Source organism: Streptomyces sp. NPDC088252, from assembly GCF_044740965.1.
Taxonomy (GTDB): domain Bacteria; phylum Actinomycetota; class Actinomycetes; order Streptomycetales; family Streptomycetaceae; genus Streptomyces.
Genome location: NZ_JBIURS010000021.1, coordinates 57,672 through 115,342, shown reverse-complemented (window position 1 = coordinate 115,342; position 57,671 = coordinate 57,672). Strand labels below are relative to the sequence as shown.

General features: G+C 71.2%; 48 protein-coding genes and 1 pseudogene (2 of these 49 cut by a window edge). 33 read left to right on the top strand and 16 right to left on the bottom strand.

Going from position 1 to position 57,671, the window contains the following annotated elements; genetic code table 11:
- Nucleotides 1-456, top strand: partial view of a recombinase family protein gene (locus tag ACIOHC_RS32940; protein ID WP_401845166.1) — the 3' end only. Its footprint begins 1,128 nt before the window's first position; only the last 456 of its 1,584 coding nucleotides appear in the window; its start codon lies off the left edge, out of view; the stop codon is at nt 454-456.
- A 768-nt stretch (nt 457-1,224) separates the two neighbouring features.
- Entirely contained in the window at nt 1,225-1,803 is a 579-nt protein-coding gene (locus ACIOHC_RS32935; protein ID WP_401845164.1) for a recombinase family protein, read from the top strand.
- 67 nt (nt 1,804-1,870) lie between these two features.
- Here ACIOHC_RS32935 and ACIOHC_RS32930 read toward each other — a convergent pair whose 3' ends face one another.
- The gene (locus ACIOHC_RS32930; protein ID WP_401845187.1) at nt 1,871-2,452 is read right to left on the bottom strand and encodes an XRE family transcriptional regulator; all 582 of its coding nucleotides are present in this window, start codon (nt 2,450-2,452) and stop codon (nt 1,871-1,873) included.
- A 281-nt stretch (nt 2,453-2,733) separates the two neighbouring features.
- Here ACIOHC_RS32930 and ACIOHC_RS32925 point away from each other — a divergent pair, with 281 nt between their 5' ends.
- Nucleotides 2,734-2,931 carry a hypothetical protein gene (locus ACIOHC_RS32925; RefSeq protein WP_376212748.1) on the top strand — a complete coding sequence of 66 codons (198 nt, stop codon included), beginning with the start codon at nt 2,734-2,736 and terminating at the stop codon, nt 2,929-2,931.
- Between the two features lie 307 nt (nt 2,932-3,238).
- On the opposite strand, the pseudogene ACIOHC_RS32920 reads toward ACIOHC_RS32925, so the two are convergent.
- Nucleotides 3,239-3,457: pseudogene (locus ACIOHC_RS32920) on the bottom strand (radical SAM protein); the annotation flags it as partial.
- A gap of 149 nt (nt 3,458-3,606) precedes the next feature.
- Here ACIOHC_RS32920 and ACIOHC_RS32915 point away from each other — a divergent pair.
- From ACIOHC_RS32915 to ACIOHC_RS32905, 3 genes are all read left to right on the top strand, one after another.
- The gene (locus ACIOHC_RS32915; protein ID WP_351080595.1) at nt 3,607-4,050 is read left to right on the top strand and encodes an SRPBCC family protein; all 444 of its coding nucleotides are present in this window, start codon (nt 3,607-3,609) and stop codon (nt 4,048-4,050) included.
- Between the two features lie 187 nt (nt 4,051-4,237).
- Nucleotides 4,238-6,697, top strand: a complete 2,460-nt coding sequence (locus ACIOHC_RS32910; RefSeq protein ID WP_351080597.1) for an MFS transporter — start codon at nt 4,238-4,240, stop codon at nt 6,695-6,697.
- A 212-nt stretch (nt 6,698-6,909) separates the two neighbouring features.
- Entirely contained in the window at nt 6,910-7,641 is a 732-nt protein-coding gene (locus ACIOHC_RS32905) for a class I SAM-dependent methyltransferase (protein WP_351080599.1), read from the top strand.
- An 18-nt stretch (nt 7,642-7,659) separates the two neighbouring features.
- Here ACIOHC_RS32905 and ACIOHC_RS32900 read toward each other — a convergent pair whose 3' ends face one another.
- On the bottom strand, nt 7,660-8,550 hold the full coding sequence (locus ACIOHC_RS32900) for a LysR family transcriptional regulator (protein ID WP_351080601.1): 891 nt from the start codon (nt 8,548-8,550) through the stop codon (nt 7,660-7,662).
- A gap of 114 nt (nt 8,551-8,664) precedes the next feature.
- On the opposite strand from ACIOHC_RS32900, the gene ACIOHC_RS32895 reads away from it, so the two are divergent.
- Entirely contained in the window at nt 8,665-9,666 is a 1,002-nt protein-coding gene (locus tag ACIOHC_RS32895; protein WP_365693351.1) for an aldo/keto reductase, read from the top strand.
- A gap of 51 nt (nt 9,667-9,717) precedes the next feature.
- Here ACIOHC_RS32895 and ACIOHC_RS32890 read toward each other — a convergent pair whose 3' ends face one another.
- Nucleotides 9,718-10,245 (bottom strand): hypothetical protein, encoded by a 528-nt coding sequence (locus ACIOHC_RS32890; RefSeq protein WP_365693349.1) that lies wholly within the window; start codon nt 10,243-10,245, stop codon nt 9,718-9,720.
- A gap of 47 nt (nt 10,246-10,292) precedes the next feature.
- On the bottom strand, nt 10,293-11,786 hold the full coding sequence (locus ACIOHC_RS32885) for an amidase (protein ID WP_401845162.1): 1,494 nt from the start codon (nt 11,784-11,786) through the stop codon (nt 10,293-10,295).
- A gap of 47 nt (nt 11,787-11,833) precedes the next feature.
- Between ACIOHC_RS32885 and ACIOHC_RS32880 the strand changes: the two genes are divergently transcribed.
- From ACIOHC_RS32880 to ACIOHC_RS32870, 3 genes are read left to right on the top strand one after another with little or no spacing between them, the layout of a single operon-like run.
- Nucleotides 11,834-12,484: a TetR/AcrR family transcriptional regulator gene (locus ACIOHC_RS32880; RefSeq protein ID WP_389637590.1), complete on the top strand. Its 651-nt coding sequence runs from the start codon at nt 11,834-11,836 to the stop codon at nt 12,482-12,484.
- Nucleotides 12,481-13,374 carry an alpha/beta fold hydrolase gene (locus tag ACIOHC_RS32875; RefSeq protein ID WP_389637589.1) on the top strand — a complete coding sequence of 298 codons (894 nt, stop codon included), beginning with the start codon at nt 12,481-12,483 and terminating at the stop codon, nt 13,372-13,374. The genes ACIOHC_RS32880 and ACIOHC_RS32875 overlap by 4 nt, the downstream gene beginning before the upstream one ends.
- Nucleotides 13,375-13,408: 34 nt before the next feature.
- Complete coding sequence (locus tag ACIOHC_RS32870) at nt 13,409-13,966, top strand: DinB family protein (RefSeq protein WP_351080613.1); 558 nt, start codon at nt 13,409-13,411, stop codon at nt 13,964-13,966.
- A gap of 63 nt (nt 13,967-14,029) precedes the next feature.
- On the opposite strand, the gene ACIOHC_RS32865 is transcribed toward ACIOHC_RS32870, so the two are convergent.
- Genes ACIOHC_RS32865 through ACIOHC_RS32855 form a run of 3 tightly spaced genes read right to left on the bottom strand, consistent with a single transcriptional unit; the run spans nt 14,030 to nt 16,398 of the window.
- Nucleotides 14,030-14,437 carry a GntR family transcriptional regulator gene (locus ACIOHC_RS32865; RefSeq protein WP_351080615.1) on the bottom strand — a complete coding sequence of 136 codons (408 nt, stop codon included), beginning with the start codon at nt 14,435-14,437 and terminating at the stop codon, nt 14,030-14,032.
- Between the two features lie 45 nt (nt 14,438-14,482).
- A complete protein-coding gene (locus ACIOHC_RS32860; protein WP_351080617.1) occupies nt 14,483-15,457 on the bottom strand; it encodes an ABC transporter permease subunit in 975 nt (324 codons plus the stop codon).
- Entirely contained in the window at nt 15,454-16,398 is a 945-nt protein-coding gene (locus ACIOHC_RS32855; protein ID WP_351080619.1) for an ABC transporter ATP-binding protein, read from the bottom strand. Before ACIOHC_RS32855 ends, ACIOHC_RS32860 begins: the two co-directional genes overlap by 4 nt.
- A gap of 217 nt (nt 16,399-16,615) precedes the next feature.
- Between ACIOHC_RS32855 and ACIOHC_RS32850 the strand changes: the two genes are divergently transcribed.
- From ACIOHC_RS32850 to ACIOHC_RS32830, 5 genes are all read left to right on the top strand, one after another.
- Entirely contained in the window at nt 16,616-17,449 is an 834-nt protein-coding gene (locus ACIOHC_RS32850) for a M55 family metallopeptidase (RefSeq protein ID WP_351080621.1), read from the top strand.
- Nucleotides 17,442-18,785 (top strand): M20/M25/M40 family metallo-hydrolase, encoded by a 1,344-nt coding sequence (locus ACIOHC_RS32845; protein ID WP_351080623.1) that lies wholly within the window; start codon nt 17,442-17,444, stop codon nt 18,783-18,785. Before ACIOHC_RS32850 ends, ACIOHC_RS32845 begins: the two co-directional genes overlap by 8 nt.
- A gap of 22 nt (nt 18,786-18,807) precedes the next feature.
- The gene (locus ACIOHC_RS32840; protein WP_365693341.1) at nt 18,808-20,787 is read left to right on the top strand and encodes a prolyl oligopeptidase family serine peptidase; all 1,980 of its coding nucleotides are present in this window, start codon (nt 18,808-18,810) and stop codon (nt 20,785-20,787) included.
- The gene (locus ACIOHC_RS32835; RefSeq protein ID WP_401845158.1) at nt 20,784-21,728 is read left to right on the top strand and encodes an LD-carboxypeptidase; all 945 of its coding nucleotides are present in this window, start codon (nt 20,784-20,786) and stop codon (nt 21,726-21,728) included. The genes ACIOHC_RS32840 and ACIOHC_RS32835 overlap by 4 nt, the downstream gene beginning before the upstream one ends.
- A 181-nt stretch (nt 21,729-21,909) precedes the next feature.
- Nucleotides 21,910-23,685 (top strand): CocE/NonD family hydrolase, encoded by a 1,776-nt coding sequence (locus ACIOHC_RS32830; RefSeq protein WP_365693374.1) that lies wholly within the window; start codon nt 21,910-21,912, stop codon nt 23,683-23,685.
- A 72-nt stretch (nt 23,686-23,757) separates the two neighbouring features.
- On the opposite strand, the gene ACIOHC_RS32825 is transcribed toward ACIOHC_RS32830, so the two are convergent.
- On the bottom strand, nt 23,758-24,921 hold the full coding sequence (locus ACIOHC_RS32825; protein ID WP_351080628.1) for a GntR family transcriptional regulator: 1,164 nt from the start codon (nt 24,919-24,921) through the stop codon (nt 23,758-23,760).
- A 234-nt stretch (nt 24,922-25,155) separates the two neighbouring features.
- On the opposite strand from ACIOHC_RS32825, the gene ACIOHC_RS32820 reads away from it, so the two are divergent.
- The 4 genes from ACIOHC_RS32820 (at nt 25,156) to ACIOHC_RS32805 (ending at nt 31,760) form a co-directional block, all read left to right on the top strand.
- Entirely contained in the window at nt 25,156-26,568 is a 1,413-nt protein-coding gene (locus ACIOHC_RS32820) for an ABC transporter substrate-binding protein (RefSeq protein WP_401845157.1), read from the top strand.
- A gap of 56 nt (nt 26,569-26,624) precedes the next feature.
- On the top strand, nt 26,625-29,810 hold the full coding sequence (locus ACIOHC_RS32815) for a hypothetical protein (RefSeq protein WP_401845155.1): 3,186 nt from the start codon (nt 26,625-26,627) through the stop codon (nt 29,808-29,810).
- Complete coding sequence (locus tag ACIOHC_RS32810; RefSeq protein WP_365693338.1) at nt 29,807-30,868, top strand: oligogalacturonate lyase family protein; 1,062 nt, start codon at nt 29,807-29,809, stop codon at nt 30,866-30,868. Before ACIOHC_RS32815 ends, ACIOHC_RS32810 begins: the two co-directional genes overlap by 4 nt.
- 331 nt (nt 30,869-31,199) lie before the next feature.
- Nucleotides 31,200-31,760, top strand: coding sequence for a GNAT family N-acetyltransferase (locus ACIOHC_RS32805; RefSeq protein WP_351080636.1), 561 nt, complete (start codon nt 31,200-31,202; stop codon nt 31,758-31,760).
- Here the strand turns inward: ACIOHC_RS32805 and ACIOHC_RS32800 are convergent.
- Complete coding sequence (locus ACIOHC_RS32800) at nt 31,726-32,469, bottom strand: carbon-nitrogen hydrolase family protein (RefSeq protein ID WP_351080638.1); 744 nt, start codon at nt 32,467-32,469, stop codon at nt 31,726-31,728. The two genes, ACIOHC_RS32805 and ACIOHC_RS32800, sit on opposite strands and share 35 nt — an antisense overlap.
- 378 nt (nt 32,470-32,847) lie before the next feature.
- Between ACIOHC_RS32800 and asnB the strand changes: the two genes are divergently transcribed.
- Both asnB and ACIOHC_RS32790 read left to right on the top strand, forming a co-directional pair.
- A complete protein-coding gene (asnB, locus tag ACIOHC_RS32795; RefSeq protein WP_351080640.1) occupies nt 32,848-34,695 on the top strand; it encodes an asparagine synthase (glutamine-hydrolyzing) in 1,848 nt (615 codons plus the stop codon).
- Nucleotides 34,696-34,897: 202 nt separating this feature from the next.
- A complete protein-coding gene (locus ACIOHC_RS32790; RefSeq protein ID WP_401845153.1) occupies nt 34,898-36,877 on the top strand; it encodes a DUF5107 domain-containing protein in 1,980 nt (659 codons plus the stop codon).
- Between the two features lie 129 nt (nt 36,878-37,006).
- On the opposite strand, the gene ACIOHC_RS32785 is transcribed toward ACIOHC_RS32790, so the two are convergent.
- The 3 genes from ACIOHC_RS32785 to ACIOHC_RS32775 form a co-directional block, all read right to left on the bottom strand.
- Nucleotides 37,007-37,360, bottom strand: a complete 354-nt coding sequence (locus tag ACIOHC_RS32785; protein WP_351085145.1) for a VOC family protein — start codon at nt 37,358-37,360, stop codon at nt 37,007-37,009.
- Nucleotides 37,361-37,384: 24 nt separating this feature from the next.
- The gene (locus ACIOHC_RS32780; protein ID WP_401845151.1) at nt 37,385-38,194 is read right to left on the bottom strand and encodes a methyltransferase domain-containing protein; all 810 of its coding nucleotides are present in this window, start codon (nt 38,192-38,194) and stop codon (nt 37,385-37,387) included.
- 164 nt (nt 38,195-38,358) lie between these two features.
- Nucleotides 38,359-39,867 (bottom strand): bifunctional phosphatase PAP2/diacylglycerol kinase family protein, encoded by a 1,509-nt coding sequence (locus tag ACIOHC_RS32775; RefSeq protein ID WP_401845148.1) that lies wholly within the window; start codon nt 39,865-39,867, stop codon nt 38,359-38,361.
- Between the two features lie 457 nt (nt 39,868-40,324).
- Between ACIOHC_RS32775 and ACIOHC_RS32770 the strand changes: the two genes are divergently transcribed.
- From ACIOHC_RS32770 to ACIOHC_RS32760, 3 genes are all read left to right on the top strand, one after another.
- Nucleotides 40,325-41,176 (top strand): SMP-30/gluconolactonase/LRE family protein, encoded by an 852-nt coding sequence (locus tag ACIOHC_RS32770; protein ID WP_401845146.1) that lies wholly within the window; start codon nt 40,325-40,327, stop codon nt 41,174-41,176.
- A 124-nt stretch (nt 41,177-41,300) separates the two neighbouring features.
- Nucleotides 41,301-42,578: an aminotransferase class I/II-fold pyridoxal phosphate-dependent enzyme gene (locus ACIOHC_RS32765; protein WP_401845144.1), complete on the top strand. Its 1,278-nt coding sequence runs from the start codon at nt 41,301-41,303 to the stop codon at nt 42,576-42,578.
- A 48-nt stretch (nt 42,579-42,626) separates the two neighbouring features.
- Nucleotides 42,627-43,685 carry an MBL fold metallo-hydrolase gene (locus tag ACIOHC_RS32760; protein ID WP_351085132.1) on the top strand — a complete coding sequence of 353 codons (1,059 nt, stop codon included), beginning with the start codon at nt 42,627-42,629 and terminating at the stop codon, nt 43,683-43,685.
- Here the strand turns inward: ACIOHC_RS32760 and ACIOHC_RS32755 are convergent.
- The 3 genes from ACIOHC_RS32755 to ACIOHC_RS32745 form a co-directional block, all read right to left on the bottom strand.
- Nucleotides 43,675-44,295 carry a DedA family protein gene (locus tag ACIOHC_RS32755; RefSeq protein ID WP_351085129.1) on the bottom strand — a complete coding sequence of 207 codons (621 nt, stop codon included), beginning with the start codon at nt 44,293-44,295 and terminating at the stop codon, nt 43,675-43,677. The two genes, ACIOHC_RS32760 and ACIOHC_RS32755, sit on opposite strands and share 11 nt — an antisense overlap.
- The gene (locus tag ACIOHC_RS32750) at nt 44,292-45,074 is read right to left on the bottom strand and encodes an MBL fold metallo-hydrolase (protein ID WP_351085126.1); all 783 of its coding nucleotides are present in this window, start codon (nt 45,072-45,074) and stop codon (nt 44,292-44,294) included. The genes ACIOHC_RS32755 and ACIOHC_RS32750 overlap by 4 nt, the downstream gene beginning before the upstream one ends.
- Nucleotides 45,075-45,184: 110 nt before the next feature.
- Nucleotides 45,185-46,636: a PucR family transcriptional regulator ligand-binding domain-containing protein gene (locus ACIOHC_RS32745; protein ID WP_351085123.1), complete on the bottom strand. Its 1,452-nt coding sequence runs from the start codon at nt 46,634-46,636 to the stop codon at nt 45,185-45,187.
- Between the two features lie 98 nt (nt 46,637-46,734).
- Between ACIOHC_RS32745 and ACIOHC_RS32740 the strand changes: the two genes are divergently transcribed.
- The 9 genes from ACIOHC_RS32740 to secD form a co-directional block, all read left to right on the top strand.
- Complete coding sequence (locus ACIOHC_RS32740; RefSeq protein WP_351085120.1) at nt 46,735-48,276, top strand: cytosine permease; 1,542 nt, start codon at nt 46,735-46,737, stop codon at nt 48,274-48,276.
- Between the two features lie 48 nt (nt 48,277-48,324).
- On the top strand, nt 48,325-48,726 hold the full coding sequence (locus ACIOHC_RS32735; protein WP_389637578.1) for a nuclear transport factor 2 family protein: 402 nt from the start codon (nt 48,325-48,327) through the stop codon (nt 48,724-48,726).
- Nucleotides 48,727-48,883: 157 nt separating this feature from the next.
- Nucleotides 48,884-50,323, top strand: a complete 1,440-nt coding sequence (locus ACIOHC_RS32730) for a gamma-aminobutyraldehyde dehydrogenase (RefSeq protein WP_351085115.1) — start codon at nt 48,884-48,886, stop codon at nt 50,321-50,323.
- A gap of 161 nt (nt 50,324-50,484) precedes the next feature.
- On the top strand, nt 50,485-50,898 hold the full coding sequence (locus ACIOHC_RS32725) for a hypothetical protein (protein WP_351085113.1): 414 nt from the start codon (nt 50,485-50,487) through the stop codon (nt 50,896-50,898).
- Between the two features lie 99 nt (nt 50,899-50,997).
- Nucleotides 50,998-53,100: a phage holin family protein gene (locus tag ACIOHC_RS32720; protein ID WP_401845139.1), complete on the top strand. Its 2,103-nt coding sequence runs from the start codon at nt 50,998-51,000 to the stop codon at nt 53,098-53,100.
- Nucleotides 53,101-53,127: 27 nt separating this feature from the next.
- On the top strand, nt 53,128-55,239 hold the full coding sequence (gene ligA, locus ACIOHC_RS32715; protein ID WP_351085108.1) for an NAD-dependent DNA ligase LigA: 2,112 nt from the start codon (nt 53,128-53,130) through the stop codon (nt 55,237-55,239).
- 155 nt (nt 55,240-55,394) lie between these two features.
- On the top strand, nt 55,395-56,219 hold the full coding sequence (locus ACIOHC_RS32710) for a rod shape-determining protein MreC (RefSeq protein WP_351085105.1): 825 nt from the start codon (nt 55,395-55,397) through the stop codon (nt 56,217-56,219).
- 74 nt (nt 56,220-56,293) lie between these two features.
- A complete protein-coding gene (locus tag ACIOHC_RS32705; protein WP_389637573.1) occupies nt 56,294-56,818 on the top strand; it encodes a hypothetical protein in 525 nt (174 codons plus the stop codon).
- 30 nt (nt 56,819-56,848) lie between these two features.
- Nucleotides 56,849-57,671, top strand: the beginning of a protein-coding gene (gene secD, locus ACIOHC_RS32700; RefSeq protein ID WP_401845136.1) for a protein translocase subunit SecD. 1,526 nt of this gene lie beyond the right edge of the window; 823 of the gene's 2,349 nt are visible here — the first part of the coding sequence; the start codon lies at nt 56,849-56,851; the stop codon falls past the right edge of the window.

Sequence of the window (57,671 nt, the reverse complement as noted above, 5' to 3'; positions counted from 1 at the left end):
GCGGTCGCGTCAGCGATCAAGGCCATGCGCGCCGACCGAAAGGCGGGGCTCTACCGGGGCACGGAGGATGAGGCGGAGTACACCGATCAGATCACGTCGCTGTTGGCCCGTCGTGACGTGCTGGACGCCACGCCAGAGACCGAACCGCACTGGGAGACACGGGATACGGGGCGGACGTTCGGAGACGTGTGGGAGTCATCGACGTTGACCGCACGCGCGGCGCTCATGGCAAGCGTGGGACTTGTGGTCAGGGTGGAGCCTGCCGGGGGTAAACGTCTGCCCGTTGGTGAGCGCGCCCGTATCGAACAGGAAGACCCGGCAGCCGCTGAGCTTGCGGGCAGCGTTGTGGACGACGATGAGGAACCGGTGCGTAGGCCCGTCCCCCTGACACCGGAGCAGCATGAGGAGATCCGGCAGGACCTCTTGGACGACATCGCTACACAGGAAGGCTTGTAAGCCTGCCTGAGCGCCGTTCGCGGCCCGTTGCTGGGATTCCTCCAGTGGTGGGCCGTTCGCGCTTCCTGGGGCGTCGCTGGCTCGCTGCTCCTCAGCGGCGGAGCGATGACGGAATCGGTTAGCCCTACTTTTTTGGTTGCGCATAGAAAACTTAGAGAAAAACAGATCACAGGTCTGTTCCGTCATCTCGTCATCGTGGCGGTCTTGCTGTCACTGGCGGATGGATGGTGGCGGCGATGGGACGGCTGACGGGTCGGGGTGCGCCCAGGCAGGGACCCCCGCCCCTCGCCAATCCTGACCGGCAGGGAGGGAAACCTTGTGCATGGCAACTGAAGGCTTTTTTGCGGAGGGGAGCGGTCGCTACGCCGGGTAGCGATTCCTCCCCATCCGTCACCGCGCGTCACCGTGACGGTCCAAACTGACAAACTAACCCCCTATTTCTATCTCTCTCTAACGCGTGTTAGAAGAAAGTGAAATAGGGGGTTGGTTTGTCAGTTTGTGCACGGGTGGGTGAGGGGGAGGCGGGTGACCCCGCCGGGGCGACCCGAGTGATCGTTAGGTGTCTGCTCCTCTCAGCCGGTACGGGTCTGGCGGTTGAGGGGGGGGCGGGTGTGGCGCAGCGTGACGACCGGTGAAGCGTCCATCAAACGATGGTTTATGAGACGGTCCGTCGAACGCCCCCAGGGGGCCGGATCGGCGTTCAAAACCCGTCTCAAAACCTGCCGCAAACCCCTGCTGTTCTGAGACGAGTTATGAGACTGTCTCGTCATGGACACGAACGCGGGACACCTCATCGGATACGCCAGAGTCTCAGGGGACGACCAGGAAGCACAGTTGCAGCTCGATGCGCTCAAGGAAGCGGGTTGCGCCCGGGTCTTCACCGACAAGGCGAGCGGGAAGAACACGGAGCGCCCGGAGTTGATGGCCGTTCTCGACTACGTCCGCCCCGGGGACACCCTGTGCGTATGGAAGCTGGACCGGTTCGCGCGCTCGCTGATCGACCTGGTGAACATGGTGGACGCGCTTGCCGTGCGGGGGGTCGGGTTCAAGGTGCTTACGGGTGCGCTGGCGAGCATCGATCCGAACACCCCGGACGGTCGCCTCATGCTCCAAGTCGTTGGCGCCATGGCGGAGTTCGAGCGGTCGTTGATTCAGGAGCGGACGCGTGCGGGTCTCGACGCCGCCAAGGCGCAGGGGCGTACGGGTGGGCGTCCGGTCGTGATGGATGCCGACAAGCTTGCCGCCGCCAAGGCGCGCCGTACGAAGGGTGAGAGCGTCACGGCGGTCGCCAAGGCGGTGGGTGTGTCCCGGGCGACGTTGTACCGGGCGCTTGCCGACACGGAGTGATCCGGCCCCGACCTGGGAGACCGTTCACCGATGGGTGGGCGGTCTCTCTCGTGTCCGGGCGCTGACGTTACGAACGCTTGGGCGCCGCACTGTTCCAGAGTTCTTCGCCATGCTCGCTGAACCGGTCGAACATGCCACCGTCGCCCCGCTTGTGGAGGTGGAGGAGTGGGGAATCGTGGCCGACCAGTCGGGCGAGGTGGGGAGTTACGAGCACGTCGGCATCGAAGCGGAACACCGACAGGCTCACATGGTTGATCGCGTCTTCTGGGGCGCTGAAGCGTGTCTCAAGACCCTCCAGTGGGCCGAGACGGTCAAGATGCTCCAGAGTGATGCGGATGCGTGTGGAGACAGTCAAGGCCACGTCCTCGATGCTTTCCCGCTGACGGGTCACGTCGCCGTCGGGGTCGCCCAGTAGGAAGCGGACGCGGCACCCGGAAGCGACCTTCCGGCGCAGCACGTCAGGGAACGCGGGAACCTGGGTCCACAGGAAGTAGTTGGTGTATCCGGCGAAGAGCAGGTCTGTGGTGGCATCGCTGATCAACTCGCTCCACACCGTCGACGGGCACGCGGAACGGTAGGGGTAGCTGTGGACTAGTTCGCGGTCGTGGCCGCTCTTGATGCGGTCCTTGACTACTTGCGGCCAGATCATTTCCTCGTCCACTCCCAACGCCCGAGAGGCGTCATCGCGGTTCCGTGCGTGGGGCGTCAGCTCGGCATCCGCTAGCCATCGCTCGATCGTCTTGCCAGTCACACCAATATGCACGGCAAGCTGACGCGTGCTCACACCGGCATCCGCCATAGCTGATCGTAGGGCAGAGTTCAAGAGGTCCCCCGTAGACGTTTGGGCCTTTCCGTGACCGTAGCGAAGAACGGCCCAACTGTCGTTCGTTCGGAGTGGATACGTCCATGAGGGCGCGCCACGATCGTGCAATGAGCGAACCGACGAGGTATCAGACGGGCCCGTTGGAACTGCCGTTGCGTATGGAGTTGGAGCCGACCCCGGTGGAGGGGTGTCCGGGCTGCATCGAGCTTGCGAACGTGCGGGACCGTGCGCGCACCGGGGGCGACATGACCACCGTGTCCGACTGCAACGTCTACATGCGGCGCCACCCGGAGGGTCACCAGTGAGCACACGCGCTGTCTATCGGTACGTGCCCCACACGATCCGGCAAGTTCCGGAGGGTGGGGTGACATATGAGGTGTTCTGCGTCGCCGTGGGGTGTGGGGAGGAGTCCGGGCCGCAAGGTGAGCAGGAGGTGTCGCAGGATTGGGCGCTGCGTCATGCGGGGCTCACCGGGCATGACGTGTTCCGCCGTGTCTTTACCGATCATGCGCGCGTGACCCGCGCCGAGTAGGGCTCGCCCCACGGGGGAAGCGCCACATTCCCCGGTGGCGCAGGGGCGAAACGCTTCCGTTGTGAGACCCTGCACTAAGGGCAGGCGTGTGTGCAGCCCCGGTAGGGATTGACCGTCCACTCGAACGGCATCCGCGATGCGCCCGGCACCCGGTTCACGATCGAGCGTGCCCGGATCTCGTGGAAGGTGATCCCTCTGAACTCGGGGGTGTCAAAGGTGCGCGTGGTCACCGCGTTCGCGGCGAAGAGCGCGCCGGTCCCGGCCTCCCGGCTGTTCTCGACCAGATTTTCCCAGCGCATGGGCGCCTCCTCGGTAGCACTGGACAGAGAATAGAACACTTGTTCCCTTGATCGTTTTCTCCCCTTCGTCCCGGCCCGGATTTTGAACGAGGTTCCCGAGGTGGTTGGCTCAGCACACCCCCGAACAACCGAGTGCTGGAGGAACAGCCATGGCGCAGGTCGAGGCAACGACGGAGCGAGTCATCGCGGCGGATGCGGAGACGGTGTTCGACGCGCTGGCCGACTACCAGGAGGCCCGGCGCAAGGTCATGCCCGGACAGTTCAGCGAGTACGAGGTGCGCGAGGGCGGCGACGGCGAGGGCACGCTGGTCCACTGGAAGCTCCAGGCCACCAGCAAGCGGGTGCGCGACTGCCTGCTGGAGGTCACCGAGCCCACCGACGGGCAGCTCGTGGAGAAGGACCGCAACTCCTCGATGGTCACCACCTGGACCGTCACCCCGGCCGGTGAGGGCAAGTCGAAGGCGGTCGTGTCGACCGTCTGGAACGGCGCCGGAGGCATCGGCGGATTCTTCGAGAAGACCTTCGCGCCCAAGGGACTTGGGCGGATCTACGACGAGCTGCTGCGCAATCTCGCCGCCGAGGTGGAGAAGTAGCTCCGCGCGCGCTTGACCGGCCTCACCGGTTCGGGTGGTCTTCTCGGCCCGTCGGTTGTGCGCCGTAGTGGCTCCGACCGGGGACTAAGCCCCCCGAGTGCGCCGCCGGCGCCCCCCGTCGCGTTTGCCCTCCCTAATCGCGCAATGCGAGAAATGGGCGGCGCAGACGCGACGAGGGGAGCGGCACGTGGTGGGTGGGATCACTCTGTTGGAGGACGAGCCGAACGGTACGGGGGCCACCGAGGCGGCGACCACGCTGCCGATTCCGCCGCCCTCGTCGCCGCCCGCCGGGGATGAGGTCGTCCCCGCCCCGTCCGCCGAGCCGGCGACCAGTCCCCGCCACATCCGGCTGGTCTTCCTCGGACTGATGCTGACGCTGCTGCTCGCGGCGCTCGACCAGATGATCGTCGCCACGGCACTGCCGAAGATCGTCGGTGAGCTGCACGGCCTGGAGAAGATGTCCTGGGCCGTCACCGCCTACCTCCTCGCCTCCACCATCGGCCTGCCGATCTACGGAAAGCTCGGCGATCTCTTCGGGCGCAAGGGCGTCTTCCAGTTCGCCATCGTCGTCTTCGTCATCGGTTCCGCGCTGGCCGGCTGGTCCCGCACCATGGACGAGCTGATCGCCTTCCGGGCGGTCCAGGGCATCGGCGGCGGCGGACTCATGATCGGTGTCCAGGCGATCATCGCGGATGTCGTACCGCCGCGGGAACGCGGCCGGTTCATGGGGCTCATCGGCGCCGCCTTCGGCCTCGCCTCGGTCGCGGGGCCGCTGCTGGGCGGCTTCTTCACCGACCACGCCTCCTGGCGCTGGTGCTTCTACATCAATGTCCCGTTCGGCCTGATCACCCTCGCCGTCATCACCGTCGTCCTCAAACTCCCCCGGCCCACCGCCCGGCCCCGCCTCGACATCCTGGGCGCCCTGCTGCTCGCGGCAGCCTCCACCTGTCTCGTGCTGCTGACCAGCTGGGGCGGGACGGAGTACGCCTGGGGGTCACGCACCATCCTGGGGCTCGCCGTCGGAGCCGCCGGAACAGCCCTGCTCTTCCTCGTCGTCGAGCACCGGGCAGCCGAACCGATCATTCCGCTGCGGCTGTTCCGTGACTCCGTCTTCAATGTCACCGCCCTCGTCGGCGCGGTGGTCGGCGTCGCGCTGTTCGGCGCCGCGAGCTATCTGCCGACCTTCCTGCAGATGGTCGACGGAGCGTCGGCCACCGAATCCGGCCTCCTGATGCTCCCGATGATGGGCGGCATCGTCGTGGCGTCCATCGTCTCCGGCCAGTTGATCTCGCGCACCGGCCGGTACCGCGTCCACCCGATCCTCGGCGGCGCGTTCTCGGTCCTCGGGATGTGGCTGCTCTCCCGGCTCGAAACGGACACCCCGCGCCTTGAGTACAGCTTCGCGCAGGCGGTGCTCGGCATCGGGATCGGCCTGATCATGCCGGTGCTGGTGCTCGCGGTCCAGAACTCCGTTCAGCCCACCGACCTCGGCGCCGCCACCAGTGCCAACAACTACTTCCGGCAGATCGGCGGCAGCGTCGGCGCCGCCGTCTTCGGGACGCTCTTCGCGGGCCGCCTCGCGGACGCGCTCGCCGCCCGCCTGCCGTCCGGCGCCGACCTCCCCGACCCCGAGTCGATCACCCCGCAGCTGGTCCATGCCATGGAGCCCGCGCTGCGCGACAGTTATATCCGGGCGTACGCCGACGCGATGCCGCGGATCTTCCTCTACCTCGTGCCGGTGCTCGTGCTCGGCCTGTTCCTCGCCTTCTTCCTCAAGGAGAAACCGCTGGTGTCCCACCACAGCCCCGAAACCGACGCCGAGTCCACCACCGGGTCCGCACCGATCCCCGCAGCCCGCGTCACCGCCGCCCCGCCGCCCGTGTACCTGTCGGGAGTGCCGGTGAGCGGCAGCGTCCAGCACCCCGACGGCACCAAGGTCCCGAGCGCCGCCCTCACTCTCATCGACGTCCAGGGACAGCAGGTCGGGCGGGGCGCGAGCGGTGAGGACGGGAGGTACGCGCTGAGCGTGCCCGGCGCCGGTGCGTACGTTCTCATCGCCGCGGCGGGCGGGCACCAGCCGCAGGCCGTCAGCGTCACCGTGGGCGAACGGCCCGTCGAGCTCGATGTGGTGCTCGGTGGTGCCGGGCGCCTCGCCGGGTCCGTCGTCACCGCCGACGGCATCCCCGTGCGCGATGCCGCCGTCACCCTCACCGACGTACGCGGCGAAGTGGTCGCTTCCACCCGCAGCGGTCGCGAGGGAGGGTATGTGATCTCGGAGCTGGTGGCCGGCGAGTACACCCTCGCCGCCAGCGCACCCGCCTTCCGGCCCGCCGCGCTGCCGGTGAGTGTGCAGGCCGCCAGGGAGACCCGGCAGGACATCGAACTCGCCGGGGGTGCGGTGCTGCGCGGCATCGTGCGGGCAAGTGGTGGCCGGCCCGTCGAGGACGCCCGGGTCACGCTGCTGGACGCGGCGGGCAATGTGGTCGACACGCTCACCACCGGGCCCGACGGGGCGTTCCGGTTCGTGGACCTCTCCACCGGTGAGTACACGGTGATCGCGGCCGGGTATCCGCCCGTGGCCACCGTCCTCCAGGTGGCCGGCGGCGGACGCACCGAACGCGATCTCCAACTGGGGCACGAGGACTGACCGGGGAACAGCCGGCCGGCCGCGGACCGAGCCGGCCGGACCGGCACCGCAGCCGGGCCGGTCCGTGCGCGGCCGGGACATCGGAGGCCGCACATCTGGTGAAGGATGCCGTTCCAGGGGCGGATGGTGTGCGTGGTCTTGCCACCACGGCCCCGGGAGGGTAGTCCGGACCGGAGCAACATCCCTCGGAACCAACGGACTCGGGAGTGCCCATGGGCGTGTCGGAGCGGTACCGCGATGCGTGGGAGGGCTACTGGTCCGCCACCTCGGACACGCCGGGCGAGGCGATCTGGGACGCCGACCCGGCCCTCAGCTCAGTCCCCGACAGCGCACTGCTCCTGCCGTACGCCGACACCTCGCTGCCCGTCGTCGACCTCGGCTGCGGAAACGGCACCCAGACCCGCTATCTCGCCACCCGTTTCGCGCGCGGGACAGGGGTCGACCTCTCGCACGCGGCGATCGCGCACGCACGCCGCGCGGACACCGAGGGGGTGGCCGAGTTCGCCCAGCTCGACCTGGTCGACGCCGAGGCCGTGGCGGCCCTGCACGAGCGGATCGGTGACGCGAACGTCTACATGCGTGCGGTGATCCACCAGAGCGATGCCGAGGCCAGGCCCGCCGTCGCCGCCGCGGTCACGACGCTGCTGGGGGAGCGGGGCCGGGCGTTCGTCGCCGAGCTGACCCCGGACTCCAAGGCGGTGCTCCAGCGGATGGCGCAGGGCCCGGACGGTCCGCCGGAGAAGCTGCGGCGGGTGCTGGACCACGGGCTGAATCCGGCGAGTGCCACCGAGGAGGAGGTGCCCCGGCTGCTGCGGGCGGCCGGACTGACCACGCTGGCCGACGGTGACACCGCCCTGGCCCAGACCGCGTACCTGCCCGACGGAACCCGTCTCGACCTGCCCGCGCGCTGGTTCGTCCTGGCCGCGACGACCGCCGTCGGCTGAGGGCCGGGCGAACCGCCGTCACACCCCCTCGCCGCTTTGCAGCAGCGCCATCAACTCCCGTGCACCCGGGCTCATGGCCCGGGCCGCCGGGAGCACCACGGCACTCTCGTAGCAAGGTTGCCGAGGCCCTTCGAGCCCGACCGCCGTCAGCCCCCGCGCCTCGGGCTTGCGGGAGAAGTGATGGGGCACCAGAGCGATCCCCAGTCCCTCGTGGACCAGCTCCAGCAAACTGTGCACGTCGTTGACCTCCAGACCCACCGTGCGCCGCACCCGTGCCTCGGCGAACGCCCCGTCCGCCGCTCGCCGCGGCCCCCAGTCCGGATGGAAGTCGATGAAGGACTCACCGGTCAGTTCGTCCCACGCGACGCGGTCCGCCCCCGTGAACCGGTGGCCGGGGGCGCAGAGCACGACCATGGACTCGCGTGCCAGCGGGTGGAGTTCACCGCGCCACTCGACGGAGCTGACGGTCGCGGCGAAGGCGGCGTCGAGTCGTCCGCCGGCCACCCCGTCCACCAGACTCGTGGTGCCCTCCTGACGGAGCCGGATCTCCATCAGCGGATGCCTGCGGTGGAACGCCGCCAGCAGACGCGGAAGATGCACCCCCGGCACACACTGCTCGACGCCCACCGACAAGGTGCCGCGCAGCAGTCCGCGTACCGCGTCGACGGCGTCCTTGGCCGCCCGCGCGCCCGCCAGTGTGCGCTCGGCCTCGACCAGGAGCGCGCGCCCCGCCTCGGTCAGCCGCACGCTGCGCGTGGTGCGGCTGAAGAGCGGGGTCCTCAGCTCCTGCTCCAGGGCCCGGACAGAGGCGGAGAGGCCGGACTGCGACACGGCGAGGCGTTCGGCGGCACGGGTGAAGTGCTGCTCCTCGGCGACGGCGACGAAGTGTTCCAGCTGACGCAATTCCATGATTGAGAAATTTAATCGATGAATCCCAGCGGAATCTCCTGTTGGACTGCTGGATCGTTGTCGGTGAACCTGGACCCCTGCCCACCGCAACCGCCCCTCTTCCGTGGAGCCTGCATGTACCTGCCGTCCGCCGACCGCTACCACTCCATGCCCTACCGGCGCACCGGACGCAGCGGTCTGCTGCTTCCCGCGGTCTCCCTCGGTCTGTGGCACAACTTCGGCGGCGACCGGACGCCGGAGAACCAGGGCCGGATCCTGCGCCGGGCCTTCGATCTCGGCATCACCCACTTCGATCTCGCCAACAACTACGGGCCGCCGCCCGGTGCCGCCGAGACCGCGATGGGACGCGCGCTGGGAACGGACTTCGCCAGGCTCCGGGACGAGCTCGTCATCTCGACGAAGGCGGGCCATCGGATGTGGGACGGCCCGTACGGGGAGTGGGGGTCCAGGAAGAGCCTGCTCTCCTCGCTGGACCGGAGCCTCACCCGGCTCGGGCTCGACCACGTCGACATCTTCTACTCCCACCGCTTCGACCCGGACACCCCGCTCGAAGAGACGATGGGCGCACTCGACTCGGCGGTACGGCAGGGCAAGGCGCTCTACGTCGGCGTCTCCAACTACTCGCCGGAGCAGACCCGACAGGCAGCCCGGATCCTCCAGGAGCTGGGCACCCCGCTCCTGATCCACCAGCCGCGCTATTCGATGCTGGACCGGTGGGTCGAGGACGGTCTGCTCACGACGCTGGACGAGCTGGGCACCGGCTCGATCGCCTACTCGCCGCTGGAGCAGGGCATCCTCTCCGACCGCTATCTGCGCGGCATCCCGGAAGGCTCCCGCGCGGCGGGCAACAGCCCCTTCCTGACGCCCGATTCGGTCACTCCGGAGCTGGTGGACCGGCTGCGGGCGCTGGACGAGGTGGCTTCCGCACGCGGGCAGTCCCTTGCGCAGATGGCCCTGGCGTGGGTGCTGCGGGGCGGCCGGGTCACCTCCGCCGTGATCGGGGCGAGCAGCGTCCCCCAGTTGGAGAACAGTGTCGAGGCGGTACGCAATCTGGAGTTCGGTGACGAGGAACTGACCCGGATCGAGGAGATCCTCAAGGGCATGGACAGCCGCTGAGCCCAGGACGTTTCTTCGAACTGGCGTCGTTCGACAGTTCGAAGAAACTGTCTAGCCCACCCACCCCCGCAACAGCCCCTCCCGCTCCGCACTCCGGGGCGACCCTCCCTCCCACGCGCGGCCCCACTCCGACATCGCCGCCAGCGTCGTCTCCATCGTCGCGGCGCCCTCCGTGAGGCGGGCCAGGAGGGCGTGGGAGAGGTCGACCTCGGTCCGGGGGTAGCCGGCAGCGGCGGCGACGTAGGCCGCCAGCCCCTGGTCGCCGTTGGACGATTCCACGCGCACCGTCATCATCGCCGGTGCCTTGCCCACCAGGCCGTGGCCCATGGGCAGGGCCATCTCCCGCACCGTTCCCAGGGCCACGTCCTTGACCACGCCGACCTGCCGCATCAGGGACTTCACGGGGACGTTCGCCACCGTCAGGGCGTTCACGTCCTCCCACAGGTGGAGGCCGGACTGTCCGTCGCCGAGGGCCACCACGCCCTCGGGGGTCAGACGCACCCCGGGAGCCAGACCGGACGGCTTCGCGCCCACGTACACGTCGCCCTCGGCGATCCAGAACAGGCCCACCATGGCCATGGGTTGCTCACTTCTCCCGACGACGGCGGCCGCCGCCGTGTCACACATCAATCGATCAGGTCGTCGTCCGCAACGTGCGAAGGGGTCGGGAAGTTCCCGCTTCCCGTCCTCTGTTCCCGAGCGGCTGTTCGTGCCTTGGCCCGGTCGGTGTAGCGGTGGGCCCACGGCATGGCCTCCTCCAGGGCCGCCGATACTCCGAACAACAGGTCCTCGCGGCCCCAGCCGGCCGTGAGGGAGACCCCGAGCGGCAGGCCCTCGGAACTCCAGCCCAACGGAAGGCTGATGACGGGGAACCCGGTGGCGTTCCCGAGGACGGTGTTGCCGGTGAAGGCGGTCATCGCGGCCAGTTCGGCCGCCGGGTCCGTGTCGTCGCGCAGCTCACCGATGAGCGTCGGCGGGGTCGTCACGGTCGGGGTGATCACGATGTCGGCGTCCGCGTGGCCGAGCACCCAGGCCCGCGCCCTGGCCTGGACGACACCGATCGAGGCGGTCAGCTCGCCCGAGGTCAACTCCTGTGACCGGTAAAGGAGATGGCGAACGATCGGGCGCAACGCCGTCCCGTCGAACGCCACGGCCCTGGACCCGACCAGCGCGGTGAACATCGTCTGGAAGTTCTCGGTGAACTCGGGGTCCGCCGCCTGGTCCCGGGTGAAGACGTCATGGCCGAGACCGGCCAGCGCACGCGCGGTGAGTTCGGCGGCGGCGGCGACCTCGGTGTCCACGGGTCCTCCCGAGACCGAGCCCTGTGCGAGCGCCACCCGGAGCCGGGGGAGCGGCGCCTCGCAGGCGCGCTCGTAGCTGACGGCGCGGGGCGGATGCACCGTGCCGGCCCCGGTACGGGTGGTCAGTGCGTCCAGGAACGCGGCGGTGTCGCGGACGGTGCGGGCCAGCGGGCCCCGTACGGAGAGCCCCATCGCGTCATGGCCGGCCGGGCCCGCGGTGACGAGCCCGCGGCTGGGTTTGAGCCCGACCACCCCGCAGGCGCTCGCGGGGGAGCGCACCGAGCCGGCGGTGTCGCTGCCCTGCGCGATCGGCACCAGCAGTGCGCCGACCGCCGCGGCCGCGCCACCACTGCTGCCGGCCGCGCTGCGGTTCAGGTCGAAGGGGCTGCGCGCCGGGGCGGAGACCTCGGGCTCGGTGTAGCAGGCTGCCCCGAACTCGGGAACGGTGGTCTTGCCGAGGCTGATCAGCCCGGCATCGGCCATGACGTCGACGATCTCGTCGTTGTGCCCGGGAATCCAGTCGCGCAACAGCGCGGAGCCCAGTGTGGTGCGCACCCCCGCGGTGGCCTCCAGGTCCTTGATCGCGGTGGGTACGCCGAACAGGCGCGGCAGTTCGGTGCGGTCCGCCGAGCGCAGGACGCGTTCGGCTTCGGCCGCCGCGGTGCGGGCCGGGTCGGCCGACACGGTGGTGAACGCCCCCACCCGGTCGCCGTGCCCGATCCGGGCCAGCAGGTGGTCCACCACCTCGGTCGGGCTCGTCTCACCGCGCCGGTAGGCGGCGGCCAGTTGAAGAGCGGTGAGGTCGTGCAACTCCGTCATGAGCGCTCCCATTGCTGTTTCGTTACGCGTATCGATATGGTGCGGGCATGGTGGTCGAGAAGACAAGCACTCCGAGGAACGGCCGTCCCCGGGCGGTGACGCTCGACGCGATCCTGGACGCGGCGACGGAACTGGCCGACGACCAGGGGCTCGATGCGGTGAGCTTGCGGGCGCTGGCCGAGCGGCTGGACGTGTCACCGATGGCGATCCACCGCACGACGGGCGGCATCGACGCGCTCCGGCACGCGTTGGTGTCCCGGATCGTCGGCGGGGTGACCCGCTCCGTGGACTGGCCGGACGAGTGGCGCGAGGTCGTCCGGCTGTTCGCGGACACGCTGCACGACCTGCTCATGCGACACCCGGTCATCCTGGAGGCGCACCGCCGCGCCTCACTCGTAGGACCCGGCGCGGACGATGTCGCGTACCGGGTCGTGGCGGCGCTGCGCAGCGCAGGGCTCGACGAGGAGGCCGCCGCATACGCGTACGGCACCCTGCACGACTTCGTCACCGGCCATGTGGCGATCCGCCTCGGCCGCGGCGATCTGGAACTGCACCATCTCCCGCCGGAACGACGGGCCGCATCGGTGTTCGCGGACCACCACGACTACGACCGCCGGTTCGGTTTCGGCCTCGACTTCGTCATCGGCGGGATCGCCGCCGCTGCCGCCACCCCCGTATCCCACGAGGAGCAGAGATGACCCCCTCCCCCCGGGACCTGCCGAAGACGCCGGAGACGGAACTGCCGAAGACGCACCGCCTGACGGCCCCGAGCGGGCGTCGCATCGCGTACTGCTCGTACGGCGACCCCGCCGCCCCGCCCGTGATCGTGCTCCACGGCACCCCCGGCAGCCGCTACGAGGGCCTCGCGCTGCGGCAGGCGGCGACGGACGCGGGCCTGCATCTGGTCTTCCCGGACCGTCCGGGCTACGGCGAGACCGATCCCGTACCCGGTCGTGGCTTCCACCGCTGGAACGACGACTTCGTGGCCCTGCTCGACCACCTCGGCCGCGAGCGGGCCACGGTCGTGGCGATCTCGGGCGGCGGCGGGTACGCGCTCTCGGCGGCCCAGAAGCACCCAGGGCGGGTCACACGACTCATCCTCGCGTGTGCCGCCGTCCCCGGAGCGCCCCGCGAGGCCTACGCGCGCCGGATCCCGCTGGTCAAGTGGATGAACCGGATCGTCGTCTGGGCCCCGGCGATCGCCCGGCCGATGCTCGCCGGGAAGGGGATCTTCAAGAGGACGAGGCGCGAGCCGAACCTCGACGCCTGGCCCCGCTCCGACCGGCTGATCATGAGCACCCCCGCTTTCCGGGCCCTGTCCGAGGTGGACACCGCCGAGGGCCAGCGCCAGGGCGTGGACGCGGCCGTCACCGACCTCGCCGGCTACTCGTGCCCGCTGCCGGACCCGCTGGGCTCGGTCTCCGTACCTACCCTCTTCCTCCACGGCGAGGCGGACGGCAACGTCCCCGTCGAAGTGGCGTGCTGGGCGCACGCGCAGATCCCCGGCGCCGAGCTGCGCACCGTCCCCGACGGCGGGCACCTGTTCCTGCTCGCGGACCCGGAGCCGCTCCTGCGGGAACTGACCTGAGCGGTGGGCCCCGGGTGGTGCGAGGATGGCCGCCATGACATGGACGGCACCTCGCATCGCACGTACGACGGTCGACGGGGACCAGCTGAACGTCCCGAGCACCGCGGACGAGCGGGTCATGCTGGAAGGCTGGCTCCGGTGGCACCGCGAGACGCTGCTCACCAAGTGCGCCGGGCTGACTCCGGCACAGCTCGCCCGTACCGCGGCCGAGCCCTCCGGCCTCACCCTCCTCGGCCTGGTGCGGCACATGGCGGAGATCGAACGCTGGTGGTTCCGCCGGAGCTTCGCGGGCGAGCGGATCGGTGATGTCTTCACCGGTCCGGGCGACGGCGACGAGGGCATCGAAGGCGTCGACGCCGCGCACGCCGAGCGCGACTTCGCCGCCTTCCGCGCCGAGATCGAGGCGTGCGAGGCCGCCGTGGCGGGGCGCGGCCTCGACGAGACCTTCGTGTACGCCGGCCGCGGCCGGACCGTCGGCCTGCGCTGGGTGTACCTGGTGATGATCCAGGAGTACGCCCGCCACAACGGCCACGCGGACCTGCTGCGCCAGCGCACCGACGGCGCCACGGGCGACTACCCCGCACCGGCATGACGGTGACCGGCCCCCACCGGGGGACCGGCCACTCTTCGTCGACGAGGCGTACGGCGCCGTGCCTCAGCCGGCGTCCGCCTCGGGCGGATAGACGGCCGAGTGGACCGACCGGAACAGGGCGTCGACCTCCGGGCCGCTGAGCCCCTGCGCCCGTGCCTGGTCCAGCCACTCGGCGAGCGATGTGCGCAAGGGGGAGTCGGCGCCCGCCTGGGGCGGGACGAGGGAGCGGGTGATGAAGGTGCCCGCTCCCTGCCGGACCTCGGCGAGGCCCGAGCGCTCCAGCTCGCGGTACGCCTTGAGGGTGGTGTTCGGGTTGACCTTGGTCTCGGCCGCTACCTGAGCGGCCGTGGGCAGCCGATCACCCTCCTCCAGGGCACCCATGCGCAGCGCCTGTTCGACCTGCCGCACGATCTGGAGGTATGTCGCCACTCCGCTGCGCCGGTCGATACGGAACACGACCACTGCCTTCACCTCCCGTTCGACTGCCGAAACCCTACGTACCTGCGGCGGCGGGTCCTAGAGGGGGCGACGGGACACCCGCCACAGGACGAACGCGGTGAGTACGGCGGTACCCGCGAGCAGGATGGCCGCCCCGGTCCACTGCATGGCCGGCATCTGGTCGAAACCGAGGTACTCGTACACATTGTTGACGATGCCGTGCTCCTTGACGCACGCGTCGGAGGCCTTCTCGGTCGTCTTGGCGCACAGGCCCCAGCCGTAGAGATGGCCGTCGGCGGAGCCGATCCAGCGGTCCACCTCGAACGACCCGGTCACCCGCGAGGGCATGTCCGCGTCGAGCGGGTAGACGATCGTGCGGGTCGGGGCGAGGTGGACGAGCATCTCGTCCCAGAAGACCCCGACCGCCGCGGCGAAGACGAACGTGATCGCCATGGAGGCGAGGACGCGGCGGACCAGCACACCGATGGTGATGCCGGCGGCGGTCATGAAGAGACAGAACGCGGGGAGCATCGGGCCGGTGCTGTCGAAGACCGATCCCTCCCACCACTCGCTGGGGAACACCGAACGGTAGGGCTTCCACCACCAGGTGAACAGCGCCGAGAGCACCGCAGCGGTCACGAGCACCGCCGCGTAGACCCAGGCGAACTTCGTCGCCACCCAGCGGCGGCGTGACACCGACTGGGTGGTGACCAGCTGAGCGGTGCCCTGCTCCTGATCTCCCGCGATCAGCGGGGCGCCGACGAAGACGGCGAGGATCATAGGCAGCCCGCCCAGCACGGTGATGACGAGACCCACACTGCCCGAGTCGAACGTCGGCTGCGCCAGTTCCTTCCCCGGCCAGCCCGCGGCGTCCAGGAGGTCCTTCATGCGGCTGCGCTCGTAGACGATCCAGATCGAGCCGAGGACCGCCACGGTGAGCAGGCTGAGCAGCGCGGCCCGGTGCTGGCGCACCACGAGCCAGCTCAGCCCGCGCAGCATGCGGGGCCCCGGGGAGCGCTCGGTCCGGGGGGCGTCGGTCAGGGTGGTGCTCATGAGGTGTGGCTCCCTTCGGCCTCGGTACGGGCACCGGGTGTGAACAACGAGGGCGCGTCCGGTGAACGGAGATGCGCCAGCAGCACCTCCTCCAGGCTGGGTTCGGAGACCACCCAGTCACCCGACAGGGGGCCGTTCGTCCGTACCAGCGCGTGGAACTGCCGGCCCTGGACGCGGCACTCGATCACGGTGTGCGGGGCCAGCACGGCGGCCGGGTCCCCGTCCGTGGCGAGCCCGGTCACGAGCGCGTGGGCCGGGACGAGCGCGTCCGCGTCGCCCGCCATCCGGATCCTGCCGTTGGCGAGGACGAGCAAGTAGTCGCACATGTCCTCCAGCTCGGTGAGCATGTGGGAGGACATCACCACCGTGGTGCCGCGCTCGACGGCCTCCGACATCAGCAGGGTGCTCATGTCGTGGCGGGCGAGCGGGTCGAGGTCGGACATCGGCTCGTCGAGCAGCAGCAGGTCGGGCCGCTTGCCGAAGGCCAGCGCGAACGCGACGCGGGTGCGCTGCCCACCGGAGAGAGTGCCCACGCGGGCGTCCATCGGCACCTGGCCCGACCGCACGATCCGCTCCGCCGCGGCCATGTCCCAGCCGGGGTTGAGCTCGGCGCCCATGCGCAGCGTCTCGGCCACCGTGAAGCGCTTGAACAGCGGCTTGTCCTGCCCGAGGAACGCGAACTTGGGCATCACCTCGGGGTCGTCCACGGGCACGCCGAAGACCCTGAGATCGCCTCCCGTGGGCTGCACCTGACGGGTCGCGATCCTCAGCAGGGTGCTCTTCCCGGCTCCGTTGGGGCCGACGAGACCGCAGATCCGACCGGCCGGCAGCCGGAACGAGATGTCCTGCAGCGCCCAGCCGCGCCGGTAGCGCTTACCCAGGCCGTGGGCCTCCAGGGCCCATGCGCCGGACGCGCCGTCCGGAGTGAATGCGTCTGCCATGCACTTCGCCTCAATTCCATTAGTCAATTAATGGAATCATGGTCTGGGCGCGGGAAGGCTGTCAAGGCGACGAGGAACGGCCCGGCCGGCGGTCGGACGTCACCTGTCCGGAATGCTCCTGATGGGGGTGTGGGTCGCGCTCTCTTCGGAGGACTGGACCATTGAACGTCTCTGTGGCTCTGGCCTGGAGGTTCTTCGGCGCGTAGCGTGACCCCGCATGAAGATCCTGATCAGCGCGGACATGGAAGGCGCCACCGGCGTGACCTGGCCGGCCGATGTGCTGCCGGGCACCCCGCAGTGGGAGCGATGCCGCGCCATGTTCACCTCCGACGTGAACGCGGCGGCGCTCGGCTTCTACGACGGCGGCGCCGACGAGGTGCTCGTCAACGAGGCCCACTGGTCCATGCGTAACCTTCTGCTGGAGCGGCTCGACGACCGGGTCCAGATGCTCACCGGCAGGCACAAGTCCCTCTCCATGGTGGAAGGCGTCCAGCACGGCGACGTCGACGCCATCGCCTTCGTGGGCTACCACACGGGCGCCGGCGCGGAGGGGGTGCTCGCCCACACCTATCTCGCGAACTCCCTCACCGGGGTCTGGCTCAACGGCGTCCGGGCGAGCGAGGGGCTGCTCAACGCGCATGTCGTGGCCGAGTACGGCGTTCCCGTCGTCCTCGTCACGGGCGACGACCTGACCTGTGCGGACGCGCAGGGGTACGCCCCGGAGGCCCGCAAGGTCGCCGTGAAGGACTATGTGTCGCGCTACGCCGCGGTGTGCCGCACCCCGGCCCGTACCGCCGCCGACATCCGCGCGGCGGCCAAGGAAGCGACCGCGCTGGCGGTACGCCACACCCCGGTGGAGGGCGGCCCCTTCACCGTCGAGCTGGAGTTCGACGCCGAGCACCTGGCCGGCGCGGCCACCGTCGTCCCCGGCGTGACACCCGGAGGTGAACGGCGCGTCGCCTACACCAGCGGGACGATGTACGAAGCTATCCGCACGTTCAAGGCCGTGACGACCATCGTGTCGTCCGCCGTGGAGGAACAGTATGGCTGAGGCGACCGACCCCCGACAGGGCGTCGACGAAAGGGCGCTCGACGAATCGGTGACGTTCACCTCCGAGCTGATCCGGATCGACACCACCAACCGCGGCGGCGGCGACTGCCGAGAACGCCCGGCCGCCGAGTACGTCGCCGAGCGGCTGGCCGACGCCGGACTCGAACCCACCCTCCTGGAGCGCACCCCGGGACGCACCAACGTGGTGGCCCGGATCGCGGGCACCGATCCGTCCGCCGACGCCCTGCTCGTGCACGGCCATCTCGACGTCGTCCCGGCCGAGGCCGACGACTGGACCGTGCACCCCTTCTCCGGAGAGGTGCGCGACGGTGTCGTCTGGGGCCGCGGCGCCATCGACATGAAGAACATGGACGCGATGGTCCTGGCCGTCGTCCGGGCCTGGGCGCGGGCCGGTGTCCGGCCCCGTCGCGACATCGTGATCGCGTACACCGCCGACGAGGAGGCCAGCGCCGAGGACGGCTCCGGCTTCCTCGCCGATCAGCACGCCGGACTCTTCGAAGGGTGCACGGAAGGCATCAGCGAGTCCGGTGCCTTCACCTTCCACGCCGCACCCTCCATGCCGCTCTACCCGATCGCCGCGGGCGAGCGCGGCACCGCCTGGCTGAAGCTCACCGCACACGGCAAGGCGGGGCACGGCTCCAAGGTCAACAAGGCCAACGCGGTCAGCACACTCGCCTCGGCCGTCGCCCGGATCGGCCAGCACGCATGGCCGGTCAGGCTCACCCCGACGGTCCGCGCCGCGCTCACCGAGATCGCCGCGCTGCACGGCATCCACCCCGACCTCGACGCCCCCGGTTTCGACGTCGACGAACTGCTCGGCAAGCTCGGCCCGGCCGCCGCCCTGGTCGAGCCGACCGTCCGCAACAGCTCCAACCCGACCATGCTGGAGGCCGGGTACAAGGTCAACGTGATCCCGGGCCACGCCACCGCGTACATCGACGGCCGGATGGTGCCCGGCGGCGAGGACGAGTTCCACGCCACTCTGGACCGGCTGACCGGACCCGATGTCGACTGGGAGTTCCACCACCGCGAGGTCCCGCTGGAGGCGCCGGTCGACTCGCCGACCTTCGCGAAGCTGCGTGCCGCGATCGAGCGCTTCGACCCGGACGGCCATGTCGTGCCGTACTGCATGTCGGGCGGCACGGACGCCAAGCAGTTCTCCCGGCTCGGCATCGCCGGCTACGGCTTCTCGCCGCTGAAGCTGCCCGTCGGCTTCGACTACCAGGCGCTGTTCCACGGCGTCGACGAACGCGTCCCCGTCGAAGCACTGCACTTCGGCGTCCGCGTCCTCGATCACTATCTGCGCACGGCCTGACCCGCTACGGGGGGAATTCATCATGGTGTCCACAGGGGCCTACGGAACATGGCCGTCACCGATCGACGCACGGCTCGCGGCGTCGCACGACGGTCGCCCGGAGTATGTCGGCGTGGTCGGCGACGAGGTGTGGTGGACGGAGCCGCGCCCTGCCGAGGCGGGCCGCCGCGCCCTGATCCGCCGCCGGGCGGACGGGACCACTGCCGCCGCGCTGCCCGCTCCATGGAACGTACGGAGCCGCGTCATCGAGTACGGCGGACAGCCCTGGGCCGGGGCCGAACGCGCCGAGGGGGGCCCGCTGATCGTCTTCGTCGACTTCGCCGACCAGCGGCTGTACGCCTACGCCCCCGACGGATCCGGCGAACCCCGGCCACTGACCCCGGTCTCACCCGTCGGCGGCGGGCTGCGCTGGGTCGACCCGCAGCTCCACCTCGACCGGGGCGAGGTCTGGTGCGTCCTGGAGGAGTTCACCGGCGAGGCACCCACCGAACTGCGCCGGGTGCTCGCCGCCGTGCCCCTGGACGGCTCCGCGGCCGACGACCGTTCGGCGGTACATGAACTCTCCGACGACAGCCACCGGTTCGTCACCGGACCGAAGCTCTCGCCCGACGGACGGCGGGCGGCCTGGATCGCCTGGGACCACCCGCGCATGCCGTGGGACGGCACCGAGGTGATGCTCGCGGACGTCGCCGAGGACGGTACGTTCCAGCACGCCTGGAGTTTCGGCGGCGGCCCCGAGGAATCGGTGCCGCAGATCGAGTGGGGTGCCGACGGACAGCTGCTCTTCGCCAGTGACCGCAGCGGCTGGTGGAACCTGTACCGCGCCGACCCGCACCGGGGCGCGGTGGCGCTCTGCCCCCGGGAACAGGAGTTCGCCGGACCGCTCTGGAAGATCGGCCTCAGCTGGTTCCGGCCCCTGGAGAACGGTCTGATCGCCACCGTCCACGGCCGGGGCACCACCACGCTCGGCATCCTCGATCCGGAGACCGGCGAACTCGTCGACGTCGCCGGGCCCTGGACCGAATGGGCCGAGTCGCTCGCCGTGCACGGCAGCCGCGTCATCGGTATCGCCGCAGGCCCGTACAGCGCCTACGAGGTCGTCGAACTGGACACCGCGACCGGCCGCACCCGGATCATCGGCACACCGCACGAGGACGCCGTCGACCCCGCGTACTACCCGCAGCCCGAGGACCGCACCTTCACCGGGCCCGATGGACGGGAGATCCACGCGCACATCTACCCGCCCCGGAACCCCGGCCGGACCGGCCTTGAAGGTGAACTGCCGCCCTATGTGGTCTGGGCGCACGGCGGTCCCACCGGCCATGCCGCGCTCGTACTCGACCTGGAGATCGCCTACTTCACCTCGCGCGGCATCGGTGTCGCCGAGGTCGACTACGGCGGCTCCACGGGCTACGGCAGGGCCTACCGCAACCGGCTGCGCGAACAGTGGGGCGTCGTCGACGTCGAGGACTGCGCGGCCGTCGCCGAGGCGCTGGCCGCCGAGGGCACGGCCGACCGGCGACGTCTCGCCATCCGCGGCGGCAGTGCCGGCGGCTGGACCACCGCGGCCTCGCTGACCGGCACCGATGTCTATGCCTGCGGCACGATCATCTACCCCATCCTCGACCTGACCGGCTGGGGCACCGACGAGACCCATGACTTCGAGTCGCAGTACCTGGAATCCCTGGTCGGCCCGCTCGCCGAAGTCCCGGCCCGCTACCGCGAACGGTCGCCGGTCAGCCGCACCGACCGGCTGACCACCCCCTTCATCCTGCTCCAGGGGCTGGACGACCCGATCTGCCCGCCCGTCCAGTGCGAGCGGTTCCTGGAGCGGGTCGCGGGGCGCGGCATCCCGCACGCGTATCTCACCTTCGAGGGGGAGGGGCACGGGTTCCGGCGCGCCGACACCATGATCCGCGCCCTGGAGGCGGAACTCTCGCTGTACGGCCAGACCTTCGGCATCGACCGTCCCGACGTACCGCGGCTGGAGCTGAAGAAGTGACCCTCGCCCCCTTGACCCGCCCCGCCCGGCTGCGTCCGGGTGCCGGGATCGCCGTCGTGTCCCCGAGCGGACCGGTGCCCGCCGACCGTCTCGACGCGGGCCTGGACGTACTGCGCGGCTGGGGCCTCGTCCCCGTCGAGGCACCCCACGCGCGCGACGTGTACCCGGAGTTGGACTATCTCGCCGGCACGGACGAGGCACGGGCCCGGGATCTCCAGGAGGCCTGGTGCGATCCGTCCGTCGACGCGGTGATCTGCGCCCGCGGCGGATACGGCGTGCAGCGCATGGTCGACCTGCTGGACTGGGCGGCGATGCGCGCGGCCGGGCCCAAGGTGTTCATCGGCTACAGCGACATCACCGTGCTCCACGAGGCGTTCGCCCGGCGCATGGGCCTCGCCACCCTGCACGGGCCGATGGCAGGGACCGAGACCTTCCTCAAGGACCCGGACACCCAGGAGTCCCTGCGGGCCACCCTGTTCGAGCCCGATTCGGTGCGTACTCTCGGCCTTCCCTCGGCGAGGGTGCTGGTACCCGGCAGGGCCCGTGGCATCACCTACGGCGGCTGCGTGAGCCTGCTCGCCGCCGACATCGGCACCCCGCACGCCCGGACGTCGGCCGACGGCGGGCTGCTGTTGATCGAGGACACCACGGAGGACCCGTACACCATCGACCGCATCCTCACCCAACTGCTGCGGTCGGGGGCGCTCGACGGGGTGTCCGGGGTGGCCTGCGGTTCCTGGGCGGGCTGCGGTCCGTACGAGGAGGTGCGGGCGGTTCTCGTCGACCGGCTCGGCCCACTGGGTGTACCCGTCGTCGAGGAGCTGGGCTTCGGGCACGGGCCGACCGCGCTGACGATTCCGCTCGGGGTGCCCGCCGTGCTGGACGCGCCGGCCGACGGCGGCCCCGCCACGCTCACCGTCGAGGTACCCGCCCTTGCCTGAACGGCGGGAAATCGCGAAGAAGTTGAGCATCCTTCAGAAAACAGGGTCCCGATCGTTGACATCGCTCTGACACGCGTCACAGCATGAGCGCGATCCAGTGCTTACTGGCCGGTAAGAAGCTCTCGGTGTGGAGGCCTTCGTGTCACGTGCTGTTTCCCGCTCCCGGTCCGGGCACCGGACGCTGTCCCGGAAGTCGATCGCGTACGCGGTCGGAGCCGCGCTCGCCGCACCGCTGTTCCTCGCCGGTGCGGCGCACGCGAGCGCCGACGAGACCCCCCCGTACACCGTCTCCCCGCTGAAGTTCACCCTTCGGGCGGGCGGCCGGTCCTGCACCGTGGACGCCGATCTGTACCGTCCCGCCGGGGTCGACGCCCAGCACCCCGCCCCCGCCGTGCTCGCCACCAACGGCTTCGGCGGCAGCAAGTCCGACGGTTCGACCGACGCCATCGGCAAGGCCTTCGCCTCCCGCGGCTACGTCGGCCTCGTCTACTCCGGCCTCGGCTTCGGCAGGTCCGGCTGTCTCATCACGCTCGACGACCCGGCCATCGACGGGAAGGCCGCCGCCGGACTCATCGACTTCCTCGCCGGAACACGCGCCGCCGACGACGGCACCAAGGCCGACTACGTCACCGAGGACGGCACGGGCGACCCCAGGGTCGGCATGATCGGCGGTTCGTATGGCGGTGCCATCCAGATGGCGACCGCGGCCGTCGACCACCGCGTCGACGCCCTCGTGCCGCTGATCACCTGGAACGACCTCGCCTACGCGCTCGCGCCCAACAACACCGGTACCCGCGAGGGGGTTTCGTCCGACACCGCCGGTGTCTTCAAGTGGCAGTGGACCAACGGCTTCTATCTGATGGGGGAGGGGCAGACGATCCTCGAAGCGAGCCTGGACCCGTCCCGGTTCGGCAGTCTCTCCTGCCTGCACTTCGCGGCGCAGGCCTGCGACACCATCCGGCTGCTCAACTCCGGCCGCTACCCCGCGGACAGGACCGCGGAGATGCTCGACTACGCGCGCGGCGTATCGCCCGTCGACCACCTCGGCAGGGTCAAGGCGCCCACCCTGCTCGTCCAGGGCCAGGCCGACAGCCTGTTCAACCTGAACGAGGCCACCGCCACGTACCGGACCCTCAAGGCGCAGGGCACCACGACCAAGATGATCTGGCAGGCCTGGGGACACAGCGGCGGGCAGGCCCCCGGTGAACTCGACCTGGGCAAGGGCAACCTGGAGACCAGCTACGTCGGACGGCGCGTCCTCGCCTGGTTCGACCGCTACCTCCAGCACAGGAAGAACACGGACACCGGGCCCGAGTTCGCCTACTACCGGGACTGGAGGAGCGGTTACGGCACCGCCGCCGGCGTACCGGCCCCGAGCCGGAAGATGTACCTCTCCGGCGACGGCAAGCTCGTCGGCAACCGGTCCGAGGTCACCCGGGGCAGCCGCCGGTACGCCAACTGGCTCGTGCCGACCAGTCACTCGGAGAGTTCGCTCGCCGGAATCATCGGACTGCCCGACCCCGAGCCGTACGACATCAAGGGCACCTACCTGGGCTGGAGCAGCGCCCCGTTGACCGCCGCCGTGGATGTCGTCGGTGCACCGAAGGCCACGCTGAAGGTCGTCTCGCCGAAGACGGAGCGCGTACAGAACAGCGGGGACGCCGCCGACAAGCTCGTCCTGTTCGCAAAGGTGTACGACGTGGCGCCGGACGGCTCCAGGACGCTGGTGAACCGGCTCGTCTCCCCGGTGCGCGTGCCGGACGTCACCCGCTCGTTCACCGTGCAGTTGCCAGGCATCGTCCACCGGTACGAGGCGGGGCACCGGCTCGAATTCGTGATCGCGGCCAGCGACAGCGCCTACTCGGGCAACCGCGGCATCAAGCCGGTCACGGTGGTCAGCGCCCCCGAGGACACCGGTGTGCTGGAGCTTCCGGTGGTCGGCGACCGGGGGGAGTGAGGCGGCCAGATCGGGTTGCGGCGGCCGGTCCCGCCCGACCTCGGCCGGCCCGGCTCCTGAGCCACTCGCTCCTCACGCCGGTTCGGCTCCGACCACCCGGAGATACGCCTGCGCGGACTCACGCGTCCGGATCTCGACGGGCAGCAGGATGTGTCGTACCTCGTGCGGACCGTCCGGGTTCCGGATGCGCTGCGCGAGCATCTCCGTGGCCCGCCGCCCCATCTCCTTGGAGGGCAGGTGGGCGGCGGCGACCGTCAGCGGAAGCAAGTCGAAGGGGCCGGCGTCATCCATGCCTGCGAGTTCGATCCGACCGGGCACCTCGAGGCCGAGGACGGACAGGTCACGGGCGGCGTGCGCCAGGGTGTGGCCGTTGGCACAGAGCAGGACGGTGGGCGGCTCCGGGCGGTCGAGGAAGGCCGAGAGCACTCCGAGCCGACGGTCATTTGACAGCTTGTGATAGGTCGTCAGGGCGGTGAGCTCCGGTGAGACCGGGATGCCGTGCTTCCGCAGCGCCTGGACATGCCCGGTGAGCCGCTCCGTCACGCTGGTGACGTCGGTCTCGTCCCAGAGCGTGGCGATCCGACGATGGCCGCGCTCGATGAGGTGCTCGGTGAGCTGGAATCCCACCGCGTAGTTGTCGAAGACGACGGCATCGCTCGGTGATTCGGGGTGGTAGCGGTCGATCATGACGACAGGGACGCCGTGCCGTGCGAGCTCGGCCAGTGCCGGTGAGTCCGAGTCACTGTCGACGGGATAGAGCACAACACCACCGGCTCCCGTCTGCAGGGCCAGACGCAGGGCGTGTTCCTCCGCCTGTTTCGAGCCCTTGGAGTTCGACAGGAACATCCGCAGACCCTCCTCGCCGCACGCCGACTCGACGCCGTCGACGACGGCCGACTGGTGCGGGCCGTGCCCATGCATCACACAGGCGACCGAGCGTTCGCGCGCCCCGGCTCCGGTAGCGGCCGGTGGCGAGCTCCGCTCCGCCACGAACGTCCCGCGTCCCCGCCGTCGGACCAAGTACCCCTCGGTGACGAGTTCGTTGAGGGCCCGCACCGCGGTGGTGGAGCTGACGCCGAACCTCTCGCAGACCTCGCGCTGACTGATGAAGGGCTGATCGGGCTCGTACGCACCCCGGTCGATGTCCGCGACAAGATCCCGCTTCACCATCCGGTAGAGCGGTTCCTGGTCGGTGCCGTCGCGCTCGGCCTCGATCATGCTGCCCCCATCGTTCACCGACTCATTCCCTGACACGTTAACGCGCTAAGGGTAACTCCGGTTCGCCGCTGAGCAGAAGATGCCCCACGGGCTTGGGATCCAAGTGGTGGACGGGAACGAACCATGGCACTCCTGGTGTGTTAACTGCACGAACTTCGGCAGCACTTCAAGCAAGTTCGCCGCAACACCTTTACGCGTTAACGCGCTATTGCTAGCTTCTGCTCAGCCCGATCCGCATCCATGGGAGCCGTGATGACCGAACCCACGCACAGATCACTCAACAGGCGGACGAGGAGCCGACGGCCGGGATTCGCCGCCCTCGGGGCGGCTGCGCTCATGGTTGTCTCCCTCGCCGCCTGCGGGAGCGGGGGCGAGAGTGGGAAGAGCACGGACGGCAGGACGGAGATCACCGTCGCGGGCATGCCGCCGACCACTCTGCCGGCCGGCCGGAAGGACTTCCTCGCGCAGGTCAAGGCCTTCGAGAAGGTCAACCCGGACATCAGGATCAAGCCGACCGACGCGCTGTGGGACGCCAAGACGTTTCCCGCACGTCTTGCCTCCGGCCAGCTGGAGACTGTCTTCCGGGTACCGCTGACCTACCCGCCGGAGATGATCGAACGGCATCAGGTCGCCGATCTCAGCAAGGAGATCAAGGAGCTGCCGCACGGAGCGGAGTTCGACAAGCGGCTGCTCGCCCCGGCCACCGGCTCCGACGGGAAGATGTACGGCATCCCCACCGAGGTGTACTCCGTCGGTCTGGTCTACAACCGCGAGTTGTTCACCAGGGCGGGCCTCGACCCCGACAAGCCGCCCACCACCTGGGACGAGTTGCGCACCGCGGCCAAGACGATCACGGACCGGACCGGTGTCGCCGGCTTCGGCATGCACACCACCGACAACACCGGCGGCTGGATGCTGACCACCATGACGTACTCCTACGGCGGCCGGATGGAGAAGAAGGCGGACGGCAAACAGATCACGGCCTTCCGGGAGGGCCCGACCGGCAAGGCCCTCGGCCTGCTGAAGGCCATGCGATGGGCCGACGGGTCGATGGGCAAGCAGCACCTGCGTGGCACCGACGACCTGACCAGCGACTTCGCCAGTGGGAAGGTCGCCATGCTGCTGGGTTCGCCCAGCACGTACGGCGCCTATGTCTCCAAGTTTCACGGCAGCCCCGACGCCTACGGACAGGCCCCGCTCCCTTCGGGGGGCGAGCACGCCACTCTTCTCGGCGGCGGTGTCGCCGTCGTCTCGCCGAAGGCGGACGAGGCGCAGCGCAGCGCCGCGGCGAAGTGGATCAACTTCTTCTATCTGAGGACCAAGTACGATCCCGCGCTCGCCGCACAGCGCACCGAGCAGATCGCCGCCGACAAGAACCCCGCCGGAGTCCCCGGCCTGCCCTTCTACGACGCGAAGATCTCCGGCCCGGCCGCCGCGGCCGAACGCAAGCACTCCAACGTGCCGCTGAAGAACTTCGCGCCCTACATGAGCAGCCTCGGCACGACCGAGTACGTCGTCGAACCGCCCGTTGCCGCCCAGGAGTTGTACGCAGCACTGGACAGCGCCGTGCAAGCGGTCCTGACCCGGGAGAGCGCCGACCCGGCCGCCGAACTGGAGAAGGCGGACCGGAGGATCGGCCCGGCCCTCGATCGGGCGCAGCGGTGACGCCGACGCCATGAACGGCCCAGCAGCCCGACAGCTCCACGAGAAGGGATCTCGCGATGTCCGGAGCACCACCGAGAAGAAGGCTCACCCGGCTGCGCCGCACGCTCACGACGCTCGCCGTCGCGGCCCTGGCGGCAACCCCGTTGCAGGCACCCGCCGCCGCACTTGCGCATGCGCAGGCCGCCCGTGCCACGGCCGTACTCGGCGCGCAGCCCGCGTACGAAGGCATCGAACGGGCCTGGCCCGGCGACCGTGACAAGGACCCCGCCCACGCGGTCCGCGAACAAGCGGGGCGAAGCTGCTGGACGATGACGGGTGATCCGTACAACCGGTACCTGTACGTCGACGTGGCGGCCGGTGCCGTCCCGGCCGGGGCGAAACGGGCCGTCGTCACGGTCGATTACTTCGACGCGGCCGCGGTCGGCATGAACCTCCAGTACGACTCGCAGTCGAATGCCTTCACCGGCACGTCCGGTCTGTCGATGAAGGGCACCGGAACCTGGCAGAGCCACCAGTTCGAACTCGGCGACATCCGGTTCGCCAACCGCGCCAACGGGGCCGACTTCCGGCTCGATGTGCAGGCGACGGCCGAGAACATGCCCCCGGTCTGCTTCAGCCGGATATCCGTCGAGTTCACCGACGCCCCGCTGCTCGACATCACCTCGCGCCGTCTGCTCTTCGCCCAGGGCGCGGACCAGGGCCCGATCACCTTCGCCTCCGCGGCCGACCGGGTCGGCTGGACCATCGGCGACGCGAACGGCGTACCTCTGAAGTCCGGCACGGCGCAGGTCGCGTCGGGCAAGGCCGCCCTCGACATCAAGGATCTCGGCCCCGGCTACTACACGCTCACCGCCACCGCCGACTCCGGCGCCCCGGTGACGCGGACCACCTCGTTCGGCGTCGTCACCCCGGCGCCCGCCAAGGATCCCTACTACGCCGTGGCCATGCACTACGGCTGGCAGCCGGGGTGGGAGGACACACTGCTCGATTCCGCCGCCACCGTGGGCTGGAGCGAGGTCAGATCCGACGCCAACTGGGCGGTGGAGAAGCAGAAGGGCGTCTACGACTTCGGCGCCTACCCCCTCGACGCGGGGCTGAAGAACGCGGCGAAGCGCGGCATCAGGACCATGCCGATCCTCGGATACCGCAACCCGCTCTACGACGGCGGCAAGACACCGAGCTCCCCCGAGGGGCTGGCGGCCTTCGCCAGGTTCGGCGCGGCAGCGGCCGCTGCCTACGCCCCGTACACCAAGGACTTCTCCGTCTACAACGAGTTCAACGGGACCGGATTCAACGACGGGGCCTGCGGAATCACCGCCAAATGCTATATCGACATGGCCAAAGCGGTGAAGCAGGCCATGCCGGACGCCAACGTGGTGGGCCCCACCTCGGCAGGCACCCAGCTCGCCTGGCACGACGACTTCATCGCCCGCGGCGGCCTGGACCACCTCGACACCTTCAGCGTCAACTACTACAGCAGCGCAGGCGACGCGCCCGGCACGCCACCGGAGGAGATCAAGGCACTCGGGGAGTTCGCACAGCTGGTGAAGAAGGTCGAGGCGCGCAAGAAGATGCCGATCTGGGTCACCGAGAACGGCTGGCCCACGAACACCGGCGGTTGGAGCGAGACCCAGCAGGCCGCCTACCTGATCCGCGCCCAGACGCTGGCCCGCGCGGCCGGTGCCGACAAGTACTTCTGGTACGACATCCTCGACGACGGCGACAACCCCGGTGAACGAGAACACCGCTTCGGCCTGTTCCGCCGCGCCGGGGGCGGCGTCCAAGGACTGGCCCCCAAGCCCGCCGCCGTCACCAACGCCGTCCTCATCCGCCAGACCGCGGGCAAGCAGCTCGGCGCCCGGGAGAGCGCGGGCGACCCGGCCGTCCACGTCTACCCGTACGGCACCACCACCCGTTCCCTGTGGGCCACTTCGCCCCGGACGGTCTCGGTCCGCACCGACAAGCCCCTGACGCTGACCGATCAGTTCGGCAAGCGGAGCACACTCGTCCCGACGGCCGGGCGCGTCACGCTCGGCCTCGACGGCAGCCCCGTCTTCCTCGAAGGGCCGGTCGCCGGCGTGGCGGTCACGAACTCGCCGCTCTCGCTGAGTACGGCCGAGCAGTCGGTCACCGGCGCCGACCTGAAGGTCACCGTCACCGCGGACCGCACCAAGGCGGCCGCACTGCCCCGTCGGCTGCCGGTCACGGTCGACGGCCTGCACGGCATGCTCAGGACCAAGCCGGGTGCGAAGACCTCTCTCACGCTGAAGGTGCCCGCCACCGCGACCACCGGCGTACGCGGTGTCAGCGCCTCCTTCGGCCGCCGGACCCTGCTGCGCACCACGACGAAGGTGGTCGAGCCGTACACCGTGACCGGGCGGCCCGACATCAGGAGGACCGGTGGAGGCCTCACCGTGAGGATCACCAACAACGACCCGGAACGGGCGCTGGCACCCTCGCCGGTGGGCTGGCGAGTCGGGCCATGGATGGGCACCATCGCGGATCCGGGCCCGGTCCCGGCCGGGCAGTCGTCCGAGAGGACCGTCGAACTCCCCGCCGAAGCCGCACAGTTCGTGCCCTACGCCTACTCCGTCACGACCGGCGATGCCGCGGACTCCGGCTCGCTCAGCCTCAGCCCCGTCGAACCCGCGGGTGACACCACCCTCGAACCGATGGACCTGAACTCCCTGGGAAACTGGGCGAGTCTGCGGGGCGGCACCAGGACCGGCCCCGACGATCTCTCCGGGACCATCCGCTACACCCACACGGATCAGGCCCTGATCCTGGACGCAGTCATCAAGGACGACGTGCACAACGCGGACCGGACGGATCCTTCGGCGGCCTGGCAGGTCGACTCCATCCAGTACGACCTCTACTCGGGCTTCCCCGGCACGCCCGACGGCAACCGGGTGGAGGTCGGTGCAGCGCTGCTGCCGAGCGGCCCCGTCGCCTACACCTGGGCCGCTCCGGCGGGGCAGCAGGCCGGGCCCACGCCGGGCGCGGACGTCTCCGTCGTGCGCGACGAGAAGGCCCGGACCACCACCTACCGGCTCGCCGTCCCCTGGACCTCGCTCGGATTCGACCGGCCGCCCACCGGGACGTTCGGACTGTCGCTCCTCGTCAACGACGCCGACGCGGGCACCGCCACCGACGCGCGTGACGGCTACCTCGAATGGGGTGCCGGAGTGGGCGCCTCGCCCAAGAACCCCGCCCTGTTCCGGTCCGTGAGGCTCGTGCGATGACTCTTCTGCTCGCCGGTGCGCACCTGCCCTACCCTCACACCAACGGATTCCACGCCGACGGCGAACGACTGGTGCTGACCCGGTACTCACCGGCCACCGGCGCCCTCGGGCTCACCAGCGTCCGCTGGCGCGACGAGGAACGTGCCGCACGCCCCCTGTACGAACCGGAATCCAGCACCACGGGGCCGGAGCAGCTGCTCTGGCCGGATGTGGCCCTGGCCGCCGAACGGGTGGCCTGGGTCTGGAACGGTGCTCTCCATGTTCTCGACCTGGACTCCGGTGCCCCCGAGCGGCTCTATGAGGCCGCCCCCGGGCACACCCTGCAGAACCTGTGTTCCCTCACGGCGGCGGGAGACCGGGTGGTGGTGATGGAACAACCCGGGGACCGGGACGCACCGGTGACCTGCCTGGAGATCTCCGTGTCGACCGGAAAGGCCGACGAGCTGTTCGGCAAGGGGTGGTTCACCAACCACCCGGCTCACAGCCCGCACGACGAGTCCTGGCTGACCTTCGCCCACGAAGGGCCCTCCCGGAAGATCCCGGACCGGGTCTGGGCCCGGCACCCCACACGGGCACCGGAGGGCCGTTGCGTCTTCGACCAGGCGACGAACGGGGGAACGCTCGCCGTGGGCCACGAACGCTGGATGTTCCACGACCTGGGTGCCGTGGTGTGCGCGTACGGAGAGAGCGAGGCGGGTCCGCGCGGCCTGTACACACTTCACCCGGACGGTCGGGCGGCCCGCCTCGTCAGCGAGGGCGAACGGGACTGGCACTGCGACATCAGCCGCGACGGACGGCATGCCGTGGTCGACACGTCCGGCCCCCTCGACGCGCCGGGCCGGGGCTGGCAGAACGCGGGACAGGTCTCCGACGTCGTGCTCGTCGACGTCGCCACCGGCGCCCGCACGCCCCTGGCCCGTACGGAGGCCGACCAGCACCCCCGACACCCGCACCCGGTGTTCACCCCGGACGGCACCGCCATCCTCTACAACCACGGCGATCCGTCAACCGGCGAGGTCGCGGTGGCCCTGGTGCCCCTGCCCCGGGCCGTGTCATGAACCACCGAACCCGAGACGAAGGAAGGCATCGTCCTCGACGGCGGCCCGGAGGTCGGGAGCCGAGCACAACGCCGCGCCGACGTCGATCCACTGAGCCGTCGGGGACAGCCTCGAAGGCCCGGTGCGGGGAATCGCGCGCGACGGGCCGGCCGCAGCCCTTACGGCCTGGTGCACGATGGCGAGCGGGCTCCCGGCGTCATGCGACTTTGCCTCCGGCGTCGTCGGTCGACGACGCTCCGCGTCGCCTCCCTCCTCCGCCTCGGCTCCGAAGCCGCATGACGCCGCTCGCCGATCCGCTCTCCATCGTGCACCGGGCCGTTAGGCTGACCGGATGTCTGAAATCGACTATCTGGCTGCGGGACACCGTGTGGCGATCCGCGCCTACACCCCGGCGGACGCCGAGGAGTTCACCACCCGCGCGAGGGAGAGCCGGGGTCTGCACGGTCCCTGGCTCTTCCCGCCCGTCGACGCCCGCTCGTACGAGGCCTATGCGGGCCGGATGATCGACGACCCCACGAAGGCCGGATTCCTCGTCTGCGATCGCGCGGGCGGGGCCGGCGGCGGGATCGCGGGTTTCATCAACATCAACAACATCGTCCGCGGCGGGTTCCTCTGCGGCGCGCTCGGGTACGGGGCCTTCGCCCATGCGGCGGGGCGCGGACTGATGAGCGAAGGGCTGGAGCTGGTCCTGCGGTACGCCTTCGGGCCGCTCGGCCTGCACCGGCTCGAAGCCAACATCCAGCCCGGCAACGAAGGTTCGCTCGCCCTCGTGCGACGGGCCGGATTCCGCCTCGAAGGATTCTCGCCGGACTTCCTCTTCATCGACGGTGCCTGGCGCGACCACGAGCGGTGGGCGATCACGGCCGAGATGCTGAGCCAGGACGGCGCCTAGAAGCGGCCCGGTCCGTGCCCACGGTCGCGGACACCACGGCGCCCGGTTCGGGCCCGGCCTGCACGGCCGGGGTTCCGTCCGGTGCCCAGATGCCGGAGCCGCCCGACGTGCGGGCGTGCACCCCGCTCGGTCCGGGCGAGGTGGCCAGCACCACCCACATGCCATGGGCGAGTGCCGACCGGCTCATGTGTCCGTCCCGCCGAGCGGCCTGCTCGGGCCCGGAGCCGTACAGTGTGCTCGCCACGTACGCGTCGACGCCCAGCGCGGCGGTGGCCGCGGCGTGCTCGGGAACGGCGGCGTCGTAACACACCGCCGGCCCGAGCCGCAGCCCGTCGACGACCAGCGCCTCGGGCCTCTCACCGGGGGCGAAGCGGTCGAACTCCTCACCGTGCAGCCACATCTTGCGGTAGACGATGCGGGAGCCCTCGCCCGTCACGGCCAGGGTGGCGATGTGTTCCCGCCCGTCCGCGGCGCGCACCGGCGCCCCGACCAGGGCCGTCGCCCCCGACTCGTGGCACGCCGTGACGAGCGGGCGCAGGCGTGGGTCGTCGGCGGACACGGCCGGAGCGGCGAGGTCGTAACCCGTGAGGGACAGTTCGGGGAAGACGACCAGTCGTGCCCCCGACCGGCCGACCGCCTCCGCGTGGGCCGCGGCGTTGGCGGCGATGTCGAGAGGGGCACAATCGAGCGGGTCCGCCGGACAGGTCACCCGGATCGGTCGCCTTGATCGGCAGCACCGGACTGTCCGCAGACGCGCCGAGTCCACTCCACCGGCGCATCCCGGATTGGGAAAGTCTTTGCCCGTGGCCTGTTCGGGCCGCCTTCGGGGCCCGTGGGCCCTTTCCGTACGGGCTGCGAAGCGTGGCGGTCCCGTATAGGAAGGGGAAAGGGGCGGCCGAAAGTATGAGGAGCCGGCCTCCATCCACGTAACGACCGTGTTGACGGTACGCAATCGCAGGCACAGGCTCGACATATAGCTGCTAGATGCAACTGGTTCTGCCGGGTCCAGCCTTCGGCACGCCGCCCATAGGACGGCACCGTGCGTACGGGCCGCTCTCCCGGCCTGGACCGAATCGGGAGGACGCGTATGTGTGGCATCGTCGGCTGGGTCTCGTTCGACCGCGATCTGCGGGCAGCCGCGGACGTGGCGACGCTGGACGCGATGACGGAGACCATGGCCTGCCGGGGTCCCGACGACCGGGGGACCTGGACGGTCGAACACGCCGGGCTCGGGCACCGTCGGCTCGCGATCATCGACCTGCCCGGCGGACGCCAGCCCATGACGGTCGGTACACCGGAGGGTGAAGTCGCCCTGGTCTACTCCGGTGAGGCGTACAACTTCACTGAGCTGCGCACGGAACTGACCGCCCGCGGGCATCGGTTCCTCACCGACTCGGACACCGAGGTCGTGCTGCACGGTTACCTGGAGTGGGGCGAGTCCCTCGCCGAACGGCTCAACGGCATGTACGCCTTCGCCCTCTGGGACGGCCGCCACGACAAGCTCGTCATGATCCGCGACCGGATGGGCGTCAAGCCCTTCTACTACTGGCCGACGGCCGACGGAGTGCTCTTCGGTTCGGAACCCAAGGCCATCCTCGCCAACCCGCTGGCCCGGCCCCGCGTGACCCTCGACGGGCTCCGGGAGCTCTTCACCCTCGTCAAGACCCCCGGCCACGCCGTGTGGGACGGCATGTACGAGGTACAGCCCGGCACGGTCGTCACCGTCGACCGCGGCGGCCTGCGCCGGCACGTCTACTGGCGGTTGGAGACCCGCCCGCACACCGACGACCAGGACACCTCGGTCGCCAGGGTACGGACGCTGCTGGACGACATCGTGCGCCGACAACTGGTCTCCGACGTGCCCCGCTGCGTCCTGCTCTCCGGCGGCCTCGACTCGTCCGCGGTCACCCTGCTCGCCGCCCGACAGCTCGCCAGGAGCGGTGAGAAGGTCCGCACCTTCGCCGTCGACTTCGTCGGGCGGACCGAGAACTTCGTCGCCGACGAGCTGCGTACCACCCCCGACACCCCGTTCGTCCACGACGTGGCGCGACAGGCGGGCACCGTCCACCGCGACATCGTGCTCGACCCGGACACCCTCGCCGACCCCGAGGTGCGCGCCCGGATGATCAGGGCCCGGGACATCCCGATGGGCCTCGGCGACATGGACGCCTCGCTCTACCTGCTCTTCCGGGCGATCCGCGAACACTCGACCGTCGCGCTGTCCGGGGAGTCGGCCGACGAGGTGTTCGGCGGCTACCTCCAGTTCTTCGACGAGGAGGCCAGGAAAGCCGACACGTTCCCCTGGCTGGTGCGTTTCGCCGAGCACTTCGGTGAGGACGCGGGCATGCTCCGCGACGACGTGAACCAGGCACTGGGCCTGCGGGCGTACATCCGCGACAGCTACGACTCCGCCGTCGCCGGCATCGAACGGCTCACCGGCGAGAGCGACTTCGAGTACCGCATGCGCAAGATCTGCCACCTCCACCTGACCCGGTTCGTACGCATCCTGCTCGACCGCAAGGACCGCGCGAGCATGGCCGTCGGCCTGGAGGTCCGCGTGCCGTTCTGCGACCACCGGCTCGTCGAGTACGTCTACAACACCCCCTGGGCCCTGAAGTCCTTCGACGGCAGGGAGAAGAGCCTGCTGCGCGAGGCCACCGCGGACCTGCTGCCGCGGTCCGTGTACGAACGGACCAAGAGCCCCTATCCGTCGACCCAGGACCCGAAGTACGCCGTCGCGCTCCAGAAGCACGCCCACGACCTGCTCGCGCGCCCGGACCACCGGGTCTTCGACCTCATCGACCGCGACCGGCTGCGACGGGTGGCCGAGCACGACGCACCAGGGATCACCTCGGCCTCCCGTCGCGGGCTGGAGCGCACCCTGGACATCGCGATGTGGCTGGACATGTACGAGCCGGAGGTGGATCTCGGCTGAACGGGCCGGTACCGGCGCAGCCTCTTCCACGCGGGGAGCGGTTCCGGGCGGCACGTCCATGGCCTCCGGCCGCCTGGACCGGGCCCCGCTTTTGCCGAAGTCTGACGGCGACCCCTCTGGCCGGGCCGCTGTCCAGCGTGTTCCATGGTCATCGGGGGGGCGCCCGGACCTGCGGCGGCCCGCGCGAGGGAGCGAGGTTGCCTTGGCCACGACCGTACGACGTGCCGTACTGACTCTGCCCGCCGCACCACTGGGCCCGGAGAACCCGCTGCCCGCACTGCGGCCGCTCGACGAGATGCATGTCGTCGACGACCGCGACCGGGCCGGACTGCCACGTGACATGGCACGCCAGATCGGCTACGAGCCACTGGCCACCGTGCTGCCGGTGCGCGTCCTCGACGGGTACGGTCGCCGACGCGTCCCCACCACGCTGGACACGATCGTCATCGAGAACGAGCGGCTGCGGGCCACCGTCCTGCCCGGACTCGGCGGACGCATCCACTCCCTCCACCACAAGCCCACCGGCCGCGAACTCCTCTACACCAACCCCGTCCTGCAGCCCGCCGACTTCGCGCTCAACGGTGCCTGGTTCTCCGGCGGCATCGAATGGAACATCGGCGCCACGGGCCACACCACCCTGTCCTGCGCCCCGGTGCACGCCGCCCGGGTGCCCGCGCCCGACGGCGGGGAGATGGTCCGCCTGTGGGAGTGGGAGCGGCTGCGCGACCTGCCGTTCCAGGTGGACCTCTGGCTGCCCGAGGACTCGGACTTCCTGCACGTCGGCGTACGGATACGCAATCCGCACGAGCACACCGCACCCGTCTACTGGTGGTCCAACATCGCCGTCCCCGAAGGCGAACGCACCCGCGTGCTGGCCCCGGCCGACGAGGCCTGGCACTTCGGCTACGAGCGGACCCTGACCCGGGTCCCGGTCCCCGAGTCCGGCTGTGTCGACCGTACGTACCCCCTGCGCGGCGACTTCCCCGCCGACTACTTCTACGAGGTGCCCGACGGCTCGCGCCGCTGGATCGCCTCCCTCGACGAGGACGGGAGGGGACTCGTCCAGACGTCCACCGATCTGCTGCGCGGCCGGAAGCTGTTCCTGTGGGGGAGCGGGCCGGGCGGGCGGCGCTGGCAGGAGTGGCTCACCGAGCCGGGCACCGTCGGCTACGCGGAGATCCAGGCCGGACTCGCCCGTACCCAGCTGGAACACATTCCCCTGGCACCGGGCGCCGAGTTCAGCTGGCTGGAGTCGTACGGACCGCTGTCCGCGGACCCCGCGGCCGTGCACGGCGACGACTGGGCGGCGGCCCGAGCCGAGGCCGAGCGGCGGCTCGCCGAGGCGCTGCCGCGCGCCGATGTCGACGCCGCGTACGCGGCCTGGCGTCCGTGTGCCGACACCGAGCCCGGCGAGTCGCTCGCCACCGGCTCCGGCTGGGGTGCCCTCGAAGTCCGGCGAGGCACGTACCGGCTCCCCGGAACGCCGTTCGCCGAGTCGACTCTCGGTGAACAGCAGCAACCCTGGCTGGAGTTGCTGGAACAGGGCACCTTCCCCGAACCACGCGGGCCGGTCCCGCCCGGCCCCTCCCTGGTCTCCCCGCACTGGCGCGACATGCTGGAGACGGCCTCCGCCGAACCTCTTACCGAGTACCACCTCGGCGTCGCCCAGTGGCACGCGGGCGACCGCGCCCAGGCGGTCCGCAGCTGGGAGCGCGGCCTGGCCCTCGCCCCGTCCCGTTGGCCGCTGCTGCGCTGCCTCGCCGTCGCGGCCGAGGAGGGCGCCCACTGGGACAGGGCCGCGGACCTCTACACCGAGGCGTTCGACGGCATGTGCGCGGAACGCCCCGACGGTGACGGCGACCCGGACGCCTGGATGTCCGCCACGGCGGCGCTCGCACGCGAGGCGATGGAGGTGCTGCTGACGGCAGGGCGCCCCGAAGCGGCCCGGACGGTGTGGAACGGTCTGTGCGCGGAGCATCGACAGCGCGGCCGTTTCCGCCTGCTGGAGGCCCGGCTGCTGATCGCCGAGGGCAACCGCGCCGCCGCTCGGGCCGTCTTCGACGAGGGCTTCGAGGTGGCGGATCTGCGGGAGGGCGCGGAAATCCTGGACGAGGTGTGGGCCGAGCTCACCGACGAGCCGCTGCCGGACAGGTACAACTACCGGATGCGCCCCAGGGCGTGACGGCGAAGACCGCCCGGCCCGCACCGTCTCCACCGGTGCGGGCCGGGCGGCTGCCCGGGGCGGCGGCCCCTGGGACAGCCGTGGGGCAGGCGATCCCCGTCGGGTGGTCGCGGGCCGGACGGCCGCCCGTCAAACGGTCAGGTTCCGGTCGACGTACTCGAAGACCGAGCCGTCCGGGTGGACGGCGATCAGGTTGCGGCCCACCGGCGTCGGCACCGGCCCGGCGAGGATCCTGGCGCCGACACGGGTGAGGGAGGCGTGGGCTTCGTCGACATCCTTGACCGCGATCGTCGCCGTCACCTTGCGCAGGATCTCCAGCTCCGACTCCGGGCCGCTCATCAGCAGAAAGCAGCTGATCGCGGCGACCGAGACCCCGCCACGGTCGAACCGCAGCGCGGAACTGCCTGTGAGGTCCTCGTAGAAGGCCACCGCGGCCTCCAGGTCGTCGACACAGATGCGCAGCGTGGTTCCCAGAATATCCATGTGGGCAAGGGTAGTTGGCGGCGATCAGGCCCGGCAGAGCATCTCGCCGTGCGGGACCATGAACCAGGCGTCGTCCCGCGCGCCCCACTCCCGCCAGGCCGCGGCGATCGCCGCCAGCTCCTCGGTACTCGCGTGGCCGCCCGCCACGGCCTGCTCCGCGTACACCGAGCCGACCGTACGGTCCGCCCACAGCCCGCTCCACCAGGCGCGGTTCTCCGGGGTGGCGAAGCACCAGTTGGCCGCGGTCGCGGTGATGTCGGTGAAGCCGGCTTGGCGGGCCCAGGAGAGCAGTCGGCGTCCGGCGTCCGGTTCGCCGCCGTTGGCTCGGGCCACCCGGCCGTACAGCTCCTGCCAGGAGTCCATGCCGGGCAGGTCGGGGTACCAGGTCATCGCCGCGTAGTCGCTGTCGCGGGCGGCGACGATGCCACCGGGTCGGCAGACGCGCCGCATCTCGCGCAGCGCCCGCACCGGGTCGCCCACGTGCTGGAGCACCTGATGGGCGTGGACGACGTCGAAGGAGTCGTCGGGGAAGTCCAGGGCGTGCACGTCGGCGGTGGCGAACTCGACATTGTCCAGGCCGCGTTCGGCCGCTTCCTCGGCCGCGCGGGCCAGGACCTCCTGGGCGGAGTCGACGCCGGTCACCCGGCCGGGGGCGACCAGCGCGGCCAGATCCGCCGTGATGGTGCCGGGTCCGCAGCCCACGTCCAGCACGGTCATGCCGGGGCGGAGCTCATCGATCAAGTAGGCCGCGGAATTGGCGGCGGTGCGCCAGCGGTGCGAGCGCAGCACCGACTCGTGGTGGCCGTGGGTGTAGACGGCGGTCTCCTTCGGCATGGCCGTGGATCCTTTCTCGCTGATCGGTACGGCCACCGTACGCTCGGATGTCGAATAATGAGATAGGGGTCTTGATATGTGGACCCACGGTAGGAGCCGGGGGTGGCGCCGGGCGGTCGGCCACCCCTGGTTCGCCCGTGCGCGGCGGATTCCGGCAGACTCCTTCATCTCGCCATCGGGCAGTACACCGTCAGTGCCTCCGGAAGCTTGTCGATCATCAACTCGGTTTTGCTGTAGGCCACTTCGCCGTCGTACGCGTAGGGCGTACCAGGTCGCAGGCCGGCGATCCGCACCCTTCTGCGCCGTTCCGCCGCATGCACGGGGGAGCGGGTCAGCGGACCCGCGACGGCTGCGGCGAGGAGCCGCAGGCCCGGTGTGCGGCCACCGTGCACCACTCGCACATCCAGCAGGCCGTCCCCGAGGTTGTGCCGCCGTCCGGGCGCCGGACCGACCCGCTGGAACAGCCCGTTGCCCACGAACAGCAGCCACAGCGGGCGCCGCCGCCCCTCCAGTTCGGCCTCCAGCGGACGCTCGCCCCGCAGCACCTTCCACGCCGCGACCAGGCCCGCCGGCCAGCCTCCGATACGCGGGGCCCAGCGCTCACGCGTCCGAACCAGTTCGGGATAGACACCGAGACTGAAGGCGTTGAGGAAGCAGCCGTGCGCGCCTCCCGGTCCCTCGGGTCCGGGCCGGAAGCGGCCGAGGTCGACCCGGACCGCATCGCCCGCGGTCAGCGCGGCGCACGTGTCGTCCACTGTCTCGATGCCCAGGTCGTACGCGAAATGATTCAGCGTTCCGCCGGGGAACACGGCGAGCGGCAGACCGTGCGCGGCGGCGACGGCCGCGGCCCCGTTGACCGTGCCGTCCCCGCCGCAGACCCCCAGCGCCCGGCCCCGGTCCGCCGCCTTCTCCAGCTCGGCCCGGAGTTCCCCGGGGGCGCACTCCACCACCTCGGCGCGCGGCAGCGCGTCCCGTACCAGCGAGGCCGTCGCGGTCGCCGTGCCCGACGCCTGGTTGACGACGACCACCAGGTCCTGGCCGGCCGGCAGCGCGGGGGCGTGGCCCGGTGGTCGCCCCGGTGCCGGGAGCTGTCCACGGGTCGGCACGACACCCCGCAGGGCCAGCGCGGCCCCCACGCCGAGCACCGCACCCGCCAGCACATCACTCGGATAGTGGACTCCGGTGTAGACGCGGGAGGCGGCGACGGACAGGGCGAGCGGGGCGACGACGGCGCCCCAGCCCTTCGATTCGAGAGCCACGCCCGTGGCGAAGGCCGCGGCCGACGCGGCGTGTCCGGAGGGGAAGGACGTCGTGAACGGCTGGCGCCCGAGCCGCCGCATCACCGGCACGGTGTCCAGCAGCGGGCGCTCTCTGCGTACCGCGCCCTTGCCGATCGTGTTGATCGTGGCCGATGCGACCGCCAGCGAGGCGATCCCCCGCAGCGCGGCCCGCCGGGCCCGTGCGCTGCCGCCCAGCGCGGCCAGGCCCGCGGCGGCCCCGAACCACAGCAGCCCGTGATCGGCGCTGCGGCTCAGCCGTGGCAGCACGGGCAGGGCGCCCGGCCAGTCGCGGTGGGCCAGGGCCTGGAACACGGCGAGATCCCGGCGGTGCAGCCGGCCGCGCAGCGAGGTGGACGACGGGCCGGTGAACGGAGTACGACGTGGTGCGGACATGGAACACCGCCTACCCCGCCGGGGCGCGGCGAACCAGCGGGCGCGTCCGCGCACGGGCCGCTGGGCCGGGAGGGCGGCCCCGTGGCGGCCTGCGTCCGCCGGCACGATTCCAGCTCCATCGGTCGGGGCCTCGTCGGGCGCCGACGTGCCGGCCGGGCCGCTCGCACCGCCCTCGCGGCCGCTCGCCCTGCCCCCCCCGACGGGCCCGAGGCCGTCCGTTGCTCCTGTCCATCGCCCGTAGGTGTCGGCATTGTCGCGGCATGTGGCGCGCGACTACTCTGTGTTCCCGATGCCGGCCGTGGCGCCGTGTCGCTGCGGGACTGCACAGGCGTCGTCGCGTTCTCCCCTTCCGTACCCGTGATCCGCGGACCGAGGAGCGCGAGGAGGCACCGGCGGGCTCCGTGCTCCACGACGCCGATGCGCTCTCCGGCCGGTCCGTCCACCACGAAGGGCAGAGATGACCACCGCAGGCCTGGATGTGGCCGTACAGGAGCAGGCCGAGCTCGGCGAGGGACCGACCTGGGATCCGGCCACCGGCCGGCTGATCTGGGTCGACATCGTCTCCGCCCGGGTGCACACCTACGACCCGGTGAGTGCCCGTCGTACGGTCATGGCCACCGAACAGCACGTCGGAGCCGCCAAACCGCGCGCGGGCGGCGGACTCGTGGTCAATCTGCGGGACGGCATCGGACTGTACGACCCCGACGGCCGCTTCCGCTGGCTGGTCCACGACCCCGAACCGGGACGCCGTGGCAATGACGCGGCAGTCGCCCCGGACGGGGCGCTGTGGGCGGGCACCATGCGTGACGACGGTGCGGAGCCCGGCGGCAGCCTCGCCCGCATCGCGCCCGACGGCGCGGTCACCCCGGTGCTCCCCGTCGTGGCCTGCAGCAACGGCATCGGGTGGAGCCCGGACGGGCGGCTGATGTACTTCATCGACACCCCCACACGCCGTATCGACGTCTTCGACTTCGACGGCGGGCGCGCCGTGAACCGGCGTCCGTTCGCCGTCGTCGAGGAGGGCGCGGGATTCCCCGACGGTCTGACCGTCGATGTCGAGGGGGCCGTCTGGGTCGCGCTGTGGGACGGCGCCGCGGTCCGCCGCTACACGGCCGACGGAGTCCTGGACCGGACGGTCGCCCTGCCGGTGCGGCGCCCGACTGCCTGCGCCTTCGGCGGTGCGGACCTGCGGGATCTCTACATCACCTCGGCCCGCACCGGGCTCGCCGCACCGCATCCGCTCTCCGGTTCGCTGCTGGTGCTGCCGGACGCGGGGCGCGGGCTGCCCGGTACGGCCTTCACGGGCTGAGCCCGGCTCCCACCGGTGACGGTTCCGCTGGGCGGGCGCCGCCGATGGATCCCTCGTATAAAGGGCCCTGAGTGCTCAACGGCCCTGAGCGCGAGACGACGGGGCAGTGGCGAAGGAGGCCCGGATGGCGCGGGAGCGGACCGAGCGGACCGGACGGGCGGGGCGGAGGCAGAAGGGCGGCGGGGGTGCGCGCCGCGTACGGGAGGATCGCGGCCCCGTCCGGTACGGGCCGCCCGCCCCCGATCCCGGTCTGCCCGTCGTGCCCGAGCTGGCCGAGGTGCTCGCCGCCGCGGCCGGCCGCAGCGCACCGGAACCGACCGGTGGCGGCGACGCCCTGCGCGAGGCCGCGACCGCCTACTGGGAGCGGCGCGGACTGCACGGCACCCCGGAGCGCGTCGCCGCCGCCCCGGGCGCCTCGCCGCTGCTGCTCGCGCTGATCGCAGCGCACGGTGGCGACGTGCTCATGCCCCGCCCCTGCACGGCCACCTGGATTCCGCAGGCCCGGCTGCTGGGCAGGCCCGCCTACCATGTGCCGAGCCCGGCCGAGTGCGGCGGCGTGCCCGATCCGTACGCGCTGCTGGAGACCGTACGCAGGGTGCGCGCCGAGGGGGGGAGGCCCCGGCTGCTGCTGATCTCCGTCGTCGACGACCCGACCGCCACCGTCGCCCCGCCGGAACTCGTGCGCGAGGCGTGCGAGGCCGCGGTCGCCGAGGGGCTGCACATCGTCAGTGACGAGACCTGGCGCGACACCCTGCACCGGCCGCACGACACGGTCCTGCTCAGCCCGGCCGAGATGTGCCCGGACGACGTCACGGTCGTCTGCGACCTCGCCGGTGCGCTGACCCCGTCCGCCTGGCCGGTCGCGGTCGCCCGGTTCCCGGACACCGAGCGGGCGGCGGTGCGCCATGCCCACACCCTCGACATCCTCACCGCACTCGGTGCGCTGGTCGCCGGACCGGTCGCCATGGCCGCCGCCCACGCGCTGCGCGAACCGGATGCCGTCACGGAGCGGGTGCGCCGGGCCGCCGCGCTCCAGGCACGGATCGCCGCGGCGGCCCACCGCGCGGTCCTCGCGGCGGGTGCGCTCGCCAGGCCCCCGCAGGCGGGGCGCCATCTCTACGCCGATCTCGGCCCGCTCAGGTCCCGGCTGGCGGACCGGGGGGTCACGGACTCGCTGGAGCTGGAGGAGTACCTGACGGAACGTCTCGGCGCACCGACGCCGGGCGGACACCGGTTCGGCGACGAACTCGGTGCGCTGCGCGTACGGCTGGGCACCGGGACGCTGCTCGGGTCGACGCCGGAGCAGCAGACGGAGTCCCTCACCGCTGTGGAGCCCCTGGAATTGCCGCACGTGGCTCAAGCCCTGAGCATTTTCGCAGCGGCTCTCGACGAACTCCGATGACGGACGGGCGCCGGTACCGGGACGCCGAACCGAGACGGGAGTTTCTCGATGACGGAACAGACCGGGCGCTCCTCCGCGGGGGCCGCCCCCGCGCATCGGATCGCCCATGGCGAGGTCGTCGGACCACGCCCGCTCGGTGAGGTCCGGGTCTGGCCCAGATCCTTCGCCGACCGGCTCACCGCGCCGCTCCCCGGTGTCATGGGCATGACTCGCTTGGCCCGTGAACGCGCGCTGCGGCCCAACACGGAGGGACTGCGCGGCGTCCACCGGCTCCCGTACGCCCCCGAACCCCTGCCGGACACGGCGGCCGACACCACCTCCGTCACCTGGGCCGGGCACGCCAGCTGGATCGTCCGCACCGGCGGACTGACCGTCCTCACCGATCCCGTCTGGTCCCGGCGCATCCTCGGAACCCCGCCCAGGATCACGCCGGTCGGCGTCCGCTGGGAGGACCTGCCACGCGTCGACGCCGTCGTGATCAGCCACAACCACTACGACCACCTCGACGCCCCCACCCTGCGCAGGCTGCCCAGGGACACCCCGCTGTTCGTCCCCGCCGGACTCGGCCGCTGGTGCCGCCGTCGCCGCTTCACCTGTGTCACCGAACTCGACTGGTGGGAATCCGCCCGCCTGCGCGGCGTCCGCTTCGACTTCGTGCCCGCCCACCACTGGTCCAAGCGGACCCTCACCGACACCTGCCACTCCCTCTGGGGCGGCTGGATCATCGACACCGCCGACCGTGGCGGGCAGCGCGTCCACTTCGCCGGGGACAGCGGATACGGCCACTGGTTCGGCGAGATCGGCCGCCGGTACCCCGGGATCGATCTGACCCTGCTGCCGATCGGGGCGTACGAACCCCGCTGGTGGCTCGGCGACGTGCACACCGATCCGGAGGAGGCCGTGCAGGCGTACGAGGACCTCGGCGCCCGCGCGATGGCGCCCATGCACTGGGCGACCTTCGTGCTCTCCGCGGAGCCCGTACTCGAACCGCTGGCCCGGCTGCGCACCGCCTGGCAGCGGGCCGGACACCCCCGGACCCGGCTCTGGGACCTGCCGATCGGCGGCTCCCGCGTGCTGGAGCCGGTGCCCCGCACGATCAGTGGCTGAACCGGGCCCGCGTCCTGCGCCACATCGCGGGCGCCCCGCTGATCAGCAGCGTCGAGGCCACCGCCGCGACCACGCCCTGCCACGGCTCGGGGAAGAGCGAACCGCCGAGTATTCCGATGAGCTGATACGTCGCCGCCCAGGCCAGGCACGCCGGCACATCCCCCCGGGCGAACCGGCGCAGCGGCATCCGGCCCAGCAGACAGGCCAGCATCACCGGAATCCGTCCCGCCGGTACCAGCCTCGACAGCACGAGCACCATCGCGCCGTGCTCGTCCAGCTTCTGCTGCGCCTGCGCCAGCCGCTCCGGCGCGGCCCGGTCGCGGATCGTCCGCAGCCACTTCGAACCGTTCCTCGACCGCACACCGCGCTGACCCAGCCAGTACAGGCAGATGTCACCGAGGAACGCGGCGGCCGACGCCACCCCGAAGACGATCAGCAGCGAGAACGGCGACGACTGGTGCAGCGCCACCACCGCGGCCGAACTCACCAGCGCCCCCGTCGGCACCACGGGCACCAGTGCGCCCAGCGCCACCAGCAGGAACAGGGACGGATATCCGACGGCCTGCTGCGTCGACTCGGGGGGCAGCTGTCTCACGACCTCCTGGATCACCTGGCGGCCTCCGGCCGCACCTGTTCGCCGTGCGCAAGCCGGTGCACCGCCACCTCCGGTGCCAGCAGGGCCGCCTTGCGGACGAATTCGTCGCCCGGTGAGTGGAACTCGTGGGGTCTGACCGCGTCCATCCCGACCGGCCAGTACGTGCCGTAGTGCACCGGCACGGCCGACCGCGGCGCCAGCCGGGCCAGCGCCTGCGCGGCCCGCCCGGCGTCCAGATGGCTGTGCCCCAGATACGGACCCCAGCCGCCCACCGGCAGCAGTGCCACGTCCACCGGGCCGACGGCCCCGGCCATCTCGTCGAACAGCCCGGTGTCACCGGCGAAGTACGTCCGCGCCTCGCCCTCGACCACATAGCCGAGCGCGGGGGAGCGATGCGGGCCCATCGGCAGGCGCCTGCCGTCGTGCAGTGCGGGAACCGCTCGTACCCGAACCTCGCCGGCCCGGACCACGTCGCCCGGTCCCACCTCGGTGATGCGCAGCCCGCGCACCGCGCGGAGCATCCTCAGCCCCGGCACGGAGCGCACCGTTCCCGTCGGCACGATCAGCCGGCTCCCGGGGGCGAGCCGGGCCAGCGACGGCAGATGCAGGTGGTCGGAGTGCAGATGGGAGACGAGCACGACATCGGCGACCGCGGCCTCGGGGCCGGGCAGCTCCCCGCGCCGGCGGCGAAGATGCGCGAAGCGCCGTACGAAGAGCGGATCGGTCAGCACCCGGACCCCGGAGTCCTCGATCGTGCAGGTGGCATGACCCCACCAGGTGACTTCCACCGGCACGCGGTGCCTCCTCGTTTCCGGGTTCGCTGTTCCGGCCCTGCAACGAGCCTAGTGCCGTGACCGGATCGGGTGACCCTGCTCCGGCCGGTTGCCGTCCCGGCCGGTCGCGGTCAGTCGGTGAGGCCCAGCGCCCCCGCCGCCTGGATGGCCAGCCAGACCTCCGTCAGCGCACCCGTCGACGCCATGTCACGGTCGGTCAGCGCGCCGAAGCGGCGCAGCCGGTAGGCGAGGGTGTTGGGGTGGATGTGCAGCGCGGTCGCAGCCGTCTCCGTGCGGCGGTCCCGCTCCATCCACGTACGGACGGAGACCAGCAGCTGGGAGTCGTGGGCCTCGTCGTAGCGCAGGACCTCGCCCAGTACATGCTCGACCAGCGCGGTCAGGACCGCCGGGTCCTCGGGCAGCCAGCGGCCCAGGGAGTCGTCGCCGTAGCGGACCACGGAGCGCCCCGACTCGACCGCCTTGGAAACCGCCCAGAGCGCCTCGCGCTGGGCCACCCGCAGGGCGGCGCCGGGCAGGAACGGGCGGCTCATCCCGGCCGCCACGTCCGGCAGTCCACCGATCTCCCCCGCCAGCCGGGGCGCGCCCAGGACATACCGGTCCGTCCCCCAGGTGAGCAGCAGATGCGGATGGTCCTGGAGACAGCGCAGCAGTGCCTCGTCCGTGGTCTGCCGCACCACGATCAGCACGGTGTCGCCCTCGATCGCGTGCCGGGCGAGCCGACGCCGGGCCGTCTCCGGGTCCAGTACCTCCTGCAGCAGCTCGGCCAGGGTCTCCGCGCCCTCGCGGCGCAGCGTCTCGCGCTCGTTGCGCACCATCGCGACCCGCAGCGCCGCCACCGTGGCGATGTGCTGGACGACGGCGAGGCCGGCGGGCTGGGCACCCTCCCGTTCGTACGCGACGAGGAACCCCGCCGGGCCGCCGGGCGCCGGAACGGGCAGCACGAACCCGCCGGGCACGGTCGGCGGGGCGTCCACGGAAGCGGGCAGGACGCCCGGCTCGGGCACCGGCACACCGGGCAGGAGGGGACGTCCCTGCGGCGTGCACAGATACACGTCGTAACCGGACAGGCGCTCCAGGCGGCGCAGCAGTGTCGGCGTGTCCAGGTCCTCGGCGACCAGCCAGCGCAGCGAGCCGAAGACCTGGAGCTGCGCGCCGAGCCGGTGCCGGGCGTCCTCCTGGACCGAGGCGGCGACCTCCTGGGAGACCGCGATGAACGGGACGGCGAGCGGGACCTCCAGGACCGGGAAGCCACGCTCCTCGGCCGCCCGGAAGAACGCGTCGTGCAGCGGTGGCATGTGCAATTGCGCGGAGAGCGCCAGCGCGGAGACACCGGCGTCGTCGAGCCGCTCCAGATAGGCGCGCTGCCCGGTGGCGGTGCGCGGCACCGCGAGGCCCGTCGTCATGATCACCTCGGCGCCCAGCAGCCAGGGCGTCGGATCGGCGAGTTCGCTCGCGTGCGCCCAGGAAACGGAGCGCCCCAGCCCACCGCTGCCCGCCTTCACGGAGAGCTGGAGAGCGGGGAAGGAGAGCAGATCCTCCACGGTGAGTTTGTTGTCGGCCACAGACAACAGCGTACTGCTCTGTGATCTGCACAATTGTCGACCGTCGTCACGGGCCACAGACTGTGGGACCGTCCCCATGAACAAAAGGTGGAGCGCCCGTGACTGCCTCGATCACCGAAGTCGAGACCAATGGTGTCGAGCGGATACCCGACGCCGACCGCACGGCCCGTCCGGTCGACCTCTTCCGGCTCGCCTTCGGCGGCGCCAACACCTTCGCGACCTGTGTGCTGGGCGCCTTCCCGATCCTGTTCGGACTCTCCTTCTGGCAAGGACTCGCGGCGACACTGCTCGGCCTCGTCGCGGGTGCGCTGCTGCTCGCCCCGATGGCGCTGTTCGGCCCGACCAACGGCACCAACAACGCCGTCTCCTCCTCCGCCCACCTGGGTGTGCACGGCCGGATCGTCGGCTCGTTCCTCTCGCTGCTCACCGCGGTGGCGTTCTTCTCGATCTCCGTGTGGTCCTCGGGCGACGCGCTCGTCGGCGGCGCCCACCGGCTCGCCGGTCTGCCCGAGTCCGACGTGACCTACGGCATCGCGTACGCGATCTTCGCCGGGCTCGTCCTGGTGGTCTGCGTCTACGGCTTCCGCTTCATGCTGATGGTCAACAAGATCGCGGTGGTCGCCGCCTCGGCACTCTTCGTCCTCGGCGCCTTCGCCTTCGCGGGAGACTTCGACGCCGGCTACGCGGGCACCTTCACCTCGACCGCCGACCCGCTGTTCTGGCCGTCGTTCATCGGCGCCGCGCTGATCGTGCTGTCCAATCCGGTCTCCTTCGGCGCGTTCCTCGGCGACTGGTCCCGCTACATCCCGGCCACCACGCCCCGCCGCCGGGTGATGGGCGCCGCGTTCCTCGCCCAGATCGCCACGCTGCTGCCCTTCGTGTTCGGCCTGGCCACCGCCTCGATCATCGCGGCCGAGGCCGGCAAGTACCTCGACCCCGCCGCCCCCAACTACGTCGGCGGACTGCTCGCCATCTCGCCCGGCTGGTACTTCCTGCCGCTCTGCCTGATCGCCCTGATCGGCGGCCTGTCGACCGGCACGACCGCGCTGTACGGCACCGGCCTCGACGTCTCCAGCGTCTTCACCCGATTCAGCCGGGTGCAGTCGACGTTCTTCATCGGCGCCCTGTCGATCGCCTTCATCTTCTTCGGCCGCTTCGCGCTCAACCTCGCGCAGTCCATCTCCACCTTCGCCACCCTGATCATCACCTGCACCGCCCCGTGGATGATCGTGATGGCACTCGGTTACGTCACCCGGCGCGGCTGGTACGACGCGGACGCGCTCCAGGTCTTCAACCGCCGTCAGACCGGTGGCCGCTACTGGTTCAACCACGGCTGGAACTGGCGGGGGATGTCCACCTGGTTCCTGTCCGCCGGTGTGGCGCTCCTGTTCACCAACCTGCCCGGCCAGTTCGTCGGCCCGCTCGGCGACCTGGCGAACGGCACCGACATCTCCCTGCCGGTCGCCCTGGGCCTCGCGGCGGTGGTCTACCTCGGCCTGCTCACCCTCTTCCCCGAACCGCGCGGAGTGTACGGCCCGGACGGCCCCCGCCTCGTCAGGGCGTCGGACACGGCCGTTCCGCCCATCACGGGCGCCCCGGACGACGAGACCGTCGCCGCCGAACCGGCCACCGCGAGCTGATCGGCCCGGTCCTGCGCCACCCCACCGCACCGTCACCAGGAGCCGTACATGAGCACCACCCCCGTCCAGGAAGTCCGGGCCGCGGCCGACGCACTGATCGCCGCCTTCGCCGACGGCCGCCTCGACGACTACTTCGGATCCTTCGCCCCGGACGCCACTTTCGTCTTCCACTCCACCCCGCAGCGACTCGGATCCACCGCCGAGTACCGGGCGCTGTGGCAGCGGTGGGTGACCGAGGACGACTTCCGCGTCGTGCGCTGCGTCTCGACCGGACAGCTCGTCCAGCACCACGGTTCCACGGCCGTATTCAGCCACGACGTGGAGACCACGATCGCCACCAGGGCCGGCGAGGAGACCGTCCACGAGCGGGAGACCATCGTGTTCGCCCGCGCCGCCGACGGCAGCTGGCCCGCCGTGCACGAGCACCTGTCCGCCCGTACGGCCGAGTGACGGTGCCTCCCACCGGAATCACCGCCCGACCACACGTCCCACCCCCGGGCCGTGTCCGACACATGCCGCCGTTCGCCCGTCGCGCGCCGCGCGGGATCTGTCGGACACGGCCCGGCGCCGCCCGACCATGAGCCCGACCACGAGAGAGACCGGTTCCATGAGCACCACGTTCCGCAATTACATCGACGGCGTCCTCGCGGACGCCTCGGACGGCCGCACCCTCGACGTCGTGGACCCCAGCACCGGCGAGGTCTACGCGACCTCCCCGCTCTCCGGCGAGGCCGACGTCGACGCGGCGATGGCCGCCGCCGCTGCCGCGTTCCCCGTCTGGCGGGACACCACGCCGTCCGTACGGCAGCTGGCCCTGCTGAGGATCGCAGACGCCATGGAGGCACGGGCCGACGAGCTGGTGGCCGCCGAGAGCCGTGACACCGGGAAGCCGCTCCACCTCACCCGGACCGAGGAGCTGGCACCGGCCATCGACCAGGTCCGCTTCTTCGCCGGCGCGGCGCGGATGCTCGAAGGCCGCTCGGCCGGCGAGTACATGGACGGGACGACGTCGATCATCCGCCGCGAGCCGGTCGGCGTCTGCGCACAGGTCGCGCCGTGGAACTACCCGCTGCTGATGGCCGTGTGGAAGTTCGCCCCGGCGCTCGCCGCGGGCAACGCCGTCGTGCTCAAGCCCTCCGACACGACCCCCGCCTCCACCGTTCTGATCGCCGAGATCATCGGCGGCGTACTGGAGGAGCTGGAGCTGCCCCGCGGCATCTTCAACGTGATCTGCGGCGACCGCGAGACGGGCCGTGCGATGGTCGAGCACCCGACCCCGGCGATGGCCTCCATCACCGGTTCGGTGCGGGCAGGCATCCAGGTCGCGCAGAGCGCGGCCAAGGACGTCAAGCGGGTCCACCTGGAGCTCGGCGGCAAGGCCCCGGCCGTGATCTTCGAGGACGCCGACCTGGAGAAGGCCGTCGAGGACCTGATCGTCGGCGGCTTCTTCAACGCCGGCCAGGACTGCACGGCCGCGACCCGGGTCCTGGTCCACGAGTCCGTCCACGACGCGTTCGTCGCCGCCCTCGCCGAGGCCGCGGCCGACACGAAGACGGGGCGGCCGGACGACGAGGACGTGCTGTACGGCCCCCTCAACAACGCCGGCCAGCTCGCCCAGGTCAGTGGCTTCATCGACCGCCTCCCGGAGCACGCCAGGGTCGAGGCGGGCGGCCACCGGGTCGGTGAGAAGGGCTACTTCTACGCCCCGACCGTCGTCTCCGGCCTCAAGCAGGACGACGAGATCATCCAGAACGAGGTCTTCGGCCCCGTCATGACGGTCCAGTCCTTCACCGACGAGGCCCAGGCCGTCGCGTACGCCAACGGCGTCGAGTACGCGCTGGCGTCCTCCGTATGGACCAAGGACCATGCGCGGGCGATGCGGATGTCCAAGAACCTCGACTTCGGCTGCGTGTGGATCAACACCCACATGGCACTCGTGGCCGAGATGCCGCACGGCGGATTCAAGAAGTCCGGCTACGGCAAGGACCTCTCCGCGTACGGCTTCGAGGACTACACTCGGATCAAGCACGTCATGACGTCGCTCTGACCCCTGCCTCCCACATGCGCCCCCGCCCGGTTCCGCCCGGCGCGGGGGCGCACTGCTGCTCCGTGTCCGTGTTCCGCGCTCCCTCCGTTCCCGCACGCGCCTTTTTGCGGGGGAGCCGGGGGAGTAGGGTCGCCCGTACGCCTAGCACGGGGGGAACGGCCATGGGGGACGGCCAGGACGTACGGGTGGCGGCCATCGCCAGTCTCACGCCGCTCGAAGAACTGGACCGCGATCCGTTCCTCGTGGACACCCGCGGCCAGCACGACATGTGTGCCCGCTGGGCGGCCGACAAGGGATACGTCGTCACCCGGCAGCTGCGCCTCTACGGACTGCGACCCGACCATCACGCCCTGTGGACGGACGTCGAGAGCGGCGACGTCGAACTGTTCGTCGCCGCCAACGACCGGGTGCTGGCGCGGGCCCTCACCTCGGTACCCGAGTTCGCTGCGGAGTGCGAGCGGCGCGGCGTGCGCCTGGAGCTCGCGGGACTCGACGAGCCGCCCTACAGCGCCCGTACGAAGGCCAGCGTGCATCGTCGGCTCTCCATGCCGACCGCCGGATACGACGGCTGCTGACCGCCCCCGACCGCCGTCGTCGAGGCCCGCGGCCCCGCTGTGAAAGGCTGGGGCGCGAGGGCCCGGATCGGAGGGGTCCGGACGTGAGGTGGGAACGGCGTGGGTGACGGGCGATGGCGAACAGCCGGCAACGCCCTGATGCGAGTGGTTGTGGTGTGGGCGGTATCGACGCTCACGATGCTGGCACTCGCCGGGATTCTGCCGGACTTCCAGCTCCAGTCCGACGACGGCGACAGCATCACCAAGACCGCGTTCACCGCGGCCTGGGGCGCCGGCGCGTTCGGACTGCTCTCCGCACTGGTCTGGCCCGTCCTGGTACGGGCGCTGCTCATCGTGCCCGCACTCGTCCTCGGGATGCTCGTCTTCTTCCTGAACGGCTCGTTGCTGCTGCTCGCCCTGCGGCTCATCCCGGACGGGCGCGGAGCCGCCAACCCGGAGACCGCGGTCGTCGTGGCGGCGGTGATGTCCGCCGTCGCCTCGGCGACCTCCACGGCGCTCGCCGTCCGCGACGACAACGCCTACCGGCGCCGCCTCTCCCGGCTCGCGGACCGTCGCCGACGGCGCAGCGGTGCGGACAGCGGGCGCAGCGGACCGCCGGGCACCGTCTTCATCCAGCTCGACGGCGTCGGCCACGACGTGCTCGCCGACGCCGCCGAATCCGGCCTGATGCCGACCGTCGCGCGGTGGCTCGCGCACGAGGACGGCCACCGGCTCATACCCTGGCGCACCGACTGGTCCAGCCAGACCGGATCCAGCCAGCTCGGCATCCTGCACGGCAGCAACCACGACATCCCCGCCTTCCGCTGGTACGAGAAGGAGACCGGCGACGTCATGGTCTCCAGCCGCCCCGCGAGCGCACTCGAACTCCAGCGCCGGGCCATCGCACGCACCCATGACGGCGGACTGCTCACGGTCGACGGAGCCAGCCGCGGCAACCTCTTCAGCGGCGGCGCCGACCAGCTGGCGCTCGTTCTGTCCATGGCCGCCCGGCTCGGCAAGGGCCGTCGCTCCAGGGCGGGATACTTCGCCTACTTCTCCGACCCGGCCAATGCCGTGCGTACCGCGGTGTCGTTCGTCGCCGAGGTCTGCCGCGAGATCGGCCAGTCGACCCGGGCACGGATCCGGAAGGACGCGCCCCGGATCAAGCGCGGTGGGCTCTACCCCTTCATCCGCGCCTTCGCGACCGTCGTCGAACGTGATGTGGTGGTCGCCGCGGTCATCGGGGACATGTTCGCCGGACGCACCGCCGTCTACGCCGACCTGGTCGCGTACGACGAGGTGGCGCACCATTCCGGACCGCGCAGCCGGGACGCGGAGAAGGTGCTCGCGCGCCTGGACCGGTCGCTCGCCCTGATCGTCAAGGTCGCCGAACACACCCCGCGCAGGTACCGGATCGTGCTGCTCTCCGACCACGGTCAGAGCCCCGGAGAGACCTTCGCGGGGGCGTACGGGCTGACGCTCAAGGACCTGGTGCGGGCGGGCTGCGGGCTGCCCGTGCCTCGTCGGGCACAGCGCACCCGCAGCGGTTCGGAGGCGCGTGACGCGGTACGGATCGCCCTGCACCGCCGGCCGGTCGAGGAGAGTGAGGCGGAGCACCGCGCGAAACCGTCCGACCCGGTCGTCCTCGCCTCCGGCAACCTCGGCCTGATCTCCTTCCCCGACATAGCGGGGCGGGCCTCGCGCGAACAGCTCGACCGGAGCCGGCCCGCACTGCTCGGCACCCTCTCCAACCATCCGGGCATCGGCTTTCTGCTGGTGCGCAGCGAGCGCCACGGATCGGTGGTGCTGGGCCGCGGCGGAGTCGAGATCCCGCTGTCGGAACTGAAGGACGGAGAGGGGCCGCTGGCGTCCTTCGGGCCCGGCGCGGCGGACGCGGTGCGCCGCACCGACACCTTCCCGCACGTCGCCGACATCATGGTGAATTCGATGTACGACGAACCCACGGGCCGTGTGCACGCCTTCGAGGAACAGATCGGCTCGCACGGCGGTCTGGGCGGCGAGCAGTCCCGGCCGTTCCTGCTCTGGCCGGCGGACCTGTCGGCACCGGTGACGGAAGGCATGGAGCTGGTCGGGGCCGAGCAGGTGCACGAGGTGCTGCGGCGCTGGCTCCGGGAGTGCTCGGGACCACAGATACCGCTGACGGTGCCGGGCACGACGCGTGGCGCCGACGAGGCGGACGGAACGGTTCCGGCGGTCGGCTGAGGGGCGTTGTCAGTGGTGGGCGGCAGGATGGGGGCCATGACGAACTCAGCTGTTGTGCTCGCCGATGCCGCCGCCTACGCCGCCGCGGTCGAAGAAGCGTCGCAGGCCGCCGCCGCGTACTACGCCACGGGCGAGAGCGCGCTCGACGACGACGCGTACGACCGGCTGGTGCGGGGGATCGCCGCATACGAACAGGAGCACCCGCAGGAGGTTCTGGCCACCTCGCCGACCGGCAAGGTGGCGGGCGGCGCCGCGAGTGGCGACGTGCCGCACACGGCACCGATGCTCTCGCTGGACAATGTCTTCTCCGCCGAGCAGTTCGCCACCTGGACCGCGTCCCTGGAACGCCGGATCGGCAGGCCCGTCGCCGCGTGGAGCGTGGAGCCGAAGCTCGACGGCCTGGCGGTCGCCGCCCGCTACCGGGCGGGCCGTCTGGAACGGCTGATCACCCGGGGCGACGGCACCGCGGGCGAGGACGTCTCGCACGCGATCGGCACCGTGTCCGGCCTCCCCGAGCGACTCGCCGAGCCGGTGACGATCGAGATACGCGGCGAGATCCTCATGACGAACGAGCAGTTCGAACAGGCCAACGCCGTGCGTACCGAGCACGGCGGCGCCCCCTTCGCCAACCCGAGGAACGGCGCGGCGGGCACCCTGCGCGCCAAGGACCGGGCGTACACGGTGGAGATGACGTTCTTCGCCTACGGCGCCCTGCCGCTGCCCGAGTCCGGAGAGCTGACCGACACCCTCGCCGAACTCCCGCACAGCGAGGTCCTTTCCCACGTCGCCGCGCTGGGCGTGCACACCGCGGCGGACACGGCCGTGGCGCCGCGCACCGTGACCGCCGTCGAGGAGGCGCAGGCCCGGGTCGAGGAGGTCGCGGCCCTGCGCGCGTCGTTGCCGTTCGGCATCGACGGCGTCGTGATCAAGGCGGATCTCGCGGCCGACCAGCGCGAGGCCGGCTCCGGGACCAGGGCGCCGCGCTGGGCCATCGCCTACAAACTCCCGGCCGTGGAGAAGGTCACCCGGCTCCTCGGCGTGGAATGGAACGTGGGCAGGACCGGCATCATCGCACCGCGCGCCGTACTGGAACCGGTCGAGATCGACGGCTCGACCGTCGGCTACGCCACGCTGCACAACCCGGCCGACATCACCCGCCGCGATCTGCGCATCGGCGACCGGGTGATGGTCTACAAGGCAGGCGACATCATCCCCCGTATCGAGGCGCCCGTCGCCCATCTGCGGACCGGTGACGAGCAGCCCGTCGTCTTCCCCGAGGCGTGCCCGCAGTGCGGCTCGGAGATCGACACCAGCGAGCAGCGCTGGCGCTGTGTCCGGGGCCGCGACTGCCGCCTCGTCGCGTCCATCTCGTACGCGGCGGGCCGCGACCAGCTCGATATCGAGGGCCTCGGCGCGACCCGGGTCGTCCAGCTCGTCGACGCGGGCCTGGTGGCCGATTTCGCCGACCTCTTCACTCTCGACCGGGAGCAGCTGCTCGGCCTGGAGCGGATGGGCGAGACCAGCACCGACAACCTCCTGGCCGCCATCGAAGCGGCACGGACCCAGCCGCTCTCCCGCGTCTTCTGCGCGCTGGGGGTACGCGGCACCGGGCGCTCCATGTCACGGCGGATCGCCCGGTACTTCGCGGACATGGACCGGATCAGGGCCGCGGACGCCGAGGAGCTCCAGCGGGTCGACGGCATCGGGAAGGAGAAGGCCGCGGGCGTCGTCGCGGAGCTGCTGGAACTGGCCCCGCTGATCGAGAAGCTGGTGGCCGCCGGGGTCAACATGACGGAGCCCGGAGCGACGCCGCCGCCCGAGCCGGGCGAGGAAGACACGGAAGCGGCCGCCGCCGCGGACGGGGCGGGGGCCGCCGGGCTGCCCCTCGACGGAATGACCGTGGTGGTCACCGGAGCCATGACGGGTGTGCTGGAGAAGCTGTCCCGGAATCAGATGAACGAACTGATCGAGCGGGCCGGTGGGAAGTCCTCGTCCAGCGTCTCCAAGCGCACCACCCTCCTCGTGGCCGGCGAGAAGGCCGGATCCAAGCGCACCAAGGCCGAGGACCTCGGTGTCCGGATCGCAGCGCCGGACGAGTTCGCCGAACTGATCTCCGGATTCCTTCCGTCGGAGGTCTGACGACAGGACCGGGACCGCGCATCGCCGAGCCCTTGGATTTACCTGGGAGTGGCTTTCTTTGCCTCCCTATTGCATAGTGAGGGCTCGGCCATGCCTCGCTATCAGCGGGTCCATGGGTGTATGGACGGCTGCGGTGGCAGGCCGGGGGAGGGACGATGCGTTCGCTGCACGACGGACCGCGAATCGACCCGTCCATCCACCGGGAGTACCGGGGAGTCACCCGCGGCCTCGCCCTCGACCTCGGCAGCTCCCGGACCCGTGCCTGGCTGCCCGGACACGGCGTCATCGCCGACCTCGGAGCCTGCGGCGACCCCGGCACCGAACCCGGGCACGGGCGTCCCGTCCGGCGGGGGCGCATCGTAGACCCCGTGTCCTGCGGCCGGATGCTCGGCCGTATCGCGGAGAGGGCACTGGGCGCGGACCGCACCGACAGCGTGATCGTCCTCAGCCATCCCGTCCTCGCCGGATCCGAGCACCGCGCCGTCGCGAGGGAGCTGATCGCCGCACTCGGGCCGATCGGCGTCATCGCTCTGGACAGCGCGAGAGCCGCCGCCGCTTGCGCCGGACCGCGGGACAGCGGCCCGCTGCTCGTCGTCGACCTCGGCGCCGAGCTGACCGAGGTGACCCTTCTCGTCGACGGACTGGTCCGTGACGCCCGCCAGGCCGAGACGGGACTGAGCGACCTCGACCCCTGCGAGCCACCCACCGCCGTCGTGCGCACCGTCTCGGACATGGTCATGGCGATGTGGCAGCAGGACCGGCACGGCGCCGTCCTGGGAGCCCTGCGCAAGGGCCCGTTGCTCGCCGGTGGCGGCGCCGCCCGCCCCGACATAACCGACCGGATCGCGGTCCGGCTCGGCGTTCCGGTGCGTCTCGCCGAGGACCCGGCGACCACGGTCGTACGCGGCGCCGGGCTGATCCTCGACTCCGTGCTCCGCCGCGCCGAAGCGGCACCGGCCCTGCCCGGTCGACAGAGGTGACCCCCCTCCCGGGGCCGCCCCCGGGGAACGCGCCCCCGAGGGCAAGGCCGGGCACCCCGGCGCATCGCGAACGCGTGCCGGCGGCCCGGCAGTTCCTCGTCGCACTCCTGCTCGCCGTGCTCACCGTCGTGGGCGGCGCCCCCGCAGCCGCCGGAGCCGTGCTCCCCGCCCGGCCGTTCGCCGGTGTGCCGCCCGCCGCCGCGTCCTCGCCCGGCGCCCATCAGCCCACCCCGCACACCGACCGGACCGCCCGGACGAGCACCGTCCACGACACCCGCCGCACCCGCACGGCCACGGCGACCGACCGCCACCGGCCCGCGCCCACGACCGCTCCCCAGCCCAGGGCCGGCACCGACCACGCACGGACCGCACACCAACTTCCGCCGCCCGGCACCGACATCCTGCTGTCCGGTCCACCCACCGTCCGCCCGCCGCACCACACCCGCCAGCGGCCCCCCGCCGCACCCCCTCGTGCCACCGGCCGCTTCCGCGTCGCGCTTCCCGGCGTACGCGGGCCTCCGGGGACGGCCGTTCACCGGCCACCGGTCCTGTCACCGGGCCCGTTCCACAGAACCGCCGTCCCGTCCTTGCCGAGGTGAGGGCGTCCGGCGCCCCCTCGGAGGAAACCCATGACTCGCGCCACCACGGTGCGAGCGGTTCTGGCTGCGGCCGTTCTGCTCGTCTCCGCGCTCATCACGCTGACCATGTCACCCAGACTCGGCCTCGATCTTCAGGGCGGCACCAGAATGGTGCTCCAGGCCAAGGACTCCGACACCGCGAAAGCGGACCGGGAGAGCACCGACCGCACCCTTGAGGTGCTCCGCCAGCGCATCGACTCGCTCGGCGTCGCCGAGCCCACCCTGACCCGTTCCGGCGAGGACCGGATCATCGTCGAACTCCCGGACGTCCAGGACCCGCGCAAGGCCGCCGAAGTCATCGGCAGAACCGCCCAGCTCAGCTTCCACGCCGTTCAGGGCCCCGGCACCCAGGACAACGGCCCTGGCGCACAGGACAACGGCAGGGCGGACGGCAAGACGGACGACCGGGCCGACGGCGGGCCGACGCTCGCCGACGAGCAGGGCCGCTCCCTCGACCTCGGCCCGGCCCGGCTCTCCGGCGCGGGAGTCAAGGACGCGACCGCCGTGTTCGACGCCCAACAGGGCGCCGGCTGGACCGTCTCCCTCGACTTCCACAAGAAGGCGGGCCAGGACTGGACCCGACTGACCGGCGAGGCCGCCTGTCATCCGGTCCAGGACGAGCGGCGGCGCGTCGCCATCGTCCTCGACCAGCAGATCATCTCCTCGCCGCAGGTTTCCCCCTCGGTCGGCTGCGGCGTGGGTCTGCCCTCGGGCTCCACCCAGATCACCGGCTCCTTCAGCGCCGACGAGGCCAGGGAACTGGCCCTGCTCATCAAGGGCGGCGCCCTGCCGCTCCCGGTCGAGATCGTCGAGC

Excerpts from the sequence above, each read along its gene's own strand:
- ACIOHC_RS32935 (WP_401845164.1), top strand. The coding sequence starts at position 1,225 with ATGGACACGAACGCGGGACACCTCATCGGATACGCCAGAGTCTCAGGG.
- ACIOHC_RS32930 (WP_401845187.1), bottom strand. The coding sequence starts at position 2,452 with ATGATCTGGCCGCAAGTAGTCAAGGACCGCATCAAGAGCGGCCACGAC.
- ACIOHC_RS32925 (WP_376212748.1), top strand. The coding sequence starts at position 2,734 with ATGAGCGAACCGACGAGGTATCAGACGGGCCCGTTGGAACTGCCGTTG.
- ACIOHC_RS32915 (WP_351080595.1), top strand. The coding sequence starts at position 3,607 with ATGGCGCAGGTCGAGGCAACGACGGAGCGAGTCATCGCGGCGGATGCG.
- ACIOHC_RS32905 (WP_351080599.1), top strand. The coding sequence starts at position 6,910 with ATGGGCGTGTCGGAGCGGTACCGCGATGCGTGGGAGGGCTACTGGTCC.
- ACIOHC_RS32900 (WP_351080601.1), bottom strand. The coding sequence starts at position 8,550 with ATGGAATTGCGTCAGCTGGAACACTTCGTCGCCGTCGCCGAGGAGCAG.
- ACIOHC_RS32895 (WP_365693351.1), top strand. The coding sequence starts at position 8,665 with ATGTACCTGCCGTCCGCCGACCGCTACCACTCCATGCCCTACCGGCGC.
- ACIOHC_RS32890 (WP_365693349.1), bottom strand. The coding sequence starts at position 10,245 with ATGGCCATGGTGGGCCTGTTCTGGATCGCCGAGGGCGACGTGTACGTG.
- ACIOHC_RS32885 (WP_401845162.1), bottom strand. The coding sequence starts at position 11,786 with ATGACGGAGTTGCACGACCTCACCGCTCTTCAACTGGCCGCCGCCTAC.
- ACIOHC_RS32880 (WP_389637590.1), top strand. The coding sequence starts at position 11,834 with ATGGTGGTCGAGAAGACAAGCACTCCGAGGAACGGCCGTCCCCGGGCG.
- ACIOHC_RS32875 (WP_389637589.1), top strand. The coding sequence starts at position 12,481 with ATGACCCCCTCCCCCCGGGACCTGCCGAAGACGCCGGAGACGGAACTG.
- ACIOHC_RS32870 (WP_351080613.1), top strand. The coding sequence starts at position 13,409 with ATGACATGGACGGCACCTCGCATCGCACGTACGACGGTCGACGGGGAC.
- ACIOHC_RS32860 (WP_351080617.1), bottom strand. The coding sequence starts at position 15,457 with ATGAGCACCACCCTGACCGACGCCCCCCGGACCGAGCGCTCCCCGGGG.
- ACIOHC_RS32855 (WP_351080619.1), bottom strand. The coding sequence starts at position 16,398 with ATGGCAGACGCATTCACTCCGGACGGCGCGTCCGGCGCATGGGCCCTG.
- ACIOHC_RS32850 (WP_351080621.1), top strand. The coding sequence starts at position 16,616 with ATGAAGATCCTGATCAGCGCGGACATGGAAGGCGCCACCGGCGTGACC.
- ACIOHC_RS32845 (WP_351080623.1), top strand. The coding sequence starts at position 17,442 with ATGGCTGAGGCGACCGACCCCCGACAGGGCGTCGACGAAAGGGCGCTC.
- ACIOHC_RS32840 (WP_365693341.1), top strand. The coding sequence starts at position 18,808 with ATGGTGTCCACAGGGGCCTACGGAACATGGCCGTCACCGATCGACGCA.
- ACIOHC_RS32820 (WP_401845157.1), top strand. The coding sequence starts at position 25,156 with ATGACCGAACCCACGCACAGATCACTCAACAGGCGGACGAGGAGCCGA.
- ACIOHC_RS32815 (WP_401845155.1), top strand. The coding sequence starts at position 26,625 with ATGTCCGGAGCACCACCGAGAAGAAGGCTCACCCGGCTGCGCCGCACG.
- ACIOHC_RS32810 (WP_365693338.1), top strand. The coding sequence starts at position 29,807 with ATGACTCTTCTGCTCGCCGGTGCGCACCTGCCCTACCCTCACACCAAC.
- ACIOHC_RS32805 (WP_351080636.1), top strand. The coding sequence starts at position 31,200 with ATGTCTGAAATCGACTATCTGGCTGCGGGACACCGTGTGGCGATCCGC.
- asnB (WP_351080640.1), top strand. The coding sequence starts at position 32,848 with ATGTGTGGCATCGTCGGCTGGGTCTCGTTCGACCGCGATCTGCGGGCA.
- ACIOHC_RS32785 (WP_351085145.1), bottom strand. The coding sequence starts at position 37,360 with ATGGATATTCTGGGAACCACGCTGCGCATCTGTGTCGACGACCTGGAG.
- ACIOHC_RS32780 (WP_401845151.1), bottom strand. The coding sequence starts at position 38,194 with ATGCCGAAGGAGACCGCCGTCTACACCCACGGCCACCACGAGTCGGTG.
- ACIOHC_RS32775 (WP_401845148.1), bottom strand. The coding sequence starts at position 39,867 with ATGTCCGCACCACGTCGTACTCCGTTCACCGGCCCGTCGTCCACCTCG.
- ACIOHC_RS32770 (WP_401845146.1), top strand. The coding sequence starts at position 40,325 with ATGACCACCGCAGGCCTGGATGTGGCCGTACAGGAGCAGGCCGAGCTC.
- ACIOHC_RS32765 (WP_401845144.1), top strand. The coding sequence starts at position 41,301 with ATGGCGCGGGAGCGGACCGAGCGGACCGGACGGGCGGGGCGGAGGCAG.
- ACIOHC_RS32760 (WP_351085132.1), top strand. The coding sequence starts at position 42,627 with ATGACGGAACAGACCGGGCGCTCCTCCGCGGGGGCCGCCCCCGCGCAT.
- ACIOHC_RS32735 (WP_389637578.1), top strand. The coding sequence starts at position 48,325 with ATGAGCACCACCCCCGTCCAGGAAGTCCGGGCCGCGGCCGACGCACTG.
- ACIOHC_RS32730 (WP_351085115.1), top strand. The coding sequence starts at position 48,884 with ATGAGCACCACGTTCCGCAATTACATCGACGGCGTCCTCGCGGACGCC.
- ACIOHC_RS32725 (WP_351085113.1), top strand. The coding sequence starts at position 50,485 with ATGGGGGACGGCCAGGACGTACGGGTGGCGGCCATCGCCAGTCTCACG.
- ligA (WP_351085108.1), top strand. The coding sequence starts at position 53,128 with ATGGGGGCCATGACGAACTCAGCTGTTGTGCTCGCCGATGCCGCCGCC.
- ACIOHC_RS32710 (WP_351085105.1), top strand. The coding sequence starts at position 55,395 with ATGCGTTCGCTGCACGACGGACCGCGAATCGACCCGTCCATCCACCGG.